General features: G+C 39.2%; 47 protein-coding genes and 1 tRNA gene. 17 read left to right on the top strand and 31 right to left on the bottom strand.

The window, feature by feature from the left end; translation table 11 throughout:
* Window positions 1-18: 18 nt before the first annotated feature.
* From BM294_RS06045 to BM294_RS06025, 5 genes are all read right to left on the bottom strand, one after another.
* Window positions 19-3,702: a glycosyltransferase gene (locus tag BM294_RS06045; RefSeq protein WP_242944441.1), complete on the bottom strand. Its 3,684-nt coding sequence runs from the start codon at window positions 3,700-3,702 to the stop codon at window positions 19-21.
* A 14-nt stretch (window positions 3,703-3,716) separates the two neighbouring features.
* Window positions 3,717-5,231 (bottom strand): ABC transporter ATP-binding protein, encoded by a 1,515-nt coding sequence (locus tag BM294_RS06040; protein WP_091205758.1) that lies wholly within the window; start codon window positions 5,229-5,231, stop codon window positions 3,717-3,719.
* Window positions 5,232-5,296: 65 nt separating this feature from the next.
* A complete protein-coding gene (locus tag BM294_RS06035) occupies window positions 5,297-6,118 on the bottom strand; it encodes a hypothetical protein (protein ID WP_091205757.1) in 822 nt (273 codons plus the stop codon).
* A 312-nt stretch (window positions 6,119-6,430) separates the two neighbouring features.
* Complete coding sequence (clpB, locus tag BM294_RS06030) at window positions 6,431-9,019, bottom strand: ATP-dependent chaperone ClpB (protein ID WP_091205755.1); 2,589 nt, start codon at window positions 9,017-9,019, stop codon at window positions 6,431-6,433.
* 351 nt (window positions 9,020-9,370) lie between these two features.
* The gene (locus BM294_RS06025) at window positions 9,371-11,179 is read right to left on the bottom strand and encodes a phospho-sugar mutase (protein WP_091205754.1); all 1,809 of its coding nucleotides are present in this window, start codon (window positions 11,177-11,179) and stop codon (window positions 9,371-9,373) included.
* Between the two features lie 455 nt (window positions 11,180-11,634).
* Between BM294_RS06025 and BM294_RS06020 the strand changes: the two genes are divergently transcribed.
* The 11 genes from BM294_RS06020 (at window position 11,635) to BM294_RS05970 (ending at window position 22,032) form a co-directional block, all read left to right on the top strand.
* Window positions 11,635-12,153 (top strand): prepilin peptidase, encoded by a 519-nt coding sequence (locus BM294_RS06020; protein WP_091205752.1) that lies wholly within the window; start codon window positions 11,635-11,637, stop codon window positions 12,151-12,153.
* Between the two features lie 97 nt (window positions 12,154-12,250).
* Complete coding sequence (locus BM294_RS06015; protein WP_091205750.1) at window positions 12,251-13,366, top strand: P-loop NTPase family protein; 1,116 nt, start codon at window positions 12,251-12,253, stop codon at window positions 13,364-13,366.
* 2 nt (window positions 13,367-13,368) lie between these two features.
* Window positions 13,369-14,544 (top strand): TadA family conjugal transfer-associated ATPase, encoded by a 1,176-nt coding sequence (locus BM294_RS06010; protein WP_091205748.1) that lies wholly within the window; start codon window positions 13,369-13,371, stop codon window positions 14,542-14,544.
* A gap of 61 nt (window positions 14,545-14,605) precedes the next feature.
* On the top strand, window positions 14,606-15,268 hold the full coding sequence (locus BM294_RS06005; protein ID WP_242944440.1) for a type II secretion system F family protein: 663 nt from the start codon (window positions 14,606-14,608) through the stop codon (window positions 15,266-15,268).
* 109 nt (window positions 15,269-15,377) lie between these two features.
* A complete protein-coding gene (locus BM294_RS06000) occupies window positions 15,378-16,685 on the top strand; it encodes a type II secretion system F family protein (RefSeq protein WP_175494551.1) in 1,308 nt (435 codons plus the stop codon).
* A gap of 169 nt (window positions 16,686-16,854) precedes the next feature.
* A complete protein-coding gene (locus tag BM294_RS16810; RefSeq protein WP_330389820.1) occupies window positions 16,855-17,181 on the top strand; it encodes a Flp1 family type IVb pilin in 327 nt (108 codons plus the stop codon).
* Complete coding sequence (locus BM294_RS15845; RefSeq protein ID WP_091205745.1) at window positions 17,181-19,205, top strand: DUF5702 domain-containing protein; 2,025 nt, start codon at window positions 17,181-17,183, stop codon at window positions 19,203-19,205. The genes BM294_RS16810 and BM294_RS15845 overlap by 1 nt, the downstream gene beginning before the upstream one ends.
* A gap of 266 nt (window positions 19,206-19,471) precedes the next feature.
* On the top strand, window positions 19,472-20,119 hold the full coding sequence (locus tag BM294_RS05985; RefSeq protein ID WP_091205743.1) for a hypothetical protein: 648 nt from the start codon (window positions 19,472-19,474) through the stop codon (window positions 20,117-20,119).
* 34 nt (window positions 20,120-20,153) lie between these two features.
* Window positions 20,154-20,636, top strand: coding sequence for a hypothetical protein (locus BM294_RS05980; RefSeq protein WP_139225856.1), 483 nt, complete (start codon window positions 20,154-20,156; stop codon window positions 20,634-20,636).
* Window positions 20,637-20,650: 14 nt separating this feature from the next.
* A complete protein-coding gene (locus BM294_RS05975) occupies window positions 20,651-20,887 on the top strand; it encodes a hypothetical protein (RefSeq protein ID WP_091205739.1) in 237 nt (78 codons plus the stop codon).
* Window positions 20,888-20,889: 2 nt separating this feature from the next.
* Entirely contained in the window at window positions 20,890-22,032 is a 1,143-nt protein-coding gene (locus tag BM294_RS05970) for a DUF6382 domain-containing protein (protein WP_091205738.1), read from the top strand.
* Window positions 22,033-22,262: 230 nt separating this feature from the next.
* On the opposite strand, the gene BM294_RS05965 is transcribed toward BM294_RS05970, so the two are convergent.
* From BM294_RS05965 to BM294_RS05890, 16 genes are all read right to left on the bottom strand, one after another.
* A complete protein-coding gene (locus BM294_RS05965) occupies window positions 22,263-22,862 on the bottom strand; it encodes a hypothetical protein (RefSeq protein WP_091205736.1) in 600 nt (199 codons plus the stop codon).
* A 280-nt stretch (window positions 22,863-23,142) separates the two neighbouring features.
* Window positions 23,143-23,895, bottom strand: coding sequence for a tRNA threonylcarbamoyladenosine dehydratase (locus BM294_RS05960; RefSeq protein ID WP_091205734.1), 753 nt, complete (start codon window positions 23,893-23,895; stop codon window positions 23,143-23,145).
* Window positions 23,896-23,969: 74 nt separating this feature from the next.
* Entirely contained in the window at window positions 23,970-24,719 is a 750-nt protein-coding gene (locus BM294_RS05955) for a phosphotransferase (RefSeq protein ID WP_091205732.1), read from the bottom strand.
* Between the two features lie 147 nt (window positions 24,720-24,866).
* Entirely contained in the window at window positions 24,867-26,906 is a 2,040-nt protein-coding gene (gene glgB / locus BM294_RS05950) for a 1,4-alpha-glucan branching protein GlgB (protein WP_091205730.1), read from the bottom strand.
* 167 nt (window positions 26,907-27,073) lie between these two features.
* Window positions 27,074-28,399 carry an alpha-amylase family glycosyl hydrolase gene (locus BM294_RS05945; protein ID WP_091205728.1) on the bottom strand — a complete coding sequence of 442 codons (1,326 nt, stop codon included), beginning with the start codon at window positions 28,397-28,399 and terminating at the stop codon, window positions 27,074-27,076.
* Between the two features lie 13 nt (window positions 28,400-28,412).
* Entirely contained in the window at window positions 28,413-29,579 is a 1,167-nt protein-coding gene (locus tag BM294_RS05940) for a pyridoxal phosphate-dependent aminotransferase (RefSeq protein WP_091205726.1), read from the bottom strand.
* Window positions 29,576-30,058, bottom strand: a complete 483-nt coding sequence (locus BM294_RS05935) for an Lrp/AsnC family transcriptional regulator (protein WP_091205724.1) — start codon at window positions 30,056-30,058, stop codon at window positions 29,576-29,578. Before BM294_RS05935 ends, BM294_RS05940 begins: the two co-directional genes overlap by 4 nt.
* 111 nt (window positions 30,059-30,169) lie before the next feature.
* Entirely contained in the window at window positions 30,170-30,958 is a 789-nt protein-coding gene (locus BM294_RS05930) for an AIR synthase family protein (RefSeq protein ID WP_091205723.1), read from the bottom strand.
* Window positions 30,959-31,436: 478 nt separating this feature from the next.
* Entirely contained in the window at window positions 31,437-32,246 is an 810-nt protein-coding gene (proC, locus tag BM294_RS05925) for a pyrroline-5-carboxylate reductase (protein WP_091205721.1), read from the bottom strand.
* Window positions 32,247-32,447: 201 nt separating this feature from the next.
* Window positions 32,448-32,873 carry an ATP synthase F1 subunit epsilon gene (gene atpC / locus BM294_RS05920; protein ID WP_091205720.1) on the bottom strand — a complete coding sequence of 142 codons (426 nt, stop codon included), beginning with the start codon at window positions 32,871-32,873 and terminating at the stop codon, window positions 32,448-32,450.
* Window positions 32,874-32,995: 122 nt separating this feature from the next.
* The gene (atpD, locus tag BM294_RS05915) at window positions 32,996-34,405 is read right to left on the bottom strand and encodes a F0F1 ATP synthase subunit beta (protein ID WP_091205718.1); all 1,410 of its coding nucleotides are present in this window, start codon (window positions 34,403-34,405) and stop codon (window positions 32,996-32,998) included.
* Window positions 34,406-34,497: 92 nt separating this feature from the next.
* The gene (gene atpG / locus BM294_RS05910; RefSeq protein ID WP_091205716.1) at window positions 34,498-35,412 is read right to left on the bottom strand and encodes an ATP synthase F1 subunit gamma; all 915 of its coding nucleotides are present in this window, start codon (window positions 35,410-35,412) and stop codon (window positions 34,498-34,500) included.
* Between the two features lie 153 nt (window positions 35,413-35,565).
* Complete coding sequence (gene atpA, locus BM294_RS05905; protein WP_091205714.1) at window positions 35,566-37,620, bottom strand: F0F1 ATP synthase subunit alpha; 2,055 nt, start codon at window positions 37,618-37,620, stop codon at window positions 35,566-35,568.
* A 2-nt stretch (window positions 37,621-37,622) separates the two neighbouring features.
* Window positions 37,623-38,129: a F0F1 ATP synthase subunit B gene (atpF, locus tag BM294_RS05900; protein WP_091205713.1), complete on the bottom strand. Its 507-nt coding sequence runs from the start codon at window positions 38,127-38,129 to the stop codon at window positions 37,623-37,625.
* A gap of 41 nt (window positions 38,130-38,170) precedes the next feature.
* Window positions 38,171-38,386: an ATP synthase F0 subunit C gene (atpE, locus tag BM294_RS05895; protein WP_091205980.1), complete on the bottom strand. Its 216-nt coding sequence runs from the start codon at window positions 38,384-38,386 to the stop codon at window positions 38,171-38,173.
* A gap of 61 nt (window positions 38,387-38,447) precedes the next feature.
* Window positions 38,448-39,134 carry a F0F1 ATP synthase subunit A gene (locus BM294_RS05890; protein WP_091205711.1) on the bottom strand — a complete coding sequence of 229 codons (687 nt, stop codon included), beginning with the start codon at window positions 39,132-39,134 and terminating at the stop codon, window positions 38,448-38,450.
* Window positions 39,135-39,547: 413 nt separating this feature from the next.
* Between BM294_RS05890 and BM294_RS05885 the strand changes: the two genes are divergently transcribed.
* Window positions 39,548-40,441: a LysR family transcriptional regulator gene (locus BM294_RS05885; RefSeq protein ID WP_091205709.1), complete on the top strand. Its 894-nt coding sequence runs from the start codon at window positions 39,548-39,550 to the stop codon at window positions 40,439-40,441.
* Window positions 40,442-40,623: 182 nt separating this feature from the next.
* Here the strand turns inward: BM294_RS05885 and BM294_RS05880 are convergent, their stop codons facing one another.
* The 3 genes from BM294_RS05880 to trmB form a co-directional block, all read right to left on the bottom strand.
* Window positions 40,624-42,246 carry a C40 family peptidase gene (locus tag BM294_RS05880; protein WP_242944437.1) on the bottom strand — a complete coding sequence of 541 codons (1,623 nt, stop codon included), beginning with the start codon at window positions 42,244-42,246 and terminating at the stop codon, window positions 40,624-40,626.
* A gap of 240 nt (window positions 42,247-42,486) precedes the next feature.
* Window positions 42,487-42,559: transfer RNA gene (locus BM294_RS05875), tRNA-Lys, on the bottom strand.
* A 79-nt stretch (window positions 42,560-42,638) separates the two neighbouring features.
* Window positions 42,639-43,292 (bottom strand): tRNA (guanosine(46)-N7)-methyltransferase TrmB, encoded by a 654-nt coding sequence (gene trmB, locus BM294_RS05870; RefSeq protein WP_091205706.1) that lies wholly within the window; start codon window positions 43,290-43,292, stop codon window positions 42,639-42,641.
* 300 nt (window positions 43,293-43,592) lie between these two features.
* Between trmB and BM294_RS05865 the strand changes: the two genes are divergently transcribed.
* The 4 genes from BM294_RS05865 to BM294_RS05850 all read left to right on the top strand — a co-directional run bounded on the left by BM294_RS05865 (window position 43,593) and on the right by BM294_RS05850 (window position 49,499).
* Window positions 43,593-44,687: an SH3 domain-containing protein gene (locus BM294_RS05865; protein WP_091205704.1), complete on the top strand. Its 1,095-nt coding sequence runs from the start codon at window positions 43,593-43,595 to the stop codon at window positions 44,685-44,687.
* 162 nt (window positions 44,688-44,849) lie between these two features.
* Complete coding sequence (locus BM294_RS05860) at window positions 44,850-45,557, top strand: response regulator transcription factor (RefSeq protein WP_091205703.1); 708 nt, start codon at window positions 44,850-44,852, stop codon at window positions 45,555-45,557.
* A gap of 89 nt (window positions 45,558-45,646) precedes the next feature.
* Window positions 45,647-47,830 carry a sensor histidine kinase gene (locus BM294_RS05855; protein WP_139225855.1) on the top strand — a complete coding sequence of 728 codons (2,184 nt, stop codon included), beginning with the start codon at window positions 45,647-45,649 and terminating at the stop codon, window positions 47,828-47,830.
* Complete coding sequence (locus BM294_RS05850; RefSeq protein WP_091205699.1) at window positions 47,811-49,499, top strand: D-alanyl-D-alanine carboxypeptidase family protein; 1,689 nt, start codon at window positions 47,811-47,813, stop codon at window positions 49,497-49,499. Before BM294_RS05855 ends, BM294_RS05850 begins: the two co-directional genes overlap by 20 nt.
* Window positions 49,500-49,597: 98 nt before the next feature.
* On the opposite strand, the gene BM294_RS05845 is transcribed toward BM294_RS05850, so the two are convergent.
* Together BM294_RS05845 and BM294_RS05840 are read right to left on the bottom strand one after the other, a co-directional pair.
* Window positions 49,598-50,152 carry a M48 family metallopeptidase gene (locus BM294_RS05845; RefSeq protein ID WP_091205698.1) on the bottom strand — a complete coding sequence of 185 codons (555 nt, stop codon included), beginning with the start codon at window positions 50,150-50,152 and terminating at the stop codon, window positions 49,598-49,600.
* 115 nt (window positions 50,153-50,267) lie between these two features.
* Window positions 50,268-50,498, bottom strand: coding sequence for an HPr family phosphocarrier protein (locus tag BM294_RS05840; RefSeq protein WP_091205697.1), 231 nt, complete (start codon window positions 50,496-50,498; stop codon window positions 50,268-50,270).
* Window positions 50,499-51,380: 882 nt separating this feature from the next.
* Between BM294_RS05840 and BM294_RS05835 the strand changes: the two genes are divergently transcribed.
* On the top strand, window positions 51,381-51,578 hold the full coding sequence (locus tag BM294_RS05835) for a hypothetical protein (protein ID WP_091205695.1): 198 nt from the start codon (window positions 51,381-51,383) through the stop codon (window positions 51,576-51,578).
* A gap of 126 nt (window positions 51,579-51,704) precedes the next feature.
* Here BM294_RS05835 and BM294_RS05830 read toward each other — a convergent pair whose 3' ends face one another.
* The 5 genes from BM294_RS05830 to fabF all read right to left on the bottom strand — a co-directional run bounded on the left by BM294_RS05830 (window position 51,705) and on the right by fabF (window position 57,559).
* Window positions 51,705-53,195 (bottom strand): UxaA family hydrolase, encoded by a 1,491-nt coding sequence (locus tag BM294_RS05830; RefSeq protein ID WP_091205693.1) that lies wholly within the window; start codon window positions 53,193-53,195, stop codon window positions 51,705-51,707.
* A gap of 78 nt (window positions 53,196-53,273) precedes the next feature.
* Entirely contained in the window at window positions 53,274-54,767 is a 1,494-nt protein-coding gene (locus BM294_RS05825; RefSeq protein WP_091205691.1) for a tagaturonate reductase, read from the bottom strand.
* A 259-nt stretch (window positions 54,768-55,026) separates the two neighbouring features.
* Window positions 55,027-55,491, bottom strand: coding sequence for a MarR family winged helix-turn-helix transcriptional regulator (locus BM294_RS05820; protein ID WP_091205690.1), 465 nt, complete (start codon window positions 55,489-55,491; stop codon window positions 55,027-55,029).
* A 234-nt stretch (window positions 55,492-55,725) separates the two neighbouring features.
* Window positions 55,726-56,202 carry a 3-hydroxyacyl-ACP dehydratase FabZ gene (fabZ, locus tag BM294_RS05815; RefSeq protein WP_175494549.1) on the bottom strand — a complete coding sequence of 159 codons (477 nt, stop codon included), beginning with the start codon at window positions 56,200-56,202 and terminating at the stop codon, window positions 55,726-55,728.
* A 115-nt stretch (window positions 56,203-56,317) separates the two neighbouring features.
* The gene (gene fabF / locus BM294_RS05810; protein WP_091205688.1) at window positions 56,318-57,559 is read right to left on the bottom strand and encodes a beta-ketoacyl-ACP synthase II; all 1,242 of its coding nucleotides are present in this window, start codon (window positions 57,557-57,559) and stop codon (window positions 56,318-56,320) included.
* Window positions 57,560-57,671: the final 112 nt, after the last annotated feature.

Genomic DNA, 57,671 nt, shown 5'->3' with positions numbered 1-57,671 from the left:
TCCGGATATATCTTTTCATCATTTCCTATAGTCTGTTTCAAAATCATCACGGATCTTATTCCATGCACCTTCCGGTGAATAAAATTCCTGTATGAACTGAACCGCTCTGTGAGACATTTTGTCAACTTCATAGGTATTGTTATAAAGGTTTATAACTTCCTCTGCGAAGCCATCAACAGTATCCTGGATACGCAGAGCTGTTGGTGCTTCCGGAATTCCCTCTGCACCACAGGAGGTGGTTACTATGGCAGCTCCTGCATGAAGAGCCTCAACCACTTTTCCCTTTACACCTGCTCCGTATCTCAGAGGCACAACAACTACCCTGTTCTTTCTGTATAGTTCATCAAGCTCCTCTATAGTTACAAAGCCAAGAACATTTACATCCGGTCTCTCGTTTAGAGCAAGCACTTCTTCATCTGCCTTTGAACCGGCAACATTAAGAACTATACCGGGAATTTTATCCCTTATCTTAGGAAGTATCTCATTAACAAACCAAAGAAGACCATCCTTGTTTGGCGGATGTCCAAAACCTCCCACAAACAATAGTCCCTGCTTGTGAGCATAGTCTTCATCCAATATAGCAGGTTCATCATATACATAGGCTGTGATTCCCTTGACATTGATGGTAGGATCCTCCTTACGAACGATCTCAGCTTCCACTTCTGAAGGGAAATAGCTTGCATCAGCCTTACGCATTACTCCGTACTCAACATTGTGCCAGTATTCGGCATCCTCTCTGGTTTTTTCATCATGATCTATCTCATACTCACGCATAAGACGCAATGAATGAAGATCATGACCAAAGTAGATGACCTTTATATCAGTGTTATCGCAGAAATAATCTATATACTTAGCCGCGATATGTGGTCTGTTAAGATATGCTATATTGATAAACTTCTTGTTTTTGTCTATCCAATCCCATATTCCGGCCTGCATTGTATTACCATACAGCACCTCTATACCCATCTGCTGAAGAGCTGAAGTGTATGGCTCCTCATGAGCAAAATTGTCTCCAAGGAACTTGACTCTGTATCCAACCTTCATGAAAAGCTGCATATACTGGTAATCAAGCTTTGATCCGGCGTCCTTATCCCATGTAGGAACATAATGGTCCACAACCAGAATATACTTTGCATTCTGACCACGCTCACGAGCCGCAAACGGATTAGGACTTCCATCATTTACAGACTGCTTTTTAAGCTCTTCAGCCCACTTGTCCTTGAACTTCTGCTGGTTCACAACCTGATAATGCTTAAGTCCTGATGTATCATTGGTGTCAGTACCGTTGGATATGCCTTCAAAGTGTGTGATGACAGATTTCGGCTGGAAAACAACCTTTTTTCCATGCTTACGTACTTCAAATGCAAGATCCGTATCCTCATAGTATGCCGGTGCAAATCTCTCATCAAATCCACCGATCTCATTCCAAAGATCAGTTCGGATCATTATGGCTGCACCTGAAATATAGTCTACTTCCTTTACATAGTTAAATTCAGGCTCTTCAGGATCCTGAAGTCTTCCATAGTTCCATCCTGAACCATCAGACCATATTATACCGCCTGCTTCCTGAAGTCTTCCATCAGGATAAACAAGCTTTGATCCAACCATACCTATGGAATCATCACTTTCTATCAGTTCAACAAGAGACTCAAGCCAGCCTTCATTTACTTTTGTATCATTGTTAAGGAAGAAAATATACTTACCCTTTGCTATGGATGCCGCCTGATTGCAATTCTTCAGGAATCCCATGTTTTCAGTATTTCTTGCGATAACAAGATTATCAGCATAAAAACCAATCTCTCGTGTTGCATCGGTCGAAACGTCATCTGCAATTATTACTTCATAAGGTGTCTTTTCAAAATCCGTGTTCTGTTTAATGCTTACGAGACACTGATATGTATAGTTGATTTGGTTATAACAAGGGATAACAATACTTACCAATGGCCTGTCTGTTTTTTCAAAGCTTACTTTTCCGAATTCACTGTAGAATGCTCCGATATTGAAATCACCACGAATAAGATTCTTTCCCTCCTCAGTAAAGAACATCGGAATGGTCTTTATCGGATGTGCAAAAGTCTGTCCCACATAGGAAAGAAGCTTACGCTTTCTTGAACCGACAGGGAACCTTCTTGTATAGGCATCATTGATACTCTCAGACAACTTACCTGTCCACCCCATATGTGCCTTATAGTATTCTCGTTCCTTCATAAGCGTATCTATATCACGCTCATGAGTCTTGATAACCTTTGTAAGATTTGCAACATGCACTGAAGTCAGTCTGTTGATCTCTCTTTCCTTACGAAGTGCAATCTTCTGCTCCTTTGTCTCCTGCGAAAGAATGGTGTTTTCATTCTCTGCCACAGCAAGATGCCCCTTCAGTTCATTAAAACGATGAACTGTTACTTTATTCTCATAGTATGCATTAACATTACTGTCCTGACCGTCGCCATGTACAAAAAGCTGGAATTCCTTCTCCTTATCAAGAAGCTCCATACATTCCGGCTTGGTAAATCCAAAGTTTCTTAAGAATCCAAACAGATCATCATATGCAAGAATGTCACGATATTCAAGATACCAGTAATAAAGAATGCGGAACTGCAGGAATCTAACATCAACATCTCTTTCGAGTACCCATTCGCAATCGATGAGAGTTGGGGTTCCATCCATCATGATCACATTATCAAAAAGGCAGTCCAGATTTGCAGGATTCACCTTACCATCTACTGCACCTATGACCATATCCACTGATTCGGCAAGCTCTTTAAGTGGTGCAACACCATCCTTGACCATATCAGCAAGAATAGCTCCGAGATTCTTTCCTTCAAGGTAGGGATATATCTGGAAACTTAAGCGTTGAAAATCTCCAAGTGCGTGACTTGTCTCCTCCGCAGAAAGAACAGAAACTGTAGGATTCGCCTTGCGCTGTACCTTGGCCTTATCGGTAAGAGACTCTATATGAGCATTGGCATCAGGTGTTATACCCATCTTTACAACATGGCGCTTTCCGTCATAATCTCTGTATATCTCTGTCTTTATGGCATATTCAGGCTTACGGCTTGAATTATACTTCAGATATACAGGGCGATACTTATGGAAGTCCTTTGCCTTACTTCGGTATGATCCATCAGGCTGGAAAATATAGAAGTAAGACGGCGCAAACTCCTGAAATACATTTTCTTTCACAAGAAGTGCAATCTTCTCTGTTTCATCAGCAGGTCCCGGAAGAACCTCATCTGTATAAAAATTAAGAGGCATCTTAAGCTCAGGCACAGGATAATACATCCATTCCTTTGACTCAGGCTGCTCTTCCTTGAGTACCTTTCTTAACTCCTGAATCTTCGACCATCGCATATAAATGGTATCTCCGTCCTTTTCGCCTGAGGACATGCGGTCTATATCCAAAGCATTCTGCATACCTACCATGATGCATCCGCCCTGCTTGAGCCATGTTCTTGAAAGTGAACTGTACATCATACCTAGGTTGCCCTTGAACATCCTGAGTACTCTCTTTGTAAGTACAGGAATAACAATATGATCATAGGTAGTCTCATCAAGTCTTCTCGAAACATTGCGCACCCTTTTCTCAAGAAGCTCTACAAAAGGTGCTGTATATTCCTTATCTCCCAAGACCAGTACAGACGCATCTCTTTCCATACCGGTGGTCACATCTTCGAAATAGAACCAATCTATCAAATTGGTCATATGGTGTGTAAAACTCATTTTTTACTATGCCTTTCCAGAGTCACCTGAGACTCCATATCATATACACCAACAGTGTTTTTGTTGGATAAAACCGTGATAGATGCCACGTCATACTTTCTGTCATATACCACATGTTCACCCTGTTCAAATCCTGTACAGGACATGCTGAGCAGATACTCTCCACCCTGAAGAGTCATACGCTGAGTAAATGTACATACGTACTCGTCACCGGCTTTTACCGATTTAATATCACAGCCTTCAATCATGGTATTGGTACCGGTAAGATCAGCTCCGCGTTTATCCTTTATGGTAAATGTAAATATCGGAGCTTCTATCGGAGCATTGAAACGTATTTTCTCCTTTATAGAAAACATCTCACCCTTAACAATAACATTGGTGACCTTTCCTCTCTCATCCAGTATACCGAGATCCCAAATCGAAGCTCTTCCGTCACCATAATGCTGTACATGCGGATTTAGACTAAGCTCATCCTGCATGAGGCGGCCGTCTGTATAATCAGCCGATACTTCCTCAGTCTTTGGATCACCTTCAACAGCAACTGTTATATCCATATTATCGGTAACATCATCCTGTGGTCCGTTGGATTCCTTCCTATAGACATCATTCATCGCAGCAGATCCCACAGTATCTACTCCAAAATTCTGCTCATCTATAAAATCACAGGCATCCTGAGCTTCCTTCTGCTTTTGAATACTATTCCTGTCTTCCTCCGTGAATCTTCCGGCAAGAATCTTTTTATAAAGATCAACCATTTCACCAGGCTGTCCCTCGGATATCTTCTCTCCCTTATTAATAAGGATAACCCTGTCACAATACTTCATAACTGAGCCCAGATCATGAGTGACCATAAGGATAGTTGTACCGTTTCTCCTTAACTCATCCATACGGTGATAGCACTTGGCCTGAAAAAAAACATCTCCTACAGAGAGTGCCTCATCCACTACCAGTATCTCCGGATCCATAGCCACATACATGGCAAATGCAAGTCTTACGAACATTCCGCTGGAATAGCTCTTTACAGGCTGATTTACAAAATCACCTATATCGGCAAAGTCCAATATCTCCTGAAGCTTTGCATCCATCTGTTCCTTAGTAAACCCCATCATGGTTCCATTCATATAAACATTCTCTATACCGGTATAATCAGGATTAAATCCTGCTCCAAGCTCCAGAAGAGCACACACTATACCGTTTATGTTTACACTGCCACCTGTCGGAGTGAGAACACCGGTTATAATCTTCAGTATGGTAGATTTACCGGAACCGTTAGTTCCAATGATTCCTACTGCTTCTCCTTTACCAACCTGAAAGTTTATATGATTCAGCGCATAAAAATCACGATGATAATTTTTGTGCGTGAAACTTATCGCTTCCTTAAGCCTGTCAATAGGCTGGTCATACAGTCTGTAAATCTTGGTAACATCCCTGACATCTATGACCACTTCACTGCTGTTCACAGCATTATCACCGTTTTTTTCCTTTATATTATTTATTTCATTATCTGCCATAAAAAAATCTCCAGATGCGTCCCGGCGCATTTGGAGATTATGATAACACATTTCTTTTTGTTTTACTATACACTTCCGGGTGTAGTATAGGTATTTACATTCCCGGCACCTGTTGACGGAAGTGTACCTTCATAACTAACCTGTGAAGTATTTTGTGATGCGGCAGCAGGTGTTCCTGTAGATCCTGAACCTGATGTACCTGTTGCCACCGGTGCGCTTCCTGTAGTAGTTGAAGATGAATTGCTGTTGCCTGATGATGTTGTTGATGCAGAAGTATCAGGCGCTGCTGCATTGGTAACCAATCGTCCTGAATTTGTAGTATAGCTGCTTGTCTCTGATGTAACACCTGTTGATCCTGACACCCTATTTGTTACACTGTTATCAGGTCCCACAAAACTCCCACTTGTAATTTCAGATGTAACAGCGGCAGACTGATCTCCTGTCTGTATCATAGGAAGCTCAGCGTTACTTAGTGTGCTTGCCTTTGAAGCTGTGCTATTTATAACCGCAACAGTATTGGTATTCATATTGGCATTGGCCGCCGCGGTATTGGCTACCATCTGTTCAGCTGAAAGTTGAGTGTCTGAAACATTACCTCCTCTTGCAGCCTTGGCTGCATCTGCAGCTGCATTGGCTGCTGCAACTGCTGAAGCCGCATCTGTTCTTTCCTGACTAACTTCTGCTGTTAATGTAACATCTGGTGCAAGAGTTCCATCCGGTGCAGGCTGACCTGCGAAAACAGTGGTCTGCTCTCCTGTATCAGAGTTAGTCCATACGGCAATCGGACCATATAGTGTATAATTCCAATCTGCCATAGCCGGAACACTCATCATAAGTGACATAGCCATGGCTGAAATCAAAGCTTTTCTTGTTTTCCCAAATTTCATTGTTTTCTCCTGAAATCGACGGCTTGCACCCAATAGCATATAAACCGTGGAATAAAGTCTCAAATCATCTCATTCAAATATGTGATTTGTTTCTTCTGTCCTTAGGTCCTAATATCTATACCCTTCTGTGGCAACCGTGTTTTATTATGTCTCCAAATATCAGTTTGAGTATATCACAGAATCACGAAATAAAAGCTTAAATTTAGATGACAGGACACTGAATTTACCATTGTGGTTTCGATAATATCTCCTGTATTTAATATGTATATAGAAATGCAGCACCTGCACATTTCTGTGGGTGCTGCATATATTTTACTTTTTTACTTCTATATTCAGTTTACCGAGACGTTGGTCGATGATCATAACATCTCCCTCCTGAACCTTATCTTCAAGTATGAATCTCGCTGCCAGATTCTCAACATTTTTCTGTATGAACCTGCGGAGCGGACGGGCACCGAACTGTGGCTCATAACCGTAATCCGCAATATATTCCTTAGCTGCATCTGTAATTTCAATTGAAATCTGTCTTCCGGAAAGTCTCCTGTTAAGATCCTTTATCATAAGATCAGTGATATTCCCAATGTTATCCTTGCTGAGAGGTTTGAACATTATTATCTCATCAAGACGATTCAGGAACTCAGGACGGAATGACCGGAACAGCTCATCATTAACGTTCTTTCTTGCACTATCTGTTATGTTTCCGTTTGCATCAATACCATCGAGCAGATACTGAGCCCCCAGGTTGCTGGTAAGAATGATTATGGTATTTTTAAAATCTACTGTCTTTCCCTGACTGTCAGTGATTCGTCCATCATCAAGCACCTGAAGAAGTATGTTAAATACATCAGGATGAGCCTTCTCTATCTCATCGAAAAGTACAACAGAATATGGTTTACGACGTACTGCTTCCGTAAGTTGTCCGCCTTCCTCGTAACCTATATATCCAGGCGCTGCACCTATAAGTCTTGATACTGAATATTTTTCCATATACTCAGACATATCGATACGTACCATAGCATTCTCATCATCGAAGAGATTTTGTGCCAATGCTTTTGCAAGCTCAGTCTTACCAACACCTGTAGGTCCCATGAACAGGAACGATCCTATCGGTCTTCCAGGATCCTTGATGCCTGCCTTTGATCGCTGAATTGCTTCAACCACTTTTTCTACAGCCTCATCCTGTCCAATGAGTCTCTTATGAATCTCATCATCAAGATGCAGAACCTTGCTTCTCTCAGATTCATTGAGCTTTGACACAGGTATTCCCGTCCAGCGGCTTACAATCTTTCCTATTTCATCTTCTGTAACCGTTTCCTGAAGAAGCGCTTTATCCTCTCCGTGAACACTGTTTTCAGCATCCGCAATCTTCTTTTCTATCTCCGGAAGATCCTTATACTGTAACTTTGCCGCCTTATCATAATCAGCCATCTGCATAGCCTTCTCAATATCTTTGCGAATCTGATCCTTCTGTTCGCGCAGTTTCTGAAGATTACCTGCAGAATTTTTCTCATTATCCCACTGAGCCATCTTTACATCAAACTGCGACTGAAGTTCTGCAAGTTCCTTATCTATATCCTGTAATCTTTCCTTTGACAGCTTGTCATCTTCCTTTTTGAGAGAAATCTGTTCCATCTTAAGCTGCGTAATACGACTCTGCATGCTTGCCATATCTTCAGGCATGGATTCCATTTGAGTTTTAACCATAGAACAGGCTTCATCCATAAGGTCGATAGCCTTATCCGGAAGAAATCTGTCAGAAATGTATCTGTCAGAAAGGGTCGCAGCAGCCACCAGGGCATTGTCCGTTATAGTGACTCCGTGATACTTTTCATAGCTGTCCTTTATTCCTCTAAGAATATATATTGTGTCCTCAACATTAGGCTCATCTATCTGAACAGGCTGGAAACGTCTCTCAAGTGCCGCATCCTTTTCGATATACTTATGATATTCATTAAGTGTTGTTGCACCTATGCAGTGAAGCTCACCTCTGGCAAGCATAGGCTTAAGAAGATTTCCCGCGTCCATTGCACCGTCTGTTTTACCGGCTCCTACTATGGTATGAAGCTCATCTATGAACATAAGTATCTGCCCGTCAGACTTCTTTACCTCATCAAGAACTGCCTTCAGTCTTTCTTCAAACTCTCCTCTGTACTTTGCACCGGCTATAAGGGAACCCATATTAAGTGCAAATATCTTCTTATCCTTTAGACTGTCAGGTACATCTCCCTTCGCAATCCTTTGAGCAAGGCCTTCAACAACCGCTGTTTTACCGACTCCGGGTTCACCGATAAGAACAGGATTATTCTTCGTCTTACGGCTGAGAATACGTATTATGTTTCTTATTTCATCATCACGTCCTATGATGGGATCCATCTTCTGATCCCGGGCACGCTGAACCATCTCAAATCCATACTTATTTAGTGTATCATAAGTGCTCTCAGGATTATCTGTGGTTACTCTTTGATTTCCTCTAACCTCTGAGAGTGCCTTAAGAAACTTATCCTTTGTTATGTCATATTCCTTCAGTATCTTTTTAACCACAGGGTCAGCTTCTTTCATTATGGAAAGAAAAATATGTTCTACCGCAACATAATCATCCCCCATAGCCTTCATGTGATCTTCAGCTCTTGTGATGGCAAGATTTGCAGCCTGTGACATATACATCTGACCACTTCCGCTTACCTTAGGCAGCCTGGAAATCTCGGATTCCAAAGTACTTTTAAATGCATCTACCGAAATGCCCATTCTCCTAAGAAGCTGAGCTATGAGACTTTCGTCTATGGTTACAAGACTGTATAGCAAATGAATCTGCTCCACATACTGATTACCGTACTCTGTTATTATTTCCTGACATTTATTTATGGCTTCAACTGATTTTTGAGTAAATTTATTGATATTCATATATTAACCCTCCCTTTTGGAATGTCAGCCATCTTCATATCTCGAAAATGTCTGATACCGTCTACACTTCTAAATCGTGTTACAATGATTATAGCTCGATTGTTAGCACTTGCAAGTGTTGAGTGCTAATTTTATCTTTATTTTAGATTTGTCTGTCTTTTCCTTATATTTTTATCACCAAAAACAGCTATGTGAGTTTTTACTCACATAGCTGCTCTTATTTTCACATTATAATCACTTTTATTAATCAGAATTGCCGCCTCTTATATTCAATATCAAACAGCGTTGATGCCACGTTGTCATAATAGTATAAGTTTTTTGCCGTTATTTTCATTCTCTGTTATATGTTTACTATTTCATTCTGTCCTCAAGCTGAGAAGCTATCTCTTTCTCAATAGACTCTGCCTTTTCACGGCTCTCTGCACTTATGGAGATATATGCTTTAAGCTTAGGTTCTGTACCTGAAGGACGTATAACAACTGAACAATGATCCTTCAAAAGATACTTAAGAACATCTGACTTTGGAAGTCCCTGAAGTCCCGGCTCATAGTCAAGAACCTTTTCAATATCTTTAACCCCAAACTTTTCCAAAGCAATTGCTTCATGCTGCATTGGTCTGTCATCAGGCTGATTTGCGCCGTCTATTTCCGCCTTATAACTGTCTGCTCTGAACTGCTGCATTATCTTCTGCATCTTATCAAAGCCTGCAGACCCTTCAAACTGATAGCTGTGAAGAGTATTGAGACAATATCCGTACACTCTGTAAAGCTCCTCAAGCTTATCAAGGAGACTCAATCCCTTTGTTTTATAATAAGAGAACATCTCACATATCATAAATGCTCCGTCAACAGCATCTTTATCTCTTACATAACTTCCTGTAAGATATCCATAGCTCTCTTCAAAGCCAAATATATAGCTGTCACTATGACCTTCGCTTTCAAGTCTTCCGATCTGCTCCCCTATAAATTTAAACCCTGTAAGAACATTTACGGTCCTGATTCCATAGTGCTCTGCTATACGTTCTCCCATATCCATAGTAACTATGGTCTTAACCATAACTGGATCTTCAGGCATTGTTCCGTTTTTTTGACGCTGACTTGCTATATAGTCAAGAAGAAGTATACCAGTCTCATTTCCGCTGAGAAGCCGGTATTCACCATTATTATCCTTTACAGCGATTCCTACTCTGTCGCAATCTGGGTCAGTAGCAAGAAGCAGGTCTGCATCCTCCTTCTTTGCATACTCCATACCAAGAGCCATAGCTTCCTTAATCTCAGGATTCGGATAGGGACATGTCGGGAAATTACCATCCGGAGCCTCCTGTTCCTTGACAACAGTTATATTGGTATAGCCACTTTCTCTCAATGCTCTTGTTACAGGCTTAAGCCCCGTACCATTCAGCGGAGAATAAACTATAGCTACATTTCTGTCCACTTTGTCATCTGCACCGAGAACCGACTGTGCCTTTACATTATCGATGAAAGTTGAGTAAATTTTTTCTCCTATATAGTAAATGTTTCCCTGTCTCTTTACTCCTTCACCTGCTTTTTCTATATCTACTGCCTCGTTCTTTGTCCCGGACACAGTAAATTCAACTATTCTCACATCTTTAAATATATCAAGACTTTCAATCTCAGTGAGAATCTCTTCTGCTGCCTCTGTAGTAATCTGGCATCCATCCGAACCGTAAACCTTATATCCGTTATACTTTGAAGGATTGTGGCTTGCAGTCACCATAATACCTGCTGCACATCTAAGCTCTCTTGTAGCGAAACTTAAGCATGGTGTAGGCATTATATCCTCATAAACATATACATCTATTCCGTTTGCAGCGAAAACCGAAGCTGCAGTTTTGGCAAAAATATCCGACTTTATACGGCTGTCTCTTGAAACAGCTATCCGACGCTCCGATTCAGGATATTTCTTCACAACATAATTCGCAAGCCCCTGAGATGCCTTTGCAACAGTATAGATATTCATTCTGTTGGTTCCCGCACCTATAACTCCTCTCAATCCGCCTGTTCCGAAAGCGAGATCCCTATAGAAAGCATCCTCTATCTTGGCTTCATCCTGTGATATTGCACGAAGCTCATCCTCTATATCTTTATCCTCACCTTTGGCAAGTTCTATCCAACGATGATACTCTTTTAAATGATCCATAAAACCCTCCGATGGATTTACATATAAATTACATTTCACAAGTGTCAATTGTAGGCACCGGACTTTATAGTCACAAATTGCCCTCATAAAGTCTTTGATATTTTAGCATATCCCCCGGCTTTATCAATTGAGAGCTCTTTAATTTTCACGAAAAATCAAGCCCTTTGGTGATTTCTGTCATAAATTCCACTATGTTTTGTAACTTTTCAACAACTAGTATGCTTTTCTGCTATTTTATCTATCTGATCCTGCTTCGTAAAAATCGCATAAAATCCCTTATATAATGCCAATCAAATGGTTTTTATTCATGATTTTTGGTATTTTTTCATTATTATACTTTTTTGTCTTTAAATCACAGAACATATAGTCGTTTTTCAGACATTGTCTCAAAAACGACTATATGCAAGTATCATCGCCTACCATATACTGAACCCACAAATTCATACGGAGGCAACATGATAGTATCAAGTCTTGTCTTATTGCAGTGCCTTTACGGCGCAGCTCTCACAGATTTCTATGGCCGGCGCATTCCCAATATATACATTGGATTCTATATCATACTCGGAATGTTCCTGAATTTTGGAAGTATAAACTACCTTGAACAATACGGCCATATTTCTTTCCTATCTTCTATCATATTTTTTTTCACATTTCTAATAACTGTACTTATACTATCTGTTCTTACCGCTATGACAAATGCAGGTGCAGGTGATGCCAAGCTACTGGCTCTTATCACATCATGGTCAGGCTTTTGTAACGGAATAATTGTTCTTTTCCCCGGTCTTTTACTTGCTCTTGCATTAATTATGGTCAGCAAAGCTGAAACAGTATTCTCGCATAATGATTCTGCCAATTCTCATATAACTTCCCCCTTATATGACTATGGTTCACCCCCTATAGGATCATCTCTACCCCTTGCGGTTCCTGTTTTCCTCGGTGCAATTCCGGGACTGATCACTTATGCATTTTCATGATCTGATGTTTCACTGAATGTGACATCACATAAACATCCCTTTCCGGAAACTGTCAGATCAGAAATACATCAACAAATCAGGTTAAGGAGACATTTATATGCAACATATTCTGGCCTTTTATGATGAAGACCAAATCTATGGCGACCGCTTCAAAAGATTTGCTTCTTCCCATACCAATTGTCCATTCACCGTCTATTCCTTCCATAATTATAAGGATCTTAAAGAGTTCTCTCAGGATCATCCCATCGAACTGTTAGTCGGAAGCGAGTCAAAAAAAGAATCCGTTTCATATGGTGGAAATAAGAACAGTATCGATAAATACGGAAACTATCTCTACAAAAAAAGTGACGAAAAAATTTCAGATTCTTCGAATCTGCTTGATTCAATTCCTGCAAAATCAATCATCAGGCTCTCGGAATCACCATTATACCGTTCCTTTGACGGATCAAGGGACATAGCCGAGAAGACTGAACCTTCTATATACAAATATCAATCCGGAGAAAAAATAATCAGTGAGATCATGACTGTATACGGTAAAAAGAATATTCCGGAAATAAAGACTCACACATCTTCACTTTCAAAGCTTTACATCATATACAGTCCTATAGGCAGATCCGGAAAAACAACCTTTGCAAGAAGTCTCTCAAAGGCTTTACGTAAAGATTGTAAAACTCTGTATATGACGCTTGAGGAGGTATCTCTGGCCGATACTTCTATTAACGATAATATTTGCCGGGATACTTTATCTGAAGCTTTTTATTTTTATAAAGAAGGAAAACTTACTGAAGCAAGATTACAGGAAATTATTCAACACTCGGAAGTTTTTGATCATATACTTCCTGTCAGAACTCCCGAAGATCTGACTACTCTGGATTCCCAGGAACTGATACATTTCATAGAACACATTCAATCAATTTCAGAAGCTGATGCTATCGTCCTTGATACAGACAGTATTATTAGTCGTGTTGAAGGACTGCTTCCTTTGGCCACAAGAATATTTATGCCTGTGACAGAGGAACCATCTTCTAACGTAAAACTTGATTTACTCGAGTCCTATCTGTCCAAAACCCAGTCACAGGATGTGGTCAACCGCATCGTAAAGCTTATAGTACCTGAAGAAAAACATTTTTCCGATTTTAATAACGATTCAAAAGGTACTGAGGCTCTCTTGAACTATACATCTGCAGTAATAAAGAACTATATCTACAATTGATCATGAATGAATTAACTGAAATTAAAAAAGAATTAAAACAGAAAATAGTCTCTGAACTTAGCGAACAGAAAGACTTAAATGACGAGGATTTATTTTCCAGAATTGACGAACTTTTATACACAAGAATAGATCTCAGTTTAAAAAACAAGCTTTACCTTAGAAATGCCATATTCAACAGCTTCAGACGTCTCGATGTACTTTCTGAACTTCTCGACAATCCTGAGATCACAGAGATAATGATTAATTCCCATAAAGATATATTTATAGAACGATTCGGACATCAGGAAAAATGGAATCGCAGCTTCGAATCTATTGAGCAGCTTGAGGAAGTTATTCAATCTATAGTCAGTAAAGTAAATAGAACAGTAAATACATCAAATCCTATTGTTGATGCCCGATTGGAGGATGGGTCCAGAGTACATGTAGTACTTCCCCCCATCGCTCTCAAGGGTCCGACACTTACCATACGTAAATTTCCGGAACCAATCACAATGGATAAGCTTATTGCTTATAAATCTCTGACTGAGGACGCCGCAGAATTTGTCAAATCACTTACTAAAGCCGGCTATAACATTTTTATATCCGGCGGAACCAACAGCGGGAAAACTACTTTTTTAAATGCACTTAGCCAATATATCCCAGAAGATGAACGGGTCATCACTATCGAAGACTCTGCTGAACTGCAGATACGTAATGTATCCAATCTTGTATCCATGGAAACGAGAAATGCCAATTCCGAAGGCGACGGTCAGGTAAGTATGTCCGACCTTATAAAGGCATCTCTCAGAATGTCTCCAAACCGGATAATCGTCGGAGAAGTCCGCGGAGGAGAAGCTCTTGATATGCTAAATGCTATGAATACAGGCCATGATGGTTCCATCAGTACCGGTCATGCAAATTCAGCAAAAGATATGTTGAAACGCATGGAAGTTATGATTCTGCAGGCTGCAGATCTTCCTCTCCCTGCAATAAGAAGTATGATTGCTTCTGCTATAGAGATAGTTATACATCTCGGAAAAACCAAAGATCACAAAAGGCGTGTATTAGAAATCTCGGAGGTGACAGGTATTGAAAACGGTGAAATTACCCTCAATCAAATTTACAAATATGATGGAAAGATGCTTAAAAAGCTTTCAACTCTCACATCAAACCAAAAGCTTATCAGTAGATTACAGTGAATATCTATTTACTCTCCCTGAATTTTTTCGTCTGGTTCTTTCAGCAACACTGGCAGATATCATGGTGAGTTACACTTTTTATCAAAGCAGTCTGGTATTCCTTCTTCTGTTGCCGCTTTGTTTTGTTTATCCATTTCTGATAAAGAAAAATCTTATTTCAAAACGACGAAACGAATTGCTTCTTCAATTCAAAGAAGCGTTATCCATTCTTTCATCATTTTTAAGTGCAGGATACTCTACAGAAAATGCTTTTCAGGCATCTATACCAGAACTTAAGCATATGTCCGGCGAAAAATCCATGATAGTATTTGAGTTTGAAGCTATAGTAAACGGACTTAAACTAAACAAATCTCTTGAATGTATGCTTTCTGACTTTGCATATCGTTCAGGACTCGATGATGTATCAAACTTTGCGGAAATATTTAATGTCGCAAAAAGAAACGGTGGAAATCTGGTTAATATACTTACACATACTTCCGGTATCATTCGCGATAAGGTCCAGATAATAGAAGATATAAGGACATTAAACGCCTCAAAAATATATGAACAACGGATAATGAATCTTATTCCATTTATCATTATTCTTTATATGAATTTTACGTCACCCGATTTCTTCATATCTTTATACACCACTTTTCTTGGACGCATAACTATGTCTGTTTGCCTTGGAATATATTGTCTTTCCATATATCTGGCAAATCGAATCCTGAATATAGAGGTATAACATCATCAAAACTCACATAATAATGAAATCAAAAGCTATTTTTCAATCAGCATTCTGTAAATGGCAGAAGCTGTTTATTTCAAAATATGAGAAGATTCCGCAAAAGATATTGAAGGAGCAGATTTTATGCATCGCAGTTTCTCTCTTCCTATCAGCTATAGTCTTCTTCTCTTCATTTACCGATAGTGTAATAACCAACGGAAATCTCATAAAACGTTCAGCCTATGGCAGCAGTAATAAAACCATATCAATAGAAGTATCGGGACTGTCCGAGAGTAAAAACATTCCTTTGGATATAACTGTAAATTCCCGAAGATATACAAAAGAAGAAGCTGACCATGTATTTTCTGAAATAGTAGAAAATATCGAAGGTATCATCATAAAGGATGAGCAGAGTCTTGCATGTGTAAGCCATGATCTACAACTCGTGACCAGACTAAAGGATTACGGTATAGAACTGTCGTGGGATTTCTATCCTGAAACTGATGATCCAACCGACTATAGAAAGTACAGGCATCTCATTGAAGATGATGGTACAGTGCATAACGAAGATATCCCTGAAGGTTCGGTTATAAACGGATATCTGTCGTTGATCATGAGCACCTATATTGTTCCGGAAGCTCAGAATGATACCGAACAAGACTCCAAAGACTATATCAAAATAAAATATCACTCCGAGCCATACAAGATATATGTCAATGTTGTTCCAAAAAGGCTAAGTGAACATGAGCTATTACTTAAAGCACTTAACGACAGGATATCTGCTGCAAATCTATCGACTCTTGGAGAGGATTCTCTTAGTCTGCCATTGGAACTTGACGGGCTTAGTCTCAGCTACCATGAAGCTCAGGATCATACATATATTATCTTCCCTTTTCTGGGAATAATAGCAGCCATAGCTATATATCTACGACATGGATCACAAAAAAAGGAAGAAAAAAAGAAGCGTGAAAACATGCTCATGCTTGATTATTCAGACCTTGTATCAAAACTTATGGTCTATACAGGCGCAGGTCTTACCATCAAAAATTCGTTCATAAGCATTTCCGAAAGCTATGATAATCTTGTTAACCGTGGCGTCAAACCTGATCGTCCTCTTTCTAAAGAATTACGCACATTATGTCATCAATTTCACAGAAATATGCCTGAATCCGAAGTATATCTAGACTTCGGAAGACGCATCAATCTGAAACCATATACAAAGCTTATAAGTCTTATAGAGCAGAATCGAAAAACCGGCACAAAAAATCTCAGAGCCATGCTTGAGCTTGAGATGAATGATGCGTTTGACCAAAGAAAAAACGCTGCCAAACGTCTTGGCGAAGAAGCAGGAACAAAGCTCCTTTTACCTCTGTTCCTGATGCTTTCCATTGTAATGGTTATAGTGATTGTACCTGCTTTAACAGCCATAAGCTGATTCTAAGACATTTTCATCCCCTTTTTTCATCTGCTATCCGGTCTTAATAATTACCGGAAATAACAGATTTTATATAAATACCAATGCTTAATCTCAACATCTTTTATGAGATTAAAACTCATTATCAAAACTTATTATCAGAGGTAACCCCTCAAAAGGAGAATTAAAAATGAATTTATCAACTACTACAAGAAACTTAAGTATTTGCGGATTTTTTCAGGGACCTATGAGACCTGAAGATGAACTCACACAGCAGTTCACAAACATGTACAGAAGATTGCAAACAGGTTTCCTATATCACGGATTAAAGTTAAGACGTACTATAAAGCATCATATAAACTACCTTTTAAAGGGTGAATCCGGAATAGGAACCATCGAACTTGTATTAATTTTGGTAGTGCTTATAGCACTAGTTATAGTGTTTAAAGGAAGAATCAATGATCTCTTAACCAGTATTTTTGATCAGATCGACAGCTCAGCTCAGAGCGTATATTAATGTTTCACAAAGAAACCTGTGGTTCTGTAACAGTCTTTATGGCACTGAGCTTTACTATGATAGCAGCCCTTCTACTTACCATAGTAGAGTCATGCCGTACTGTAGGTGAACGCTATTATTGGCAGGTTGCCGCTGATTCTTCTATAGAATCTCTTTTCTCCCAGTTCCATCGACCTTTATGGGAAAATTATCGTATTCTGGGGCTTCAATACAGGACAGACGGAGATCTGATTGAGGAGTTCTATGATTTTACAGAACCTTACAGATCAGCACGCAATTTTTATCCCGGAAATCTTAAAGAAGACAATATTTCTCTCTCGGAGCATTTACATATAACCGAAGACACTTGCTTTGAAGAAGAAATCCTTGAATACATGAAATATGGTCTTATTAATTCTCTCATAAGCTTTGCAGGTTCCGAACACACCGAAGCAGAAATTTCAGAAATAATGAAGACAATATTTAAACGCACAGACGAGACCAAAGAGATACGGGAGATTCAAAAGAAGTATGCTTTAGATTCAAATTCACTGAAAGCAGTAGAAAATGCAATATCCTCTGTTGATTCTGCTGCAAAGAATTCTAAAGCCTGCCACTATGATTGCTGGACAGCTTTAAGAAACGAAAGTCCCGGTGACTTCTATAGTAAACTTTCCGCTTTCAGAAACAGTCTTGATACCATAGATTCAGCAGTTGAGACCTTCAGCAAGGCTGCTGATGATCTAAAACTAAAAGTCGATAACCTACGGGAAGATTTTGAATCCCGAAAGTCTAATCTTTCACCTGAAGGAGTAGCGGCAGTAGAAGCAGAAATATCCGAGTATGAAAATTATGTTTCCGGAAACGGAGCAGTTCGTGCCGAGATTGAAGCCATGCCTTCGCAAACCGAACATCTGAGAGTTGAGTCGGACAGACTTGAACTTGAAGTGGAAGATTTCGAAGAATGGCTGGAGGATGCTATAGAAGACAGCGAAGATGACGAAGACGATGATTATGACTTTTCATCAGAAATCAGTGCGTTCTACAGTAGTGCTGCCAGTGAATGGAACAGTTTTCCACTTGTAGTCTATCATGGCGAAGTATCAACGATAAACAATACAAACAAACGTATTCTGGACAACATCAGCACTTTTATAGATGGAAATCTTCTCTCAATGGTGCTTCCGGATGATGCGAAAACTCCCTCAAAATCAAAAGATTATACTATTAATCCACATTTTATGGCTGATTCCACAGCTAATCCGGTGGAAATCGCCATACTTGGAGAATATGCGTTAAAGTACTTTAATTACTATCATCCGGGAACACCTTCAAATGGAGAACTTCCTCCAAGTGGTAATCATGGACTGGAACTTGAGTATCTCTTGGGGGGTAAAGAAAGTGATTATAAGAATCTTTCGGAATTTGTCACCAGACTGGTTACCCTTCGAGAAGGTCTCAATCTCATATATCTTTATACAGATTCTGCCAAACGCAATGAAGCCAGGGCCTTTGTAACATCATTTCTTTGCGTAACGGCAAATCCGGCACTCATTTCCGTCTTTACATTTTTCGTTTTAGGTATATGGGCACTTGCCCAATCCATAAAAGATGTCAAAACCTTACTATCCGGAGGTCGTGTTCCTGTCTTTCATGACTCAGGTACCTGGTCCATGGATATAGGAGGACTTTTGGATTTTGGACAGAATCGATCCATTGATGCAGATAAAACAAACAAAAAGGGACTATCCTACAGAGACTATCTGAGAACCTTTCTTCTTGGAGCAGGCATGCTGGACCAGCCTCTGATAAATCGAAGAATGCTCAGCCGGATAGAAAAAAACATTCAAACTATAGGCAAGGATCCGGAAACCGGATTTTCCATAGATGAATGCCTTTATTCTCTAGCCATTGGCATAGAGCCTGATACACGCCATGTAATGTTTGGCAACAATATAATCCCTTTAGTATATGGTTCTTCGCCAGAAAAGAACTATTCCTTTCAATTGTCTACTTACTATAAATACAGGAACGACACTCATTAAGTGAATCCGACATGAAAATGAAAAACTTAAAAAAACATATGCAGATAATTCACAACTCCAAGTACGAAATATCGCAATCAGACTATAAATCAAATCTTTTTACACAACTAAATATTTTTTTTCATTCCTCATGTCGTTCTTCATATACGGTGGAGGCCTCACTGGCACTGACTCTAGTTATTTTTGCCTGTGTGATCCTCATAACACCATTGCTTATCCTGAACCACCAGCGAAATGCAAGTATCATACTTGAGGACAATGCCCGTATGGTGGCTCAGGAAAAGTATATTGAATACTATAAAAAAAAGGATGGGACTATAAAGCTTGATACTGACATACTAAACAGCATCGAAACATCTGTTTCTGCCCTTTCTCTTGCTCACCAGATAGAGCAACCCGGAATGGAACATATTGATTTACTTAGTGATTCCGAAGTCACAGATAAAAACATCAAATATGTAGCAAATTATAAAGCATTACTTCCCTTTTCGGTATTTGGTCTTAACAGCATCCCACAGCAGGTTGTAGCCAGCAGACGGGCCTGGATCGGAGCCGATGGAAATCGATGGATGGAAAATAACGGAAATCCACCAAAATCAGATGATGCAACTGTTTATGTCAGCACCCGTGACAGTGATGTTTACCACACAACCATGAGCTGCTCGTATATAACGCATGACATCATGGAAACATCAGGTGCCGTAATAAAGGCCATGAGAACTAAATTTGGCGGTCGATTCTCACCATGTGCCTCATGTAAACCTAATTATCGAATGTCTGTAGTCTACTACACAAGTGGCGCCAGAAGTTTTCACAGTACAAATACCTGCAAAACTTTATCCAGTTACATTCAGGCAATGAAAAAATCCCAGGCTGAATCCGCAGGAAAACACGCCTGCATTCGTTGCGGTTAATACATTTATTATATAAGTTATATTTTCTTTTATCATGTTTAACCTATCTATATCTTTAAATTCTTTCTACTTCTATCTTTTTTTATTATATTTTTTTCTTTCCGGTTTCTATGATTTAAAAAAGAAAACTGTTCCAACGATTCTTCATATTATATTCATGCTTTCCGGACTGCCATTTTTTATAAACTTTCAGGTAAGAGAATTATCCTGTCAGGAATATACATTACTAATTGATATTTTATTGAGATTTATTCCCGGAATTATTCTTACAGCCATAAGTATTATATCAGGAGGAAATATAGGAATCGGTGATGCAATATTTATAACTGTATCTGCTTTCTATATCCCCTTTAATTATATTTTGATGCTTGCAATAAGCGGTTTTCTGTCGGCTTTTATGGTCAGCATGGCCATTCTTATTTACGGAAAGATCAGTGGAAAAGATTATCACAACATGACACTACCATTCATTCCATTAATGCTTCCTGGTCTTTTCCTATTTTTAAACGGCTTTTAATACGGAGGCTTTCTATGAACACACTCGAAGCAACTTATATTTTCAGTATATCTTTTTTGGTCATAGCAACATTGATCAACGGCGCCATTCATCTGCAATCAAAGATTAATGCTTATACAAGAACCGCTTTGGAATCAGAAATAGACAGTCACAAACCGGACGGGGAAAAGATATTTAAACCGGAAAACTTTATCCGGGAAATCAGTTTATTTGAGCAGGACAAAGATCCTGCAGAAAAAGGAGAAACATAATTATGGAAAACAATATAAGCTATGAGCATTCTTTAAGACATAGCTACATGCATATACAAAACATAAGTATATCTCAGGATGCCTATGAAACAAAGATGTTGATTGGCACACATATTCCAGGAACATTGAAATTCAACCTGGATAATATATCCACTGACCCCCTCCTGAGCTATGACATTTCCGGACTTGAATCCATGAAAAGCTATCTTGAATCTAATCCTCTTTCTCATGTCGATCTTTCAGCTTTTATGGAGAGCCTTAATAAACTATTTTCTTCTCTTGATGAATACATGATTTCTGAGAACTCCGTTCTTCTTTCTCCTTCTGCTGTTTTTTACAATCCGGATAATTCTTCATGGAATTTCACAATTATACCTGATTTCAAGAATGTCTTTCACGAATCCCTTTCTGAATTTCTCACCTATCTTTTAAAACACATAGATTACAAGGACGACCGTGCTGTCATTATGGGATACTCCATGTTTCAGGAATCTAGTAAAGAATTCTATCAGCTTTCCGATCTTATGCGTATAGTCAGAAATAATATTGCAAAGGAAAATCAGTCAGTAAATGTGAAGAAAGATTCTTCTACAACTCCTTCAGAAAAACGAATGATCTCTGATGATGGTATCTTTAGACCAATAGATGCAGGGATTATCCTGAAAAGTGATGATAAGAATCCAGCTTCCTCATCACAATCTCCAGCCTCCTTTGATATAATAGCCGATAGTATCACCGATACTTCCGATAAGTATACACCTACCGAATCTGATGATCCGTATATAGAAGACTCTTCAGATTCCGGAATTGACAGTTTTAACCTCTCAAAACCCGAACCCCGTAGTCTATTCAGTTCTTTCTCATCTTACGGAAAAAAATCAGATATACCAGCTACACCGGAAGAAGATATTCAAGTTAAAAATACCATACAGTCCAGAATTTCTGAAAAAAATGCCAAAAACAGCATCAAGATTAAAGGGTTTATCACAGTTCTTTTGATGCTTATGATTCCATCCATGGTATGGTTTCTTAAAGGCGGATTGATATTCAAAAGAACTTTACCATTGATACTTGCTCTTGAAGTTGGTCTTTCAATGATGATTGCCCTTGATTTCATAATGCATAAACTGCCTGAGGATGCATAAATATTGCCACCTGCTGAACATTCATATATTATGCTTGATGCCTGGTGAAATCTCAGAGCACAACTTAATTCACCAAGTGGGCGCCATGTTCTTTGCTTAACTGTCAACTTACTAAAAAAGCGTAGCCGCTATATGATGTAATCCCTTTTTACCGTCTTACGATAAGAGGTTTCATATCATGTAGTTGCTACGCTTTTTATAGTTTATTCTAAAGCTATATCAGTGAAATATCACTCTTCTTCATTTTCTTCATCTTCAACTTCCGGTATCTCCTTTTCATATGTAAAGGAAATAATACCTAAGTGTGATTCAATGGCAAAATTTGAAGGAAGATACTCTCCAAGCTTTGCACGATATTCATTACTAAGCGACTTTGTCGTATATACTGTTCCTGAAACAGCCGAAATCATATCACTGTAACCCATCTTATCAGGAAGAATATAGTAAAGCTTATCCGTATCTGAAAGATCCTCTTTTGTGCGCTTTGTATTGAATCCCGCACTTCCAAAACCATCCACGGAAATGAATGGTGTAAAAACAATACTTCTCTCTATCGGCTTATCATCAAGTGCATAAATTGTGAAGAACTGCTCTTCGCTATCTCCCATACTTCCGGCAAACTGGGAACGTATCCACTTTCCCTCCCCCACGATCTCACGGTTCATAAACTGCTCCTGGGTAACATTTGGAGTTGAAGTATCTTTCATATCCTTTACCCATTCGTTGCGGATATACTTCATGTTCTTGAGAAGGTAATTATGATATATATCAGAAAATTCTTCCTTTCTGATTATAAATGCAATCTTTTCTTCACTATACCATCTCTTCATATGCTCACCTCATAAAAAAACTGATTATATTAAGTAGTATACTATGATGTAACAATAAAAATCATTGCACAAAAACATTCTTTAGTACCTATGCTTTACACCATATCTTTATTGTAACAGAAAACTAAGCACCTTTATATTTTAAATAACAAAATAATTTTTGAAAAGACTTTGTTTAAAATAAGTAAATATATTTGTCTCCCGGATATATTATCAGCAGATGGTCAATAAAAAATAAGCTATCACTTTAAAATACAAAATTTTATTATATTTCATTACTCTACATGTTTTTTGTAAGATCTTTTATTACTTCTCCACCTATTATTATACCTGCAACAGAAGGAACAAAAGCTACTGATCCGGGTACATCCTTACGCCTGTCTGTCTTCTTCTCTACAATTTTTATCTCATCCAAAATCTTTGCTTCCTGCGGTTCCTGTATCGGTCTTGTACTCTCTTCTGTTGAGTAAACAACCTTTAAATGTTTTATATTCCTCTTTTTAAGTTCTCTCCGCATGACTCTTGCTAGTGGATCCACGGAAGTTCTGTAAATATCTGCAACCTGAAATTTTGTTGGATCAAGCTTATTTCCGGCTCCCATACTGCTCATAACAGGTGTTCCTGCCTCATTACATGCCACAATAAGCTGTATCTTTGCAGTTATAGTATCTATGGCATCAACAACGTAATCATACTGCTTAAAATCAAAAGAATCGCTGTTTTCCGGTAGGTAAAATGTTTTATGTACTGACACATTACATTCAGGATTGATTTCATGAATTCTGTCTGCCATGACATCAACTTTGTATTTTCCTACCGTTTTGGTGGTAGCAATTAGCTGACGGTTAATATTAGTTACACTTACAGTATCATTATCAACAAGATCTATGGATCCGACTCCTGAACGGGCCAAAACCTCCGCAACATATCCTCCGACTCCACCTACACCAAACACTATAACCCTTGAATGTTGAAGTATCTCCATAGCCTCTACTCCAAGAAGTAACTTTGTCCTAGAAAATTGATCCAGCATTATATTCCCCTTTACAGCAAATATGTAATAAAAAAATGCTGTCAGATACTGACAGCATTTTTATATTATCCCAATTACATAAGATCCGCAACATTCAACCAGTTCTCAAGAAGTTCTTTTTCTTCAGTTCTGTTCTTTGTGAGATTAGCAGCCGCTATAATCGGAAGCCACTTATGTACATAACTCTTATCTGTGTTTGTTTTTGAGCAGAAATCAGCATAATACTTTTCTGCTGCATCCTTATTATAAAGATACATAGTTGTGTATGTTCTGGCAACATCTGCACTCGCATTACCCTGTGATGCATGTACCCAGTCGATAAGATACATAGTTCCATCATCCTTCACAATTATGTTTGATGGTCTGAAGTCGCCATGAAGAAGTTTAAAATGCTTAGGCATTGACTCAAGTCTGGTGAGAAGTTCATATCTTGTGCTTGAATCAATAGTATTTAATCCATTGATCTGATATGTAAGCTTATCTCTAAGTTTCTGAAGTAACGGTGCCTTTTTTGTGAAAATTGTCATCTGAAGGTCTACCATCTTGCCTATGTACTCATCCATCTTTTCAGGATTCTCGTCCATAAGCTGCTTCAATGTTTTTCCTTCAACATACTCCTTCTCAATGATCCATTGCCCGTCTTCAACACGAATTCCCAAAATCTTAGGTACATTTATACCATCAATATTTTCAACACGTGTGTTTATGAACGCCTCATGAAATACTTCAGATTTATCAAAATCCTTTGCGAAGATCTTTAAGATCTTATCGCCATCGCGATATACACATTGAGATGCGCTCTTTGATAATAACTCTCTAGCCATATTCTATCTCCTTTGCTGAGTCATCATGAATGTTTTCTTAAATCACAGATAAACATCCTTCTGAATTGTATATCTTAATTTTACTACAGCAAATTATAAAAGGAAATATAAATTGTTAAATAAATAACAAATTTATTCATTATTTTTTTAATAGCTAAATCTGAAAACCGCACATCCATATGCAGGAAGAGAATATGCTATATTGTACGGTTTTCCATCACACTCACCGCTTTCTGCCTGATACAGTGTTTTCATTTTATTAGAGTCTACATTACCATCTTCATTGAGAAGCAGGGTATATCTTGTCTTTACAGGAACTCCAACCCTATAGTCAGGTCTTTCCATCGGAGTCATATTGATTACGAACAGAAGATTATCCTTCCCGGTTTTATCCTTTCGAATAAAACTGAAGATCGATCTATCGCTATCATCAGCATTTACCCACTCAAAGCCGTCCCAGCTATCATCAAGCTCCCACATTGCAGGATACTTTCTATACATATGAAGAAGATCTCTCACAAATCCATGTACATTCTTATGCCATGGTTCTTCTATTAGATACCAGTCAAGTGCAACTGCCTCATTCCACTCATGAAGCTGCGCAAAGTCCTGTCCCATAAACAGAAGCTTCTTTCCTGCATGACCGAACATGAACAGATAACCACACTTTAAGTTTCTGAACTTATCTTCATATATTCCCGGCATCTTATTGATCATAGAACACTTTAGATGCACCACCTCATCATGAGAAATCACCAGAATAAATTTCTCTGCAGTGGCATAACTCATTCCGAAAGTCATCATATTATGTGCACCTTTTCGGAAAAGTGGATCAAGTTTCATATAATCCAGAAAGTCATGCATCCATCCCATGTTCCACTTATATGTAAATCCCAGACCCTCTTCCTCCGGTGCTGCAGTCACCTTTGGCCATGCTGTGGACTCTTCGGCTATAATCATAGTTCCGTCTTTTCTTCCACGGATAACTGAATTCAAATGTTTGAAAAACTCGATGGCATCAAGGTTTCCGTTTCCACCGTATTTGTTAGGAATCCACTGACCATTCTCTCGTCCATAATCAAGGTAAAGCATTGATGCAACCGCATCGACACGGAGACCGTCTATATGATATTCATCATACCAGTATAAGGCATTGCCTATAAGGAAATTCTTGACCTCATTTTTACTGTAATCAAAGATTTTGGTGCCCCAATCAGGATGCTCTCCCATTCGCGGATCAGCATATTCATAAGTAGCTGTTCCATCAAAATCAGCAAGTCCCTGAGCATCCTTAGGAAAATGTGCCGGTACCCAATCCAGTATCACACCTATACCATGCTTATGGAGATAGTCCACCATATACATAAACTCCTTAGGAGTTCCGTATCTGCTAGTAGGTGCATAGTATCCTGTAACCTGATATCCCCAGCTTGCATCTAACGGATGTTCAGCAATTCCCATAAGCTCTACATGTGTATAACCCATATCGTTACAATACTGTGCCAGCTCATGTGCCGCCTCAACGTAAGTATAGAATCCGTTTTTCTCTTCTCTGTCTTTCTTACGCCATGATCCTATATGACACTCATATATCGCAATCGGCTGTGCAAAAGGAGAATCTTTAGCTCTTTTTCTCATCCACTCTCCATCGCTCCAACCATAATTTGCTACATCTGCCGTTTTTGAAGCTGTCCCCGGACGAAACTCTGCAGAGAACCCATATGGATCCGCCTTGTAAAGTACCTCTCCTCTCATGGTATGGATAGCAAATTTATATATCTCTCCATAACCCATACCCTCAATGAAACCTTCATATATGCCACTATCTTCAAGCGGAAGCATATAGTTAGCTGTCACATCCCAATTATTACGGTCACTTACTATGGATACTGCTTTTGCATGAGGTGCCCACACAGCAAAATGCATACCTGTTTTTCCGTTCAATGTAGCCGGGTGGGCTCCCATTTTCTGATAGATTTTATAATTTCTTCCCTGGCCAAAAAGATAGCGGTCAAGTTCGGTGATAAATACCGCATCAAGACCGGAATTCGCTGTATTTGCATGAGCTTCATTCTTAGGTACTTCACCCCTGGACAAAACTTCACTTACCGCCTTTTTTGATACGCTTGCTTTTTTGACAGACTTACCCTTACCTGTTGTTCTATTAATAGATGACCTTTTAGCCATATATACCTCCATCACGATCAAAATACATACCAATCTAATTATACAACAAACCGACCGGCTTTTGCCGATCGGTCTGAAATATTTATCTCCATTTTAATTGTGAAGTAAAATATCATCCCTGAAATCTGATACTTCAGGTCTCAGAATTCTACTTATCAAGCATCATCTCACTTTACCTTTATGATTTTTCCGGAATTTGGTGGTAATGTAATGAGAATACGATTGTCCTGTTCTATTATTATCTCTTCTTCTGATATGAGATCAAATGCTATATTAGCTTTAATCGGAAGAGTAATATAAAATACCGCCGGAGATTCATCATTGTTCAGTGCTGTAATCACCGCACTGTTAGTATCCATACGTGCATATGCCCACTGTTTACACTGAAGATAAAGTTCCTTATATTGGCCCATGTGAAGCTCAGAATTCTTACCATGAATTTCAGCAAGTTTTGCAATGAAGGATGTAAGCTTATTAGGTTTCATCTCATCGATATTAATCGATGGACGAAGTGGCCTGTCATCCCATCCGTCTCTTTTCTTTCCTTCCAGCCCAAACTCACCACCATAATATATCGATGGTTTTCCGGGTAAAGTAAACAACGTCAGATAGCATGATCTAAGATTGTCTTTATTTTCAAGCTTAGATGCAATGCGATCAACATCATGGTTTTCAAGGAAAAGGTATAAATCTCTTGAAATAGCCAGATTCCTGTTTAAATTATGAGCTATCTCAAAGAAATTGTGGCTGTTAAAACCACTGTAGATTGACTTATGAAGCTCATAATTGGTAACCGAGTGAAGAGTCTCTGCGTTGACCCATCTGGGGTACTCCCCATGTATTACCTCACCCATAAGCCAGAACTCCGGTTTCATCTGAGTGGTAAAGTACCTGAGTGACTTTTGAAAATTAATATCCAGAACATCCGCACAATCAAGCCTGAGTCCGTCTATATCAAAAGTGTCAACCCAATACCGGACAATATCGATAAGATATTTTCTCATCTGTTCATTATTGAAATTTAGTTCGGGTAGTTCCCACGCGCCTCTCCATGCGGAATACGAAAAACTGTCTCCTCTTGGAGAATGTCGTTCAAAATTGATTCCCTTGTACCAATCCTTATACGGACTATCCCACAGTTTTTCCCGAATATCTTTAAAAGCAAAAAAGTCTCGTCCTGTATGATTAAAAACAGTGTCAACGATAACATGTATGCCATAGTTGTGTGATGTATCTACAAACTTTCGAAAGTCTTCATTTGATCCAAGTCGGCGATCTATATTTTTATAATCTGTAGTGTCATAACCATGACTGGCGGACTCAAATACAGGTCCGATATAAACAGCATCACATCCGAGAACCTTTAAATATGGTATAAATGCTGTAAGCTGATTAAATCGATGTCTCACTTTTCCGCCATCATTTTCTTTTTCAGCTCCTACCATACCAAGTGGATACATATGGTAAAAAATCGCACTATCGTACCAGGCCATAGTCACCTCCGATTCACTTTACCTCAAGTCGACTGACAAAACTCTCTATACCATCCAGGGCTTTCTTCAAATCCTGAATAGAATATGCGTAGGATATTCGCATATATCCTTCTCCACAATCTCCGAATGCTGTTCCCGGAACGATAGCTACCTTCTCTTCCTTCAAAAGTCTTGTTGCAAATTCATCAGAGCTCATGCCAAATCTTTTTATTGAAGGGAATACATAAAAAGCTCCGTACGGTTCAAAACAGTCCATACCCATTCCACGTAGCCTTGCAACAAGATATCTTCTTCTCTCATCATATGCCTCCCTCATCTTGGCCACGTCTTCATCTCCGTTTTTCAGAGCTTCCACACCGGCATACTGCGATGTTGTAGGCGCGCACATTATCGCAAACTGATGAAGTTTTAATATCTGCTGCATTATGAGCTGAGGTCCGCAACAGTAGCCCAGTCTCCATCCGGTCATAGCGTAGGCTTTGGAAAAACCATTAATATATATGGTTCTCTCACGCATACCCGGAAACTCTATTATACTGCATGGCTTACCTTTATAACTGAGCTCACTGTATATTTCATCAGTAATAATATAGAGATCATTCTCCTCAATGATGGATATAAGCTTTTCGAGATCTTCCTTTTCCATGATGGCACCGGTAGGATTGTTTGGAAACGGAAGAACAAGAATTTTGGATTTGGGGGTTATCTTTTCTTTCAGTTTCTCGGCTGTAAGTCGGAAGTCATCCTTTTCTTCAAGCTCTATGGCTACCGGAACGCCTCCTGCCATAATCGCACACGGTACGTAGGAAACGTAACTTGGTTGAGGTATGAGAACCTCATCACCTGGATCAAGCATTACTCTCATGGCCAGATCAATAGCCTCAGATCCTCCGACGGTCACCATAACCTCTGTCATAGGATTGTAGTCTACATCATACTTTCTCTTAACATAGTTTGCTATTTCATTTCTCAATTCTTTTAGTCCGGAATTGGATGTATAGAAAGTCTTTCCTCTCTCCAGCGAATAAATGCCTTCTTCTCTTATATGCCAAGGTGTATCAAAATCCGGCTCACCAACACCCAAAGATATAGCATCTTTCATCTCAGATACAATATCAAAAAACTTACGTATACCGCTTGGCTGTATATCGGTGATCTTGCTGTTTAATGGATTTCTCATGGTGACACCTTCATTCTCTCATCAACTCTGGGCTGCTCTATAATCGTTCCGTGATCCTTATATTTCTTAAGAACAAAATGAGTTGCAGTCGAAAGCACTGAATCCATTGGCGAAAGTTTACTCGAAACAAAAGATGCAACCTCTTTCATAGTCTTACCGCTTATCAAAACCGTAAAATCAAATGATCCTGACATAAGATATACTGCATCAACTTCATCATACTGATATATACGTTGAGCTATAGAATCGAATCCAAGTCCACGCTGAGGTGTAACCTTAACTTCAATCAGTGCATCCACACGCTCATCATCAGTCTTATCCCAATTGATCAAAGTATGATAGCCGCATATGATATGCTCATTCTCCATAGTCTCTATCTCTTCTGCAACTTTTGTCTCATTTTCGCCAAGTATGCTGGCTATATCCTTAACGGTAAGACGAGAATTTTTTTCTATAATAGTTAATATCTTTTTTCTCATGATTTTACTCCTCATAAACGAAAATATCTGTCTACATTATTCATATTGCAAAGGACTGACACTTACCTATAGATGATTCAATTTTAGTATTGTTATACGATTCGTACAAGTTTAGAGTATCTTAATAAATTTATCCAACTCCTCATATGATTCTTTAGTAAGATACCCTATCTCATCACCATCAACACGTATACGTTTTTTTTCTGTAGTGAATCTTCCGAATACTGCTGTCTTCACAGGTTCACTTGTTCTTACATGAGCTGCACTGTCAAAACCTGAACGTGTCCCTTTTGCAAATGCTTCATTCGCCAGATTTTGAGATTTCTCAAGCTGAATCTCCAGAAAATCCTCACAGAATTGTGTACCTTTATCCATAGACATTATAAAACAGTCCTTCGACCAGAGTCTGTATGGCGTGATATCAAAAATCTCGCATATCTCAGTTGTGAACTGACTTATCGGGATTCGATCGTATCTGAATCTACATCCGGCTCCATTTCCCTTTTTTCTTCCGGTCTCACCATCGATGGCTTCTGATTCGCAAAAATCCCAAAGAGCCTTTAATACACCACCTCTTTCGACAGGCCATATTTTGGTCACACCATATGTGTTTCTGTACCCTGGTAACACCGACTCTATTGGATCAGTTTCAATCCACTTTTCATCTGTATCTTTTTTATCCGATACAGCGTGGGTCGCTCGGGCTTCTCTCGCTGAATTATACCACTGTTCCAATTCACATAATTGCTCAGATATTTTCTTCAATTCTTCATCTAAGTATGCTTTTGAAAATCTTTTGTTTATCCTGTCAGGATATAACTCAAGCAGCTTATTTACTGCATAAGTTCCTACCTCGCCTACCATGACAAGGTCCTGACCCGGAATTATCTTTCTTTCCATAGTTTATCCATTCAAGTTTGTTTTTTTACTATCACATTGAGACCAATCGAGAATATAATTTTCTATCCACTCTTCTCCCACAAGGTTCAGAACCGGTAAACGATTAATATCTCCATGCGATAATATAAAAAAGCGGCGGTCCACAATGGACTGCCGCTTTGCTTTACTCTGTCTTCATTAAAAAATATAAGGAAGAACCATGGTCAGCACCATTGCAAATACAAGAGCAATGACAATAACCGCTGATATAGTCTTCTTAGTTTTTGGACTCATCATCTCTATACAATCTCCTTGAAATCCCTTTTGGTATTCAATGTCAAAATCGACAAATAATGTCGATGATTTTAATATAATACACTGTTTAGGTAATACTTACAAGTTTTTTATCTAGCGATGATTCAGGCAGACGGCATTTATGTTCATTTTTATGATTATATCTTTTTATATCCATACACTGTGACAATGGATATCTGTTTTATTATCCCTGAATAGCCTTTACGGCATCTATCAATGCAGCTCTGAATCCTTTCTCTTCCAAAGCTGCCACACCCTTAATAGTTACCCCACCGGGAGAACATACATCATCTTTCATTTCCCCGGGATGCTTACCGCTTGAAAGCTGCATCGCCGCGGTTCCCTCCAACATCCTTGAAACCATCCTATATGCGGTTTTTCTTGGAATTCCATACATGACTGCTGCATCACCAAGTGCTTCGATAAAGAGATCTGCAAATGCAGGACCACATCCACATACTGTGCCGGATACATCCATAAGTCTTGTTTCAACAGGAATAACCAGACTTATACGTCCCAATAGTTCTTCTATCATTTCGTACTCTTCATAATTTAGAGAGTGTTTATTCTCTACGACAAATATCCCCTTATTTATCGAAACCGGGGTATTGGGACATGTACAAATAATATGAGTATCATTTTTCAAAATACCTTCTTCAAAATATCTGTCAAAGTTATACCCCCATGCTACAGAAATTAGCGTTTTATGTTTTTCGCCTGATAATATTGTCTTGACAGGTGATATTACCTCTTTTATCTTATTGGGCTTAATCGCTATAAATACCAAATCTGAAAGTTGAGCGACTTCTTCTGCAGACTTGCATGGATTTATACCACCCATCTCTTCACATTTTTCCTTAAGCTTATCAAAATGTCCGGCTGCTGCATACATATTATCTGCCTTCAAACCGGAATTGATAAGTCCCTTCGCAGTGGCTCCTGCCATATTACCAAAACCTATAAATCCTATTTTGAGTTCGTCTATTGTTTTCATGGGACTTACCTCTCTTAATCAACTTGTTCAAATTATATTTTATATTTATATATAAAAGAAGGCTATTTCTTTTTAGTTATATGGGATATAGAATTAAACTCAATCCATGCACCGTCTAATAATCAAAAGAAGGAGCTACTTTGCTCGCAAGTTTCCTTGCTGCATGTAGCTCCTTCTTTTGATTGCGTTTGCAACAGCTGGTCAAATATAGTGCTTCTTCTGGCTTGAAAACTCAAGTCGTGATAGTGCACGGGCAAGCGATGACTGCGTCATCTTATACTCACCTACAGACTGTTTCTGTCTAAGTTGCTCAAGGGCTCTTTCCTTGGCTTCCTGGGCTCTGCGGATATCGATTTCATCCGCTGTTTCACAGGTATCAACAAGTACTGTAACACGGTTATTGGCGCAGGAACATATACCTCCGCTGACCAGAACCGTATCCCTTTCACCACCCGGCTTTACTATACTCATCTTACCGGTTTCCACGGCAACTATACATGGAGCATGATGCGCCATTATTCCACGTGAACCGGTCAGCGTGATGATTTGCAGATATTCTGCTGCACCGTCATAAAATACCTTATTTGACGCTATAACCTTCAGGCTGAACGTTGGTGTATCTGCCATTTCAAAACCTCACATATCATAATATGGTGTATCGCGCAAAATCCTGATTCCCCATTTCACGAAATCCGACATTCTTTTCAATACATCATAAACATCTAAAACTAAATTCTTATGAGCCGGTATTATATTTTCTTAGCTTCTGCATTCTTTATATCTTCGGCTTTTTTCTTTACATCTTCGATGGTGCCAACATTAAAGAATGCATTCTCAGGATACTCATCCATCTCACCGTCAATTATTGCCTTAAATCCCTTGATCGTATCTTCAAGCGGAACATATTTACCCGGAACACCGGTAAACTGCTCACCAACAAAGAAAGGCTGACTGAGGAAGTTACGTATCTTTCTAGCACGATATACCGTAGTCTTATCCTCTTCAGAAAGTTCCTCCATACCGAGGATTGCGATAATATCCTGAAGTTCCTTATATTTCTGAAGGATACGAAGCACGCTCTGTGCCGTATCGTAATGCTCTTTTCCTACAATATCCTCTGTAAGGATTCTTGATGAAGATTCAAGCGGATCTACCGCAGGATATATACCCTGTTCAACTACCTTACGGCTAAGAACAGTAGTTGCATCAAGATGTGCAAATGTTGTAGCAGGTGCCGGATCAGTAAGGTCATCTGCCGGAACATATACTGCCTGAACTGATGTTACAGAACCTTCTCTTGTTGAAGCGATTCTTTCCTGAAGCTGACCCATCTCGGTTGCAAGTGTGGGCTGATAACCAACTGCAGAAGGCATTCTTCCAAGAAGTGATGAAACCTCTGAACCTGCCTGTACAAAACGGAAGATATTATCAATAAACAGAAGCACATCCTTATGCTGAACATCTCTGAAATACTCAGCCATTGTAAGTCCTGTTTCCGCAACTCTCATTCTTGCACCCGGAGCTTCATTCATCTGACCAAATACTAGCGCAGTATTTTTGATAACTCCACTCTCAGTCATCTCACTGTAGAGGTCATTTCCCTCTCTTGAACGCTCACCTACACCGGTAAATATCGAGTATCCACCGTGCTCTGTAGCAATATTTCTTATAAGCTCCTGGATAAGAACAGTCTTGCCGACACCGGCACCGCCGAAAAGACCGATCTTACCGCCTTTTGCATAAGGAGCAAGAAGATCAATAACCTTGATACCTGTTTCAAGAACCTCCTGTACAGGATTCTGATCCTCGAATCTTGGTGGTTTTCTGTGTATTTCCCAACGCTCCTGTGTCTCAGGATCGGGCTGTCCATCAATTGCATCGCCCAAAACATTGAAAAGTCTTCCCAGAGTTTTCTCTCCTACCGGAACAGTAATACCTGCACCTGTATTTATAACTTCCATATCTCTCTCAAGACCCTCGCTCGCTGTAAGCATGATACAGCGAACGGTGTTTCTACCTAACTGTTGAGCGACCTCCATGGTACACTTGGTGCCATGATTATCCACTGTAAGTGCAGTTTTTATCTCCGGGAGCGGTGTAGTTGTAAACTCAACGTCTACTACCGGTCCCATGACCTGCACGATTTTTCCTGTCTGCATATATCTCTCCTCATAGTAGCTGACTATATGGTCCACTACAAACTTCTATGTACCTATCCGTCTTTTTTCGGAAACGCATACCCGGCTCACATTTAACCTCTCAGCTTTTGGGCTCTCGCTCCTGCTGCGATTTCTGTGATCTCCTGCGTGATAGCTGCCTGACGAGTTCTGTTATACTGGATACTTAGCTCCTGTCTCAGTTTATTTCCGCTCCTGTTCGCCGCATCCATAGCCGTCATACGAGCGTTCTGCTCAGAGCAAAATGACTCAACCAAAGCACTGTATATAAATCCGTTGATATAATCAGGGATAACATTATCAATGATAGCTTTGGGGGTCGGTCGAAGTCTGAAATCCTCCATACCTGCAACCATCGGTATCTGACTTCCCATCAGCGCTCCGCCTCTAAGCTTATCTATCGGAAGAAGCTGTTCGGTTTCTGTCACCATCTCCAAAGAATTCTTCATTCTGGTATATACAATATATACGGAATCGATTTTGTCTTCCTGGAAAAGATCCAGCATTCGGCCTGTTATAACTCTGGCACGGTGTAATGTCGGATTCTGTGCTGTATAGTGAAACTCTTCATCTATCCATACTCCGCTGGAGCGAAAATATGCTCTTCCCATTTCTCCAACGATATACAATCTATGATCAGGTCTCTCTTTAAGAAGTGCTTCCGTACGCTTAATAACATTATGATTATAAGCACCCGCAAGCCCCTTATCTGCTGTCACACAAATAATCGCGGTACGATATTCTTTCGGCGTTTTACTTTCTCGAATACTTTCACGAAGATCCAGATAAGGATGTGTAAAGTCATCCGGTAAGTGACGTATGATTCTTTGAATCATAGTCTGAAGTGTGTAGAAGTATGGTTCGGTCTGCTGAAGCTCCATCTTTGCTTTACGAAGCTTCGTACTGGAGATAAGATACATGGCATTCGTTATTTTTAATGTATTATCGATACTCGAGATTCTGTCTCGCAGTTCTCTTGTAGTTGCCACAATTCACTCCTTTAACAATCTATCTTTAATTGAGCTATACCGTTACATTTCGGTACAGCTCAATCGTGTTTCATTATTGCCCCACGGGTCGGTCACGGATCCGGATTTATCCGGACTCGTATATTATTCACTGTTTAAGTTTGAATGTTATTTTCAAACTTTTTCTTCTTTGGAAGTCTCAAAATTTCCGTCATTTTCTTTCCAAAGACGCATGAACTCATCAGCAATGTTAAGTATCTGAGCTTTCTCATCATCTCCGATAAGTCTTGATATCTCGATATTTTTACCGATTTCAGGATATCTCTGAGCAAAATAAGTAAGCATCTTCTGCTGAAAATCCTTTATTCTCTTAGGCTCAATACTCATCATCCTGTGATTCAAAGATACCACAAGTGTAATAACCTGATCACTCAATGACATAGGACGACCTAACGGCTGTTTAAGAAGTTCCATCAAAACCTTACCCTGTGTAAGCAGATCTCTTGTATTCTGATCAAGATCAGATGAGAACTGTGTAAATACAGCCATCTCTCTGTACTGTGCTAAGTCGATTCTCAGTGAACCTGATGCCTTCTTCATGGCCTTGGCCTGTGCAGCACCACCTACTCGGGATACTGAAAGACCGACATTAACGGCAGGTCTCTGTCCCTCGAAGAACAAGTTTGACTCAAGGAAAATCTGTCCGTCTGTGATAGATATTACATTAGTAGGTATATATGCAGATACATCACCATCCTGAGTTTCAATAATAGGAAGTGCTGTTATGGAGCCTCCGCCAAGTTTATCGTTAAGGTGGCAGGAACGCTCAAGCAATCTTGAATGGAGATAGAATACATCTCCAGGATATGCCTCACGTCCCGGTGAACGTCCAAGAAGCAATGACAACGCTCTGTAAGCTACCGCATGCTTCGAAAGATCATCATAAACTATGAGTACATCATGTCCCTTATACATAAAATACTCGGCAAGTGATGTGGCCGAATAAGGTGCAATATACTGAATAGGTGCCGGGTCAGCTGCAGTAGCTGCCACAACACATGTATATCTCATAGCATCATGCTTCTTCAATGTCTCAACAAGGGCAGCTACAGTCGACTCCTTCTGTCCGATAGCTACATAAATACATATACAATTCTTATCATGCTGATTAAGAATTGTATCAAGTGCTATAGAAGTTTTACCGGTCTGACGGTCACCGATTATAAGCTCACGCTGTCCTCTTCCTATAGGAAACATTGAGTCAATGGCAAGAATACCTGTCTGCATCGGTTCATTTACCGGCTGACGATCAATGATTCCAGGTGCCGGCTGTTCGATAGGTCTGTACTCGACCTCATGAATGCCACCCAGTCCGTCAATAGGATTTCCAAGAGCATCAACAACTCTTCCAAGGTAGTCATCTGATACACCGATACCGGCCATACGTCCGGTACGGATTCCACGGCTTCCTTCTCCAAGTCCTGATTCATCACCGAAAAGAATTACACCGATTCTATCTCTTTCGATGTTCTGAACCATACCCTTTGTGCCGTTATCAAAAGCTATGACCTCTCCATACATCGCATGGTCGAGACCATTCACAATTGCTATGCCATCACCTATACTTTCGATAAATCCTATTTCTTTCTTTTCAGCCTTAAGGTCAAAGTTATTAACACTCTGCTGAAGTATAGTCAGGATATCCATATCGCTTGTCAATCCTGAACGTGTAGACTTAAGCTGCTCTAAGAACTGGTTACGTCTTCCACTTGTTGACCAGTCATACTGATCATTTCCGACTTCAAGGATAAATCCACCGCCAAGGCTCTTATCCTCCTTAAGATCAAACTCAAAATGGTGAGTATTATATTTATCAAATACAAACTTCTGTATGTCCAGAAGCTGCTTCTCAGAAGGTCTGGTTACATATCTAAGCTGTACATGAAGCTGTTTCTCAGCATTGGCACGTACAGTCTTGTAAAGTTCAGCGATATCAGGCCACTGTCCGACATTATTATCATCACACAGTTCCTTCAAAATACTTCTAACCTCAGTAGGGAAAACACTATCGATAACCTCATTACGTTTTTCAAGATCGATAGTAGGATCACTGAGCTGAGATGCTGTTTGTGGAAGTACTTCAAAAATACGTGAAGTGGCATTGATAACACTCTCTGAAACCTGTAACTGAATCAGACGTTCTGCAATTTCTCTAGCATTCTGACTCACTATTATGCCTCCTGCTCATCCTTGTTTGTAGGCTGACTATTGCTACTAAGGAACTGATCGAACAGCTTTATATCATTTGCTTCGCTGTCATGAGAAGCTGCGATCTTATATGCTGCCTCAGCCACAAGTACTGCCATCTGCTGTTGCATCTCACGCTGCTTTGTCTCCGCTTCCTTTTCTGCCTGAAGTTTTGCCTCGGCAAGAATCTTCTCAGCCTTCTTGTTAGCATTATTTACGATCTCATCGTATTCCTTTGAAGCGTCGATCTTTGCCTTATTAATTGTCTGCTTGCGTTCTTCCTCAATGTTATTGAGACCGGCTTCATACTTCGCTTTTAATTCATCTGCTGCGACATTTGTCTCTTCAGCCTTCTTATAAGATTCTTCAATCTCAGCCTGGCGCTTTTCAATAACAATGCGAACCGGATTAAAAAGGAACTTCTTCATAAGAAATACAAGAACCAGCAGATTTATAACAGTAAATAATAAATTGATATCTACTCTTAACATGCCTTTTCTTCTCCTACAATTATTGATTAATGTTTATGTGATTATCCAAGGAAGAAGATACAAAGGATACCAAGAACGAATCCGTAAATTGCAGTTGCCTCGGCAAGTGCGCATCCAAGAAGAAGAATTCTCATGATCTTTCCGTCTGCCTCAGGCTGTCTCGCAATAGCCTCTGCTGCCTTACCTGTTGCAATACCAATTGAAAGACCTGCTCCTAAACATGCAAGTGCTGCTAAACCTACACCAATAGCTGTCATGCTCATAACTTTTTCTCCTTTTAATAATAAGAATATGATTTGTTATATATGATTTTAATTTTTATTCTGTTGCATCCTGAATGTAGAGTGATGTCAGGAATACAAATACATAAGCCTGAATAAGTCCGTCGAATATATCAAAATAGAGGCTGAAGATTGCCGGAACACCGACAGGAATAACCATCTTTATCAGCTCCATGATGATAAATGCACCAAGTACATTACCAAACAATCTCATGCACAGTGATAAAGGTCGGATCACAAGCTCTAAGATGTTAATCGGAGTTACGATAGCCACAGGCTCTGAAAAGTGCTTGATCCACCCCTTTGCTCCTTTTCTCCTGAATCCTGCGATTTCAATAAGGAAAATACTGATAAGTGAAAGACCAACTGTTACATTCAGGTCCTTGGTCGGCGGTTTTAATCCGAAAAGACCGATTACATTGGAAAGACCGATATAGATGAGAATCACAGAGATAATGGTGCTGTACTGCTTTCCATGCTCTCCAAGAAGCTCGCCCGTAAAGCTATCAAACCATGAAACGATAAGCTCGGCCACTTGCTGCCTTTTTCCCGGATTTCTCACTTTGAGATTTGATCCCAGATAAACTGACAACGCAGTAAGGGCCGCCATGATGATCCATGTGATAACCGTTGACTCGGCAACCTGTATCCCTCCAAACACCGGAATCGTAAACGCAGTCGACACCTGCAATTGTTCCTGGAGTTCCTCGGTAAACTGCTCCATTCTACTACCTCCATTCTTAAAATTTAGTTGCATGCGCTTGGCTGAGAAATCTTCTCTAAAAATAGAAAAATTTTTTCTAAACTCGCGCGAACTTATTATATTCCGCGATTTTTAATATTCAAGCCGCATTTTTTATATGTTATTCATGTCAATTTGACATGGATTATACATTTTGCTATATTTTTGTTTGTTAAAATACAAATTATTTTGTCTATTTAAATAACAAAATCACCTTTGTGGCTTTAAATTTTAAAAATGATTGTTTTCAAAAAAATTTTTCCATCCGCACAGTGCTCATAAATATTTACGGCAAAAAAATACAAATTATAATTGCATATTTATCAAGTACGTTAATTGCTAAACCACTTCAGCATATTTTTTAACTGCATAATACATATTAAACGGAGTACTTTATGATATCGTATGACTACTACAGAATCTTTTATTATGTAGGAACCTATAAAAGCTTTACACAGGCTGCAAGAATGCTTGGTTCCAATCAGCCTAATGTCAGCAGAGCCATGACCAATCTCGAAGAAAGTCTGGGATGTAAGCTAATGCAGAGAGGCAAAAGAGGAATCACTCTGACTCAAAACGGGCAGCGTCTATATGAACATGTGATCATTGCTTTTGAACAATTGGAGGAAGGCGAACGTGAGCTGGATAAAGATGTTAATCTGGAATCAGGCCAGGTTACTATTGCTGCTTCAGAAAATGCACTCCGACTTGTACTTCTTCCTGTTCTTCATGATTTTAAAAGTAAATATCCTGATATAAGCATACGGATATCCAATCACGCAACACCAAAGGCTATAAAATCTCTCCAAAACGGTTCTGCTGATTTTGCTCTTGTAACAACACCTCTTACCATCAGGGAACCTTTGACCATGGATCCTTTATTTCATTTCAAAGAGATCCCTATAGTTGGCCCCGGATTTAAACATTTGACAGAAAAACCCATATCTTTAAGAGAACTGAACAAATATCCGATCATAAGCGTTGGACGTGAAACCGGTACAAGAGAACTGTATGTACAATACTTTTTAAATCATCAGCTTACATTTCAACCTGAATTGGAAGCCTCTTCAACTGATCAGATTCTTCCTATGGTAGAAAATGATCTGGGATGTGGTTTTTATCCCGAAGATTTGGCGAAAGACGCACTGGAGCGAGGTCTTGTATATCGTGTCCCAATTTTAGAACCCATTCCTGATCGTACTTTCTGCCTTTTGATTGACAGATCCCGAAATCTTTCCAGTGCTGCTATAAAACTTATAGACACCTTTGTAAAAGAAACACGTATCTGATAAAACACTGGTTAAGCAATTTTTCCGCATAATATCTGGATTTTTTTACTATCTCAAGATTATTTCTTCTATACCAGACTGTTCAAAATATCTGAAAGCATAGAAAAAGGCACCATCCCATAAGGATGATGCCTTTTTAAGTGTTATATGTGAAGTAAATATGATTTTTTATTTCACTATTCTCAGCTAAAAATTCTCCAGCCACAGATAAAGTGATTTGCCCACCATGATCCAAGTGATCTGTGTACTACTCGACCGTTTGAGGATGAAGCATCAATTATCGTTCCACCACCAGCAACAATACCTACATGTCCGGAAACAACAATGATATCTCCGGCCTGAAGCTCATTATATGATACCCTCTTAAATCTTCCCGGATTTCTCCAACCTGAAGATGTCATATAAGAGATACCTACTCCTGCCTGGTTGAGACACCAGTATACAAATCCTGAACAGTCAAAGCTGTTTGGTCCCTTTGATCCCCAAACATATGGACAACCGATCTTGGATGAAGCGATAGCAATGAGTGCCGCTGCAGAACCAGAAACTGTTTCTCCACCGTTTCCTACCGCTGCTGTTGAAGGAATTGATACAGCTGTATTTCCTGCATTGCTTGTTATTCCGGCATTTGCTGCGCTTGTTGCCGCACTCGAAGACGAACTTGAACTGCTGCTTGAGGAACTGCTTGATGTTGTGTTCTTCTTAACATTACCGCTATGAAGCAGTGAGATAGTCTTGGCTCCTGCAAGTCCATCCGCAGTAAGTCCATTCTTCTTTTGGAAATTTGCTACAGCAGCTTTTGTAAGTTCACCAAAATAGCCCGTTGCTTTATCAGATGAAAGATATCCGTACTTCACAAGATACTCCTGGAGCTCCTTAACAGAATCCGACTGCTCACCTAAACGCATTGCAAATGGAATAGCGTTGGGATCTTCAAGGGCCTTTCTTGTATCCGGTCCGAGATAACCATCAACTACCTGATCGTTTCTTGACTGAAATGCTTTTACGGCATTCTGTGTACCTAATCCGAAGTTTCCGTCAGCCTCGCCCTCAAGATATCCGAGATTAATAAGTATCTGCTGATACTTCTTTACGAGATCAGACTGTTCGCCAAGAGCTACAACATTGGCCTTTACTTCATCTGAATACAAAAGATTGTATGTACTTGTACCATATATTCCATCTGCTGTGAGTCCATTTGTCTCCTGTAATTTCTTTACGGCCTCCATGGTCGTCTCATCATATGTTCCGTTTATATCAGATGCATTATAAAGATAACCAAGATTATACAAACGATACTGGGCATGAGTTACATCATTGCCTTGGAATCCGAGCTTTAATGCATAGTGCGGGGCACTATCAGCCATTATTGCATCCCAGGTTCCCACACCACATATTCCATCCATGGCCATTCCGACCTGTCTCTGGAAATACTGAACTGCAAGGGATGTGGCATCACCATAATAAGTAGTCGGCTCGTCCGGGTCCATATAACCAAGATCCATAAGTCTTTGCTGCAGATCCTTAACAACTGAATTGATAACTCCTACAGTAAGATTGACAGGAGCCAGATCTTCTGCCGATTCGGCAACCGTTACACCTGCTATTGATGGCAAAACATTTGAATTGATTCCTAATGCCGCCACAGCCTCTACAGCTTCTGTTTCAGGAGCTGTAGTAACGATAATCTCAGATTCACTTTCTGCACTTACAGTCCCGCTTATCTGCTGCTCACATCCGGTCATCATAAGCATACTTGCCACAAGCGTAAGTGAAGTGACTCGCAATAATCTACGATTGAACATAAAAATCTCCATTCCTCCGCCTTTTTAAAGACGGCACAGATTGTTTATAAAATCACTATTATTCACAATCCATCTTTGTATCAAAGCACTACTCGCACTATACCACTTTATAAGTCATTAAATTATAGCATCACGTTTAAAAATACTTGTTACTTTATTCTTACAATAAAAATAAAACCGTTGTCCCTTGAGGACCTCGGCTTTCCTTTGCTTCTTATCATATATTTAGGTAACAAAAAATGCACCTTCAGGGACTTGAACCCTGGACAAACGGATTAAGAGTCCGCTGCTCTACCAACTGAGCTAAAGGTGCATATCCAATGCGCTGTTCCTCACAGCGCTTGTTTATAATACATGAATGATTTTGTATTGTCAACACTATTTTTGATTTTTTATTGAACCGCTATCAGCTTGTATATCGGGTTTCCCTTTGCAGAAAACTTCTCTTCATATTCAGTCATGATATTTCCCTCATTCATGGAGAAATCATTATGAAGATCTCTTGTTACTGCACTAAGCTTCCATCCGGATTCAGGAATAGACTCCAGTGAATAGTCAAACAGGCCTGTATTATCCGTTTTAAATTCAAGCTGTCCATCTGCTTTCAAGAATTCTCTATATATTTTCATAAATACAGGGCTTGTCAAACGACGATTTGCCTGTCTGTCTTTAGGCCATGGATCAGAGAAATTCAGATATATACGGTCAACCTCCCCAGGTGCAAAAACATCTGCAAGAAGTCTGGCATCAATAGAGATAAATGTCAGGTTATCCAGCTTAACTCCGTCTTTCTCCATCGCTTCTCTCTTCTTTATGGCTTTAAGAATTACAGTATCATATCTTTCTATACCAATATAATTGATATCAGGATTGCGGGCAGCCATATTTTCAATGAACTGTCCCTTTCCCATACCTATCTCTATTCTTATCGGATTATCATTACCAAAGAATGCCGTCCATCTTCCCTTGTTATTCTCAGGATCATGTGTTACATAATCTGAATTTGCAACAAAATCTTCAGATCCTGTTATATGTCTTAATCTCATAATTCCATACCTTTCTGCATGTTTTTACAAATGATAAGCTTTTTGAAAATTTCTCTTCATACTGCGTTCATATCTCTGTCATAATTTTTATCTACTATGTTTAACATATAAACATTATTTCGGCAAGTCATAACAAATACCTTGTTGTTCCCTTGAAGTGACTTTTGAAATTTTGTATACTAAAAGTAAATTATCCGGAAATATACTATTAAAAGATAGATTTTCCGATTCGCAGATATTTCCTTTATTCTGCCTCGATTTCTTTATCTGATTCCGTATTTCCGTAAGGAGGTTTTTTTCATGCCAACGCCGAGAGAAGCCAGTATCTGGGGCAAGATACGCAATGATCTAAATCAGGCTCAGCAAAGTATCCTAAATGGTCAATACAGCGATGCTCTTATTTTGAATAAGCGCATATTAAAGACACTTGTTCGAATGCAGATAGACAGAGCTGTGCTTGTGTCAAACAATCTTGACAGCGATATTGATCAGCTCTACGAGAATCAGCTGATTTCAAGCCAGACCAGAGACAATTATCATGTTATACGCATATACGGAGAACAGGCCGAAGCAGGTGATGCCCCTACATCACAGGCTGCCAATGAGTCCTTTTCTCTTATCCGTGAAGAGCTTAATACCTATATGGAGACATATCAGACAAGGCCTACAGCTCAATCATATACTTCACAGGATACCACCTATTCCGATGATCAACAGTATGCTGATACAACAATTGGAAGTGAATACGATGCAGGAATTTCTCAACAGGATCTTTCCGGCGTAAATGTTCCTCTTTCAAACACTACTTCCGGAAACAGAGGTTCTTCTGATGGAAGACGAGGTTCTCGTCCCACAAGACCCCTTAGAGACAGTGAGCGGGTTTCCAGAAATTCCGGTCATCGTACATCCGGTTCAGGATTACGGAGCGGACGTTCAGGTCGCAATTCAGGTCGTCGTCCCAAGCGGAGACAGGGATTTGATATGGATTTATACAATGTCATGAAGTTCCTGATTCCTATCTCATGTCTGATACTCCTTATTATTCTGATACGTATCATCATGGGTGGCTCCTCACAATCAACCATTGAAACAACTGCTGCATCAACTGAAACAGTGATCGAAACAACCGCAGCTCAGGAAACAGTTGTTGAAACAACTGCCGCTCAGGAAACAGCTGCAGTTTCATCCGTATGGGTAACCACAACAGGTGTTAAGGTAAGAACTGAACCTAATACCAATTGTGAAGTTCTCGAAGTACTTGATGCAGGCGTTCAGGTAACCTATAAGGGGGAGGCCGGTGATGAATGGATCATGATTGACTATAATGGACGCGATGCTTACTTAAATAAGCAGTTTGTTCAGGAAGTTGCCTCTGAAACACAAGCCGCTGCTTAAAGCTAACTCCAGGCAGCATATAAAAGGCTTCCGGTTTTACTCCGGAAGCCTTTTTTAACACCCACGCTTTCTTTGCATTGAATAACACAATATTATATAATAATGTAGTTTATTGGTATCTATATTCATTTTGATACTTACCTACCCACAGGAGGTTCTTATATGCAGACAATTCTAGTATGCGATGACGACAAACAGATCGTCGAAGCTATATCTATTTATCTTACCGGGGAAGGCTTCAACGTCCTTAAAGCATACGACGGTTATGATGTACTTGATATCATGGGACAGCAGAAGGTTGATCTTCTTATCATTGACGTTATGATGCCGGGGCTTGACGGCGTACATACAGTATTGAAGATTCGTGAAAGCAGTTCTATTCCTATTATCATGTTGTCAGCAAAGGGCGAAGATAATGACAAGATTTTGGGGCTTAATGTCGGAGCCGATGACTATATCACAAAGCCATACAATCCACTTGAGCTTATTGCCAGAGTCAAGTCACAGCTCCGAAGATATACGCAGCTTGGAAATATCGGAGAGGCAGATGATGATAATGTCTATGTCTGTGGCGGTCTTGTCATGAATGATGACACAAAGGAAGTTACAGTTGACGGTAATGTCGTAAAGCTGACACCTATCGAATACAATATTCTTCTCCTTTTAGTCAAGAATGCAGGAAAAGTATTTTCCATCGATGACATTTATACCTCGATTTGGAACGAAGAGGCTATCGGAGCAGATAACACTGTTGCTGTACACATCCGTCATATACGCGAAAAGATCGAGATCAATCCCAGAGAGCCCCGTTATCTCAAGGTTGTCTGGGGCGTTGGTTATAAAATTGAAAAACAGGATGCAGCTAAATAATATTTCCAATTGTTTCAGCACACTTCACACTACATATCGCCGGGTTGGAGATCTATCTCTTGCCTGGCGTTATCATTATTACAAATAATATGAAAAAGACTATTACAGCAATTATCAATTTCACATCGATACTTATGATCATATTCAGCATAGGTATGCTTACACTTGGTGCCGCCGAGGGATCAGCTCTTGAATTTATTCGTCAGCCAAATTATGTCCAGAGTTCTTCATATGAAGCTAAAGCCAATCATATGATCACCGATATATTCGATTATGTTCAATTAACAGACATTTTCGAACAGGATGGCAAATTGAATCTCGGACTCATTATTGCTCAGGCTGACGTACAGGGGCAGAATGTCTCCTATTCTCTTGATTACCTGATCCAATATGCCAGATCCATGGGATACTACTTCGATGCCTGGAATCAGCTTCAGACCAATGGAACCAGAACTATCTCCAAAGAAGAAGACGAATTGAACCATCAGATAATCGTTCAATACAGAGCATATCTTCCAAACTACAAGCAGTCCAGTCCCACAGATGGTCAGATGTCTCTTGGATCATTGGCAGAGGAAGCTCTTACTTATCTGGCGAGGTACTACGCGGTAAAAAGCGAATTCAGCAATGACAGTACAAACTTTTTCTTCAATATAACCTATACTTCTAAAAATTCTAAGGTTATATTCACAAATGCTCCAAACCTCTCTGAAAATGATATAAGAAACCTTCCAAGCTATGCATACTCTGATTCAACTTCTCTTGAGGTATCCACAAGCTTTAAGAATCTGCCTCAAAATCTTATTCCTCTTTTACAGGCAAGAAATCCTTTTGATTCAGATAAATCCCAGTATCATTTTTCAGTAGGAATAGATACATCATTCCCTTATGCTGATAGTTTTCAAAAAAATGCGGAACTATATAACAACCACCGTACCACAAGTGTTGTGGGGCTTACTATTCTTTTTATCTCAGCACTGATATCACTGGTATCTATCGGGTTTTTGATTCTTTGGACAGGCCACGGAAGTGATATCACGGATACAAAGATACATCTCTATAAGGCAGATGATTTCCCTATTGAATGCGTCATTGCAACATTCTTAATCTGGGCAGTATTTACAGGATTATTATCTCCTACTCTTATCGAGTCTGTTGAACGCATCATAGGAACAGTACCTGATTCATATTTTTTTGAATCATCACTCAGTTTCCTGCTAAAGTATATAGTATTTGTTCCTATGGCTTTGTCCATTATCAGAAATTACAAAGCTGATCGTATATGGAAAAACAGCTTATTAAAGAAGATATATGATATTTTTGGATATTATGTACACAGCGCTGAAAGAACAGGTTCCAAACTTTTCAGCTATATTCTGTTCGTACTTCCAAATTTGTTTGCTATCATAATGATTGTCATGCTCTTTATTAACTTTTTCACTCAAGAAAGTCTGAAGTCTTTTCTTGCCGCAGTAGCTATACTTATCATTATCATGGCTATTGATTTCTATACTTGGAATATATCCACCGGACTTAGCAAGGCTGTTGATGAGCAGGTCAGATCAGAGCGTCTCAAGGCCGACCTGATCACAAATGTATCACATGATCTTAAGACACCTTTAACTTCGATCATCAGCTACGTTGACCTGATGAAGCGTGAAGAAATCGACAATCCAAGGGTTCAGGAATACTTAAAGGTATTGGATCAGAAATCAACCAGACTTAAAACTCTAACAGAAGATCTTGTAGAGGCAAGCAAGGCAAGTTCCGGAAATGTAAAAATAGATTTTGCCGATATCAACTATAACGAAATCGTTGAACAGGCTCTCGGCGAGTTTGAAGATAAAACTAATGCATCCCATCTCGAGATGATACTTAATTACCCGGATCATCCGGTAATGATTCGCGCAGACGGCAGGCATTTATGGCGTGTCATCGAAAATCTTTTAAACAATTGCTGCAAATATGCATTACGCGACTCAAGGGTTTATGTGGATATAAAAGAAGATGAGGAATCGGGTACCGCCTCATGTACCATAAAAAATATATCCTCAAGACCTCTCAATATCTCTCCTGAAGAGTTGACAGAAAGATTTGTACGCGGCGATGTAAGCCGTACTACTGAGGGGTCTGGTTTGGGTCTTTCCATCGCAAAGAGTCTCACTAAGCTCATGAATGGAGAACTGGTTATAACCATTGATGGTGACCTGTATAAGGTATCTGTTATTCTAAAAAAGGCTGTAAAAGAAGCAAATGATAAAGACAATGTATAAAAACGCAATTTTACATAAATACAGTAAACGTATCTTACTGGCATTTACCATATCTTTACTTGTAACTAATTCCATAAGTATCTGTACTGAATGTAAACGCACTGACAATTCTTCAATATTATCGACCGGAATCTTAGAGATTCTTGGCAACTCAGTATTACCTATAACCGCTTATGCTGAAGAAGGATGGCCTCAGGCATCATTTTCACTCAATTCAGAGGGTGCAATACTGATTGATGCAGACTCAGATGCCATCCTATATGAGAAAAATGCAACAACCGCATACTATCCTGCTTCCATTACAAAGGTACTTACTGCAATACTTGTTCTTGAGAATTGTCAGAACCTGGATGATAAAGTCACCTTTTCATATGCTGCGGTTAACGGCAATCTGGAACCTAACTCTACTATAATCGGAGCTGTTCCCGGCGATAAGCTTTCGGTTCGTGACTGCCTATATGGTCTACTCCTGCATTCAGCCAATGACTGTGCCAATGCTTTAGCAGAATACATTGCCGGCTCCAATGAAAAGTTTGCCGATATGATGAATACAAAAGCAGCTGAAATCGGATGCGTTAATTCACATTTTGCAAACCCTTCAGGTCTTAATAATCCTGAACATTATACCTGCGCATACGATTTTGCAAAAATAATGCAGTATGCTATAAAAAACGATACTTTTAGAGCTATTGACGCAACACAGGTATATACACACGCACCGATAACAAAGTATCCCAATGATGACGATTCGGAAAATACTGTTTACGCCCATCATCATATGATGAGACGAAGTTACAAAGAGTATTATCCCGGAGTATTCGCAGGAAAAACCGGATATACAACATTGGCGGGAAACACTCTTGTAACCGCGTGCAACAAGGACGGAATGACACTTATATGTGTCATCCTTAACGGTCATAATTCCCAATACACAGATACTAAGAATCTATTTGATTTCGGATATCAGAACTTCAAGTCTCTTGAAGCTTCATCTTATGACGAAAACCTAAAAAAGCTTACAAGCAATCTAAAGGTAAATGATATACAGATTGTAAATACTTTAGGATTTGAAATTCCTTCCTCATATCATGTTACTATTCCGGCAGGTTCTGACTTTTCTTCAGTCACAGGTGCTATATCTTATGATCTGTCAGATGCCGAGAAAACTGACGGATCCTTTGCACGCATAACCTATACATATGGTGACAGATCAGTAGGCAATGCTTACGTCAGATTAAATGATCAGGTAAATTATTCTCCTAATGAGAAGGACAGCATTTCATCTTCCGATGTTGACAGTATTACAGAAACAATACCTGAGAGCATAAGTGTAAACTACAGTGATCCTATGCGTCCTACAGTTTCAGGCCAGCTCTCTGTAGACTCCTCGGACAATCATGCACCTATCGTTCTTAATCAGAAAGAAGGTCGTATAGAGGTTCAGAAGCCAATTATACGATTATTGCTTATTCTTGGTGCTATAGGACTCCTTTCAGGAACTGTTTTTGGAATATACTACCTCCTGGAGCGTAGGGAAGAATTCATAAGAAGAAGACGAAGAACACGTATGCTTAAGCATACAAACGATCTGTCAAGGGCTCAAAAAGCCCGCAGAGATCTGCTTCTTAACAGTCGTTCCAAAAGAAGCAGAAAAAAAAATAAGAACTAAAAAAAGACCAATCATTTTCAAAATGGTTGGTCTTTTTCCTACTATCGAATCTCTATTCTTTCTTAAATATAATTCAGCAGTAACATCTTCTTTGTCTATTATTCACTCATACGGCCTATAATAACTCCGCCATTATCATTAAGCCATTTTCGTCTCTTTTTATAGTCCGGAAGAACCTTTTCAACCTCTTCCCAGAATTTATACGAATGATTCATCTCTTTTCTATGGCAAAGCTCATGCACTATAACATAATCTATTATATCCGGTGGTGTAAGCATTAGCAGGCAATTAAAGTTCAGATTCCCCTTAGCACTACAGCTTCCCCAACGACTCTTTTGATTTCTTATAGTTATGCGACCATAGCTTACACCCACTCTTGGCGCAAAGAATTCAACACGCTTTGGAATATATGATACTGCCCGATCTCCCAAAATTCTGATTTCATCATTAGTGAGCGGTTCCACACTGTCTGCCCGCTCAATTTCCTTATTTACTTTATCCACATGTTCTTTAATCCATTTTGCTCTCTTCTGCAAAATATCTTGTATTTCGGCATCTGTAGTACGATATGGAGCTTTTATGATAACCTGAGCTTTACTGTTTACAGTAATTACTATGGATTTTCTATTGCATCTTTGAATTTCTATTTGCATATGTACCTCTTTTAAGATTCATATTATCACGGCCCCGGAGATTAGGATATAGAAAAAGAAAAAAACGCCCGAATTGGGAATTCACCCACTCCGAACGCCTTTAGCTTGTTTATGATCACTCTACGATAAAATCTTTAAGTGATGTTTGTACATCTGCAAGATTCTCTGTTCTAAACTTGAGGCTGAGAACTTTACCAAGTCCCATATAGATTATTCCAAGTATTGACTTGGCATCAACAATCTTTGATCCCTGTACAAGATCCACATCAAATGGAAGTCTTGATGTCAACTCAACAAAATCGCTTACTGCTTCACGATTTGGAATCATAATGCTTAATTCACTCATCGTATAGTTCCTCCTGAAATACACTAAAAGGGATCATCCGTTTATCCCAATTATTTATCAAACTGGTGACATATCATATCACCTTATTATTAAATTATTCATAACTAACTTTTCAAATTATCAAGTTGCTTATCCAATCTCGAATAAACATAATTCACAATTATGGTAAACTTTTACTTAAACGTTTACCAAATAACTATTAGTTATGTATGATTTAATTTTCAGAGATATTAACACCACAATTATCAAAAATCAATGCACTTTTACAAAGCTTAATACTTTTTGTAATAATTTCACATATAATAAATCATTTTTTCATTAAAGATTATAGCCCTTTTATATTCGACACTTTTCTCCCTTTTGTTCATTTTGCCTTTATGGTACATTTTCGTGACTGATTTTTTGAGTTTATAAAACTGTTCTATGTATCATATAAAAATACTCTATTATATTTTGTTTACCATTCTGCCAAACAAACATATTTTAATACAATAATTAATATGTATTATGGCAATTATCAGATAACTATTCAGTCTTCTGTCATCTTAATTATCCTTATATTATTCATCTTCGATTTTTAATAATTATTTCACTTAATTCACCATATTATCCCCAAAATCTTTTTTAGTGCATTTTACACTATTACATCCTTTATCACTCGACTAAATATTTCTTATATTTCTCGAATGAAATTCATCAAGATAAGTACTTTGTGCAATATGCATTATATATTTATTTTTATGGTGACAAATTAATAGAATGTGCTATAATACCTACTTGTATATAGAGTTTTTAAGATTTGCCTGTTGATCATCCGGCATGATCAACTGTATGTTTGGCACATATTCAGCTCTTTGATAACTGAATAAGGAGGGGATAACGATGGATAGAATTCGTAAAGTTCTGTCACAGTTAAACGGAGACCATCAGATTAATGTTTACCGTATTAATTCCAAGTTAGATATCGAGATGACAAGTACATCTGTTGATTCTTTCCTTGGTATGATTTCAAACGGTTCCATGGATCCAAACCAGGTGGTTGAAATCAAGTGTGACAAGAACATCATTTTTGCTGTTTAATAGACATTTTATTCCGGATATCAATCGAGTTTCGCAATCATCCGGTCTTTATATTAAAAACATTTATGTCTAAGGCTCTACGTAATAAAAACCTGAATCGGTAGACCGATTCAGGTTTTTATTTTATTAAAGTACAACTCCGTCTTTAAATATTGATATTTCTCTAAAACCGTGTTTTTCTGCTTGTGTCTGCTTTCCTGATGCTATTTCCTTAACAAACTCAAAAAGTCTTCTTCCGGCATCATCAACCGATTCTCCCTGTGAAGCAACCGGTCCCGCATTGAAATCAATCCAGTTCTTTTTCTTTTCAGCAAGTCTGTCATTGGTTGCAATTTTTGCAACAGGAGCAGGCGCGCCAAAAGGAGTTCCTCTTCCTGTTGTAAACAAAATAACAGTACATCCTGCAGCCGTAAGATTTGTGCTGGAAACCAGATCATTACCCGGTCCGTAAAGCAGATTAAGTCCCTTGGTATGTACAGGTTCAGCATAGGTCAAAACATCTGATATTGCTGCCTTTCCACCCTTTTGAACACATCCACAGGATTTATCCTCAAGTGTAGTTATTCCACCTTCTTTGTTTCCCGGTGAAGGATTATCATAGACCACTTCATTATGACTGATAAAGTAATCCTTAAATCCATTCAGCATATCGGAAGCTTTCTTAAATACTTCCTCATTTATGCATCTATCCATAAGCATACTCTCAGCACCGAACATCTCCGGAACCTCTGTAAGAATGGTTGTTCCTCCCTGCGCCACAATCATATCTGATACACGCCCTACCGTAGGATTTGCTGTGATTCCAGATAGACCATCTGAACCACCACACTTCATTCCTAATACAAGCTTATCAATACCTACAGTTTCTCTTTTAAACTTTCCGGCATATACTGCAAGCTCGTGTATAAGCTTAGATCCGGTCTCAAACTCATCTTCCACATCCTGGCATGTAAGAAACTTCACTCTATCATTGTCATACTCTCCAAGTTCCTCAAGGAACTGCTCATGTGTGAGATTCTCACATCCAAGGGACAGAACAAGTACCGCTCCGGCATTAGGATGACGTACCAGGTCTGCCAAAACTTTTCTTGTTTGAGCATGGTCTCCGCCTGTCTGAGAACATCCAAAGGGGTGAGTATAAGTGTAAAGTCCTTCTATAGAACCCTTAACTATATCCTGATTCATCTCCACAAGATGTTTAGCCACATCATTAACACATCCTACAGTCGGAATGATCCATACCTCATTACGTGTTCCAACTTTTCCATCAGGACGTACATACCCTTCAAAAGTTTCTGTAGGAACTTCTTTCTTCTCAGGTACAGCAGGATTGTAGGTATATACTACCTCTCCACTTAAATTAGTTTTCATGTCATGTGTGTGTACCCACTGACCAACCTTGATATCTTCTGTTGCATGACCGATGGAAACACCATATTTTACAACCTGTTCATCAGCCTTTATTGGCTTTACCGCAACTTTATGTCCCTGAGGTATATCTTCAATTGCAGTTATAACCGAATCAGATATCCTGATTTCATCTCCTTTTACAATCGGTGCAATAGCAACTACAACATTATCCTCCGGATTGATATGTACCACTTTTGCTTTAGCCATAGTTTTTCTCCTGTTTTGTAAAAACGTCAGTCTTCGCAAATGACATTTCACAAAAGACTGACGTCAGATTAATTCATATTACAGTACGGATGCGTATGCAGCCTTAGCTCCCTGCTCTCTGATAAGAGTAAGATTTTTAACTGTAGTCTCTTCAAAATCCTTTACTTCTGTAAGATCCTGTCCCCAGAAATCAACATTTGTCATAACTGTATGAACAAGCGTCTTAACATCATCAGCCTTGTGAGCATCGTAGAAGTCAAGAACTTCCTTATCATCCTGAATCTTATATTCATTTCCTGCCGCACGCTTGCAAATGAGTCCATCCTCTTCACGACGCTGCACATTGTTGCTGTAGAAAGCGATATATGCGGCAAAACTCATTGCAAGAACCTCAGGCAGCTTTCCAAATTTATCAACATACTCAAGAAATGATGGCATATTTCTTGCCTTCCACTTTGATGTTGAATTAAGTGAAATACTCATGAGCTGATGATCTACAAACGGATTGTTAAATCTGTCTTCAACAGCTGCTGCGAAGTTCTCACAATCTTCCTTATCAAGTGGAAGGATAGGAATGATTTCATCCTGAAGCATCTTATTCATATAGTTCTTAACCACATCATCATGCATACAATCACGAACGATATCGAAACCGGCAAGATAAGCTCCAAGTACGAAACCTGTATGTGCACCGTTAAGAATGCGAACCTTTCTCTTCTTGTAGGGCGCAACTTCAGGAACAACATGAACATTTACTCCTGCCTTCTTGAATGGCAGCTTGTCCTCAAGCTCCTTCGGACCCTCTATATACCATACTCCGAATACCTCTCCTACATCTGTGAGTGGATCAGTATAACCATTCTCCTTCTCAATCTCTTCAACTTCCTTAGGATCACGGATACGTCCAGGAACGATTCTGTCAACGAGTGTAGAACAGAAAAGCACCTCTTCATTTACCCACTTTTTGAAATCTGCTCCAAGATTCCACTCATCTATGTGACGGTTAACAATCTTCTTGAGCTCCTGACCGTTAGCATCGATAAGCTCACATGAAAGAACAACAAGTCCGCCCTTTCCTGCCTTAAATCTCTCATAGAGGATTCTTGTCATCTTTCCGGGGAAGGAAACAGGTGGCTCCTGATCGAACCTGGTATCTGCATCGTAAACGATTCCTGCTTCTGTAGTATTTGATACGATATATTCAAGATCATCTGACTTGGCAAGCTCAAGAAGCGCTTCAAATCCTTCCTTTGAATATGGGTTTATAGCATCCTTACATACAGAAATAACTCTCTTGTTATTAACCTTCTTACCATTCTCTGAACCACGAAGATAAAGTGTATAGAGCCCCTCCTGCTCATTGATAAGCTCTGTAAGTCCCTGTGCAATCGGCTGAACAAGTGTAACCTTTCCATTCCACCCCGCCTTCTCATTTGACAGATCAAAGAAATAATCAACAAAAGCTCTAAGGAAATTTCCTTCTCCAAACTGCATAACTTTTACAGGTGCATCCTTAAGGACATATCCCTGATAACCAGACTTCTCAAGTACCTGATAGTTTAACTTTTCCATTAAAATAGCCCCTTTCAAACAAATCCTTCATATATTTACTGCTAATGCTTACGGCAACCTGTGCTCTTCAGCCTAATTTTGTAAGCGCTTACATTTAATATATTCTGTTTATTACACAAAGTCAATTAGTAATAAACGTACTAATTTCTATTGTTTTTTTGTCAGTATTTCACTAATGCTTCCCTAAAGTATTCTTATACTAAAAAACGTTTGGATATAAATCCAAACGTTCTCATCCTCTTTCTTATTATCAACAACCTCATCTGCGATCACTTTTTTTGAAGTGACTCGGATCAAGTTCAGGAATAATCTCTTCAGTAATAGTGGCTACCATTTGATCTAATCTTTCTATGTCCTCTTTAGAAAAACGTTCTTCACATCTGTCAACGATCTTCTGAAGAAACTCATAACTGCTCTTATAATAAGCATCAAGCTTATCAGTTGCACGTAAAAAGTACTCTCTGTGATCTGACTCAGATTGTACTTTTTCTATATATCCTTTCTGAACCAATGCGTTAACTTTATACGCTGCATTAGGAGCTGATATTCCCATCATCTTGGCAAATTCAGCCACAGTTGGTTCTCCAAGAGATTTTATACATTCCAGACTGAAAGCTTCTACTGATGTCAGTGAATCATCAAAGGTTTTTTCCTTTGAAAAGACCTGCATATAAAAATGGACTCTGAATCTATTGTACAATTCTTCAAAAGCATTACTAAGCATACAAAAACATCCTTATATCATAAAAGATAGACATGGAAAAACTTCAATAACCTTTCACCGTGCTATAGAAGTACCCCACACAGCATATTATAACATAACTCTTAAATACAAATAAGGCAAATAGTCACTTATCCCAGATCTTAACAGTTAAACCGTTATTTTTTAATCGAATGATTTGTACACTTTCATAACGTTTTTATCAAACAAAATCAATAAGTTCGCTCCAATACCCTATTACTGTATAGCAAATGTCAACTCTGCCACAACAGCAGTTCTACCACCTACAAGAGCAGTTGCAGTACCTATCCCAACAGGACCATGCATTCTTGTAAGCTCACAATGAAGTTCCAAAACATCTCCCGGTCTTACCTGACGCTTGAATCTTGCATTTTTAATACCACCAAAAAGAGCTATTTTACCTTGATTTTCAGGCATACTAAGTAATGCTACTGCTCCCGTCTGAGCAAGTGCTTCAATTATCAGTACTCCAGGCATTACAGGATACTCCGGAAAATGACCCTGGAAAAAAGGCTCATTAACACTTACACATTTGGTGGCATCCGCAAATTTCCCAGGTTCAAAATCATTTACATGATCTATAAGAAGAAACGGATATCTATGTGGAATTATTTTCTTGATTTCTTCTATATTAAGTTCCTTTGGCAATCTTGCTTCAGAAGCCTCATTAACTTTATTTATTTCATCTGCCATAACTGTATATAAACTCCAATCTTAAAATGTATATGATCGGAGCTTTTCCTTTCTTTGTATTCTTACTGGTCTTTATCTGAATTGTGCATTATCAGACAACTATATTTTATGGTATTCATGCCTTAGCAAAAATAAGACAGGCATTATGTCCACCAAATCCCAGTGAATTACTTAAGGCATACTTTAAATCTGCTTTCCTGCCTTCATTTGGAACAACATCAAGATCACATTCAGGATCAGCATTTCTGTAATTTATAGTTGCCGGTATGAAACCATCCTGAAGAGCTTTCACACAGAAAACCGCTTCTACGCCTCCTGCTGCACCAAGCAGATGCCCGGTCATAGACTTAGTTGATGAAACCGGAACATCATAAGCATGATCTCCAAATACAGACTTGATTGCCTTTGTCTCACAGGAATCATTCAGATGTGTCGAAGTTCCGTGAGCATTTATATAGGAAATATCATAACTATCTATACCCGCATCCTTTATTGCAAGACGCATGCAATCAGCTCCGCCTTCACCCTCAGGATTCGGGCTGGTAATATGATAAGCATCACAGTTTGCTCCGTATCCCACGATTTCAGCAATGATTTTTGCCCCACGGCGAATTGCATGCTCTCTTTCCTCCATGACGATGATTCCTGCGCCTTCACCCATAACAAATCCACTTCTCTCATTGTCAAACGGAATACTTGCACGATTCGGATCTTCAGAATGATTAAGAGCTCGCATGCTACTGAATCCACCAATCCCAAGCGGAGAAATGCATGCTTCTGTTCCACCTGCAATCATCACATCTTCATAGCCGTCTCTTACTCTGTGAAATGCATCACCTATGGCATTGGATCCTCCTGCACATGCTGTTACAGGGCAGGTACACATCCCTTTGAACCCATTACGGATTGCAACATTGGCAGCAGCCATGTTTGATATAGTCATAGGTATAAAAAACGGAGATACTCTTTCAAATCCATGATTCAAAGCCTTCGAATGCTCAGCTTCAATTGTATCAAGTGCTCCGATTCCGGAAGATACTATGACACCTATACGTGATGCATCATACTCATCAGAATCCTTTATTCCACTCTGCCTGATAGCTTCTTCTGCAGCTATGATTGCGAATTGTGTAAATCTGGACATATGTTTCTGCTCACGTCTGTCGATGATCTCTGATGGATCAAAGTTCTTTACTTCACCCGCAAGCTTAACAGTGAAATTTTCTGTGTCGAAATGTGTTATGGGTCCAATTCCGCAATATCCTTTTTGTATATTCTCCCATGACTCAGACACATTATTACCTGTCGGGTTTACTGTACCGATTCCTGTTATAACTACTCTTCGCTTATTATCCATAAAGATCTCCAATCTATTTTTCCGTACCCACTGCTTTCCGCCGGTCAACACCGGGCTTGTTGCCCTGTGTTGATTTTGCTCTGCAAAACAGTTTTTCTTCGAAAAACTGCCA

Source organism: Oribacterium sp. WCC10 (genome assembly GCF_900113415.1).
Lineage (GTDB): Bacteria > Bacillota > Clostridia > Lachnospirales > Lachnospiraceae > Oribacterium.
The sequence above is the reverse complement of the archived record's forward strand: the minus strand, read 5'-3'. Positions and strand labels throughout refer to the sequence as shown.

Excerpts from the sequence above, each read along its gene's own strand:
- BM294_RS06045 (WP_242944441.1), bottom strand. The coding sequence starts at position 3,702 with ATGACCAATTTGATAGATTGGTTCTATTTCGAAGATGTGACCACCGGT.
- atpD (WP_091205718.1), bottom strand. The coding sequence starts at position 34,405 with ATGCAGACAGGAAAAATCGTGCAGGTCATGGGACCGGTAGTAGACGTT.
- trmB (WP_091205706.1), bottom strand. The coding sequence starts at position 43,292 with ATGAGATTAAGACATATAACAGGATCTGAAGATTTTGTTGCAAATTCA.
- atpF (WP_091205713.1), bottom strand. The coding sequence starts at position 38,129 with ATGTTAAGAGTAGATATCAATTTATTATTTACTGTTATAAATCTGCTG.
- BM294_RS05850 (WP_091205699.1), top strand. The coding sequence starts at position 47,811 with ATGATAAAGACAATGTATAAAAACGCAATTTTACATAAATACAGTAAA.
- BM294_RS05880 (WP_242944437.1), bottom strand. The coding sequence starts at position 42,246 with ATGTTCAATCGTAGATTATTGCGAGTCACTTCACTTACGCTTGTGGCA.
- fabZ (WP_175494549.1), bottom strand. The coding sequence starts at position 56,202 with ATGGCAGATGAAATAAATAAAGTTAATGAGGCTTCTGAAGCAAGATTG.
- BM294_RS06015 (WP_091205750.1), top strand. The coding sequence starts at position 12,251 with ATGCAACATATTCTGGCCTTTTATGATGAAGACCAAATCTATGGCGAC.
- BM294_RS05985 (WP_091205743.1), top strand. The coding sequence starts at position 19,472 with ATGGTGGCTCAGGAAAAGTATATTGAATACTATAAAAAAAAGGATGGG.
- BM294_RS15845 (WP_091205745.1), top strand. The coding sequence starts at position 17,181 with ATGTTTCACAAAGAAACCTGTGGTTCTGTAACAGTCTTTATGGCACTG.
- BM294_RS05830 (WP_091205693.1), bottom strand. The coding sequence starts at position 53,195 with ATGGCTAAAGCAAAAGTGGTACATATCAATCCGGAGGATAATGTTGTA.
- BM294_RS05860 (WP_091205703.1), top strand. The coding sequence starts at position 44,850 with ATGCAGACAATTCTAGTATGCGATGACGACAAACAGATCGTCGAAGCT.
- atpC (WP_091205720.1), bottom strand. The coding sequence starts at position 32,873 with ATGGCAGATACACCAACGTTCAGCCTGAAGGTTATAGCGTCAAATAAG.
- BM294_RS05835 (WP_091205695.1), top strand. The coding sequence starts at position 51,381 with ATGGATAGAATTCGTAAAGTTCTGTCACAGTTAAACGGAGACCATCAG.
- BM294_RS16810 (WP_330389820.1), top strand. The coding sequence starts at position 16,855 with ATGAATTTATCAACTACTACAAGAAACTTAAGTATTTGCGGATTTTTT.
- BM294_RS05865 (WP_091205704.1), top strand. The coding sequence starts at position 43,593 with ATGCCAACGCCGAGAGAAGCCAGTATCTGGGGCAAGATACGCAATGAT.
- BM294_RS05970 (WP_091205738.1), top strand. The coding sequence starts at position 20,890 with ATGGAAAACAATATAAGCTATGAGCATTCTTTAAGACATAGCTACATG.
- BM294_RS06020 (WP_091205752.1), top strand. The coding sequence starts at position 11,635 with ATGATAGTATCAAGTCTTGTCTTATTGCAGTGCCTTTACGGCGCAGCT.
- BM294_RS05840 (WP_091205697.1), bottom strand. The coding sequence starts at position 50,498 with ATGAGTGAATTAAGCATTATGATTCCAAATCGTGAAGCAGTAAGCGAT.
- fabF (WP_091205688.1), bottom strand. The coding sequence starts at position 57,559 with ATGGATAATAAGCGAAGAGTAGTTATAACAGGAATCGGTACAGTAAAC.
- BM294_RS05845 (WP_091205698.1), bottom strand. The coding sequence starts at position 50,152 with ATGCAAATAGAAATTCAAAGATGCAATAGAAAATCCATAGTAATTACT.
- BM294_RS05960 (WP_091205734.1), bottom strand. The coding sequence starts at position 23,895 with ATGCTGGATCAATTTTCTAGGACAAAGTTACTTCTTGGAGTAGAGGCT.
- BM294_RS06025 (WP_091205754.1), bottom strand. The coding sequence starts at position 11,179 with ATGGATCATTTAAAAGAGTATCATCGTTGGATAGAACTTGCCAAAGGT.
- BM294_RS06010 (WP_091205748.1), top strand. The coding sequence starts at position 13,369 with ATGAATGAATTAACTGAAATTAAAAAAGAATTAAAACAGAAAATAGTC.
- BM294_RS05855 (WP_139225855.1), top strand. The coding sequence starts at position 45,647 with ATGAAAAAGACTATTACAGCAATTATCAATTTCACATCGATACTTATG.
- BM294_RS05980 (WP_139225856.1), top strand. The coding sequence starts at position 20,154 with ATGTTTAACCTATCTATATCTTTAAATTCTTTCTACTTCTATCTTTTT.
- BM294_RS05965 (WP_091205736.1), bottom strand. The coding sequence starts at position 22,862 with ATGAAGAGATGGTATAGTGAAGAAAAGATTGCATTTATAATCAGAAAG.
- BM294_RS05890 (WP_091205711.1), bottom strand. The coding sequence starts at position 39,134 with ATGGAGCAGTTTACCGAGGAACTCCAGGAACAATTGCAGGTGTCGACT.
- clpB (WP_091205755.1), bottom strand. The coding sequence starts at position 9,019 with ATGAATATCAATAAATTTACTCAAAAATCAGTTGAAGCCATAAATAAA.
- BM294_RS05945 (WP_091205728.1), bottom strand. The coding sequence starts at position 28,399 with ATGGCCTGGTACGATAGTGCGATTTTTTACCATATGTATCCACTTGGT.
- glgB (WP_091205730.1), bottom strand. The coding sequence starts at position 26,906 with ATGGCTAAAAGGTCATCTATTAATAGAACAACAGGTAAGGGTAAGTCT.
- BM294_RS05885 (WP_091205709.1), top strand. The coding sequence starts at position 39,548 with ATGATATCGTATGACTACTACAGAATCTTTTATTATGTAGGAACCTAT.
- proC (WP_091205721.1), bottom strand. The coding sequence starts at position 32,246 with ATGAAAACAATAGACGAACTCAAAATAGGATTTATAGGTTTTGGTAAT.
- BM294_RS06035 (WP_091205757.1), bottom strand. The coding sequence starts at position 6,118 with ATGAAATTTGGGAAAACAAGAAAAGCTTTGATTTCAGCCATGGCTATG.
- BM294_RS05930 (WP_091205723.1), bottom strand. The coding sequence starts at position 30,958 with ATGGAAAGAAAGATAATTCCGGGTCAGGACCTTGTCATGGTAGGCGAG.
- BM294_RS05825 (WP_091205691.1), bottom strand. The coding sequence starts at position 54,767 with ATGGAAAAGTTAAACTATCAGGTACTTGAGAAGTCTGGTTATCAGGGA.
- BM294_RS06040 (WP_091205758.1), bottom strand. The coding sequence starts at position 5,231 with ATGGCAGATAATGAAATAAATAATATAAAGGAAAAAAACGGTGATAAT.
- BM294_RS05820 (WP_091205690.1), bottom strand. The coding sequence starts at position 55,491 with ATGCTTAGTAATGCTTTTGAAGAATTGTACAATAGATTCAGAGTCCAT.
- BM294_RS05940 (WP_091205726.1), bottom strand. The coding sequence starts at position 29,579 with ATGAGAAATCCATTAAACAGCAAGATCACCGATATACAGCCAAGCGGT.
- BM294_RS05955 (WP_091205732.1), bottom strand. The coding sequence starts at position 24,719 with ATGGCTAGAGAGTTATTATCAAAGAGCGCATCTCAATGTGTATATCGC.
- BM294_RS06005 (WP_242944440.1), top strand. The coding sequence starts at position 14,606 with ATGGTGAGTTACACTTTTTATCAAAGCAGTCTGGTATTCCTTCTTCTG.
- BM294_RS05975 (WP_091205739.1), top strand. The coding sequence starts at position 20,651 with ATGAACACACTCGAAGCAACTTATATTTTCAGTATATCTTTTTTGGTC.
- BM294_RS05935 (WP_091205724.1), bottom strand. The coding sequence starts at position 30,058 with ATGAGAAAAAAGATATTAACTATTATAGAAAAAAATTCTCGTCTTACC.
- atpE (WP_091205980.1), bottom strand. The coding sequence starts at position 38,386 with ATGACAGCTATTGGTGTAGGTTTAGCAGCACTTGCATGTTTAGGAGCA.